Raw genomic sequence first — 57,671 nt, forward strand, 5'->3', positions numbered from 1 at the left:
GAGGCGCGCTTGGCATGCGGGATGACGTCGGCAGACCTGGCCCGGAAAATGGGTGTCGACCGGAGCATTGTCACCAGATTCGAATCGGGCGAAACGAATCCGACAATGGCCACGATCAACCGGTACGCCAAGGCAGTCGGTGTCATGATTCGCTACCAAATCGATCGCGTCGTCGTATCGGAGGATGATCGGCTTGTCGAGGAGTTTGCGGCCAGACTGCACCGAGATACCGGGCCGATTGGATTCGGACCTTCCTCCTTCATGGTGATCAGTGAGCACGTGCTGACATCGATTGCTGATCTCGCGAAAGAGGTTCATGTCGTTGCCGGTATTACCGATATTGCCGATGTCAGAATCCCCATCAAGACATCGCGCCACAGCTGGGAACTGGCTCCTCGATGAAGATCGTTTCAGCGATCCTTACAGGTCAAGCAACAATACCGACAGGTTCAGGCATTGCGAATCTGCTCGATGCTGGCATTAGCTGGATCGAGCGCGCTTCCTACCCTGCCGAACTGGGGCTTAAGCTCATCCTATTTGTGGAGCCAGAGTCCGCCGAGCTTGGACGGCAGGCCACTCTCGACATCGCGGTTCGCGCGTATAACGATGAGACGGACCCCATTCTATCTGTCACTGGTACATTCGATGCCGAGCTGAACCCGACACATGTAGGTGAAGACACATTCGGCGTGTTGATCCCAGTAGGCATCGATCTGGCTTCAGTGCCAATCCCCCAAGAAGGTCGTTACATTGTCGAGCTCGGCTTCGACGGCCAGCCCGAATCAGTTGTGAAATTCCGGGCACGGCTATTCGACACCAGCAATTCAACGACCGCGACAAAAGGTGATTGAAAACGTTTTGCGCTGGCCGCTCCACCGTTCCGCGATCCCAATAGCAGGCATCTAACATGCGAGGCGAATGAAGCCTTAAGTCTTCATCTCGCGGCCCGGACCCTCTCGGGCCGATGACTGAAAGGGCATCGGCTGGGAGCGCCTACCGGTTGGTTTGAACGACAGACACCTCGCACATCAACAACGCAAACATGCGGTGACGTCGAGGGAGTTCCAGCTCTGTGGGGGTGTCCAATCGAAGGTTGCGTCCGAGATGCCAGCACGCTCGGTCCGAATTCGTCAGATGGTTTGACTCGCGAGGCGTCCCGACGGGGCAGACTGCGGAAAAACCGTGAGGGAGGACGACCCATGTGTGGAGGGGCTGACCACGGTCAAGGTGAGTGAATGACCCGCCTTGTTCGTAAGCGCGACGAGCAGGCCGGTGACGGTGCGTACCGGCACATCGTCGGCAGCGGTCACAATCTGCCCCTCGCGCAACCCCGCCCGTGCAGCAGGTCCTCCGGCCGAGACGTCGGCGACCTCGAGGCCCGGCGTGCTCCCCGCCGCTGGCTGGACCTGTATCCCGATAAAGCCTTCGATCGGTGCGGACGGTTGTGCAGCGTGCGGGTCGGCCAACGAACCCAAGGTCACCTCGACGGCGCTGTCCTGGCCGCTTCTGCTGATGCGGAGCGTGACGGAGTCCCCAGGGTGGTGAGATCCGACTCCGTCGAACGCGTAGATGGGTTTGCCGACAGGCACGGCGGCGCCCTTCACCCCGAGAATCAAATCGCCCGGCTGTAGCACGGCGGACGCGGGTGATCCGGGGATCGTGCTCACCACGACTCCACTGCCGGTGGGCCCATCTCCCTCAGAAGGTTGGCCCAGCCACACTCCGAGCCATGGTCGATCATCACTGAGATCGATGATGAGACCCGCGTCGCCTCGTACTCCGATGGTTCGGGTGTACTTCCGCAGCGGACAGCACGCCGGAGCCCAGGGCGGAAAGTAGTCGCTGGTAACGGTGAGTGTCTGGGGACCGGCATCCGCGCCGTCCACCTGCACAGTTGCGTTCATGTCTTGGTTGCTGCGGTAGGCCAGTTGCGCTGCGCCGTCGCTGAGAGAGACGATCCCGGTCAGGGTCAGCGGATGATTCGCGGTGGTGTCGACACCGGTGATCAGCAGGTACGCCGGTTTGTCTTGATCGGCACGAAACCCCTTAACGGTCACCGAAGTCACACGATTGGTTTGAGGAAGCAGCGGCACGGCGTCAAGGGATCCGGCCGCAGTCATCGTGTTCGCAGCATCGAACGTGACGTTCCACCGTTCAGCGATCGCATCGTAGGACAGGATCTGAACGTCCTGCGTCCCACCATCGACGGGCCTGCCGGCATCAAGGCCTGGACCAGCAGAGACGATAATCCGATCAGGTGTGGGGCCACCGCCCAAGTCGAGAGCGCTCGTCGTCACGACCCGGTAGTTCGGGTGGAGGACCGACGAATAGTCCGGCTCGGACGCAGGTGACGACAGCACGGACGGTTGTGCCGTCGTGGCCGAGCCGTCGGACGCCGAGACCGAGCAGGCTGTCATGGACAGCGCGAGGCCCACGATGGTTGCGAGTACCCACAATTTCACCACCGCATCATCCACCGTCGGCCCATGTTCGCGCAGCGCAGGGGGCGGAAACGGCGCTTTGCGTCGTTGCTCACCACATACGCGACGGCGCCGGGCCGCGACGGCGCGCAGGTAGGGGTCGTAGTCGTCGGTGGACGCGAGGTCGGATCGATCCGGCATCCCGCGATGCCGCCGCGGGGGGCCACCCGGGTGATGCGGTCGCGGACCCCACCGACCGGGACGTCGGAGTAGTGCGGGTGTTCCTGCGGAGGCGATGGACCGGCTCGGCGGGGATACCCGCGGTCCAGGGCAGGCGGACCGCGGCGGAACCCGGCCGGAACGTGAGCAGGCACAACCAATCCCCCGGTGTCCTCGAATAGAGGACGTCCGGCCGGGGTCTGTGATGGCGCGACTGCGGTGGTCGGAAGGTCATCTGCTCGGCGCCTCGAAGCCGCGACGATCGTCGAAGGCCGCCCGCTGCCGTACCTGCAACTTTTCCCGGTAGTCGATCACGTCGCCGCTCTTCCGCCGGGTGCAGGTGCCGATCTTGTGTGCTCGAAGCTCGCCGGCCGGATCAGTTTCAACAGCGTCGGGCGGGAGATGTCGGGCATGCCCGCCGGCGGCAGGTGGCTCGTTCTGCCCCGACAAACCGTTGCGGCCACCACCTAATGAAGGCTGTGCCTTCACTCCACTTCGTTGGCGTTCGATCTCGCGCGGGTATGCCTCGCATATGCTCCTGCGGGACAAGGAGGTCGAGCCGCCGGCTTGACTGTCGTGTCGATGGTCACGGGAAAGGGGACAGTGCGATGGTCGTGCACGCGAGAAGTTCGGCGTTGGGGTCGGTGAACCTTGCGGGGTACATCGTTGCGTGGCTCGCGAGCGTGGTGGTCATCGTCGGGAGTGTCGCGCCGTGGTTCACCGCAGCAGCCTTCTTCTCTGTGCCAGGGACGCAGTCTGTCGGGAAGTACACGTTGGCTTTGGGTGGAATCGCTGCTGTGGTGTTGCTGATCAAGGCTGCCACCCCGAGTCGCTGGCCGCTGGTCGCGGCCGCCGTGATTGGCATCGTTTGCCTCCTCACCGCCGTGGTTGCCCTGATCAAAGCATCCAGTCTCATTCCCGCCGAAGATCAACAGAACGGAATTGTCTCGATCGGGTGGGGACTGTGGATGACCCTCGTCGGCACCGTTCTCCTCGTTGTTGGGTGCATCGTCGCCGAGATCGTTGCCTCCGGAGCCATACTCGGAACAGACGTCGAGCCTTCACAGTCCGCGGTCGACGATGTGCCGATCGACTGGACTGATCGCGCGACGACGCCATTCTTTATCGTCGCGATCGCGTTCGGCGGCCTGGTCGCGATCGCCGTGTGGCTCGATCTGCTCTTCGGGGTGACGTTGCTGCCCTGAACTGGGGAATCACATCGAAGACGCTGAGTACGGAGATCTCCTCCGGGAGGCCGTCCTCCTCCTCCCGAATCGACAGCAACCGGACCGAACCTCCAGTCTGCTACCGGGCCTCCTGTCAGCTACCCGGACCGGACTTCCACCGGCACGCGACAACGAACTTACGAACACGACACGATCGACGACCTCGAACTCACAGCCGCTCCTCTCGGGTCCTGCTGGACGCACCCCACCTCGGATACAGCCGGGGACGTTTGCGGGCGATCAACTTCGTCGCTTCGTCCAGCCCAACCCCCGCAGGCCACGCAGCGTCGTTTCCAGGTCCCAGGCAGGCCACCCAGCGGCGAGCAGCTCCGGTTCATCGAACCAGTCCCGATCCGGGCCCACCGCCCTCAGAAGGGCATTCAGCGGTGATCGGGATCAGCCCCGGTACGGGTCGCCTGGTCGCCAGCTCGTTCACGAAGACCGCCCGCTGCAGACAGTGGCGGCAAGGTCACCTACGTGCACCCGGATCTGATCAGATAGCGCGCAGTCCTGAGGGCTGGGATCGCCATTCGTCCCAGTGCAGCTGGACCCAGGCCTTCTGCTTCTTGCTGAGCGTGATCCCCACCATGTTTCCGTGAATATCACCGTACGACGGATACTTCCGGATCTCGTCCGTGATGTCGATGGTGCCGGCACTGTCGATCGCGATGAGACCGTGGTCGAAGAGCCGGTGGAGATCGCGGCGGAGCAGGAGTCCGCCTTCGCTGTCATGGACTCCGACGTCCGCATAGCTGTACAAGTGGCAAGCTTCCAACGTCTCCGCTGGTGATGGTCCGGTGAAGGCACAATTCAATCCGTAACGCCGGATGAGTTCCGCGCGAAAGGCGGGTTGCCCGAGCCGAACTCGGACAGGGCGGGTTGAGTGACCTCCGCCCGAGAGCTGTCTGCTGGTGGCTTCGACGATCGTGAGCGGCTGTCCCGGTGCGGCCGCCTCGACCGCTGCCCGGAAGTCATCCCAGCGGAGTTCGCGGATACTGTTCTGCGAGTAGTTCTTCACGCACAGTGCACGCAGTTGTGGGGCGTCGAGTACGCCGGCGAGGTCGACCCATCCCTGGTCGTGCGTCGTCCGAAATGTCTTGACGTTTGACTCGGTGAATGTCGGCTCGTCGAACTCGGTTCCACAGTCATAGCAGCGGTACCGCGGCTGCAGTCTCTTACGTTCCAGGTAGTTCGTGGTTCCGCACTCTCTGCATCGACCGATTGCCTTGGTCTTCTCACCCTCGGCGATCATTTCGATCACCGAGGCGCCGATGAGGTCGTTCTGGTCCCAGACGACGATGGCGTCTCCGGGCGAGACTTGGCGTGAGTTCGCCACATTGCTGTCCCAGCTGTAGTGGCTGGCGGCGTCGTCGTCGTACTTCTCCCCGCCGCCAAGTCGGCGGTACTCGGTTTTGGTCATCACCAGCCAGGCGCGGCGCTGCGCGGGTGCACCCTGCGGTGCCTTCGTGAGGGTGAATCCAAGGGATTCGAGCGCTCTGACCACTGTGTTCTGTCCGCCGGAGAATTCCGCTGCGGTCAACACGCGGCCGACGGCGTAGGCGTGGGCGACGCCTGCGATCGCTTTCGAGTCGTACTCGCGTCCGTCGTATAGGACCCGGTAGAACCGGGCTGGTGCGAAGCCGTACTTGGCAAGAAACTGGTCCTGCCCGAGTTCATCGCACTCCGTGATGGCGTTGAGCACCGATTCACGGGTGATGTCAGCGAGGGTCACCGCGAAACAATAGCGGGGTGGGACGGCATAGAGGTGGCTCGGCCCCGCGGCACCGGTCAAAACACGCACCGAAGATTCCGGATTGCGTGGGCAATACAGATTCTCATCGCAGCCGTGCGCGCCGTCGGCGGGAAGATCCGGCGCCAATGCTCAATGTGACCGCGGCGAGCACCTCAGGGGGCGGCTGCTGCGACCGCCGCAGAACGAAAATGTGTCGCCCAGGCGCATGGTCGTGAGGTGCCGATCCCGTCCTGCCCCATCCGCGGGAGGTATCTCACCGAGGAAGCCACGCCAGCCGCTACATCCCCGCCGTTGTCGTTCGGTAGGCCTTCGCCGCAGCGATACCATCGTCGTAGTCGCTGACGTACTCACCTGCCGCTCGGTCATACAGAAAGCCGACCGCTGCTGGATCGTGGGCCATGAACACGACGTCGGGCCGTCCGTTGTTGTAGCGGCGGTAGGTGTCGTAGTCCCAGCCGTGGGGCGCGTAGTCGTCGTTCCATGCCAGTCGGGCGACGGGAACGAATCCTGCGTCGGCATAGATGTTCGGCAGAACCGTGTCGAAGCAGTCGAGGCGTCGTCCTCCGAGGACGGTGGCCTGACGCAGCATCGAGGAAGCGGCGTTGGGATGCGCGCCGTCGTTGTGGGAGAACACCGAGACGACTTCATCGTCCTTCAGAGCGACGCCAGCTTTTCCATCCTCGGTGACCAGCATCCGCATTTCGGCGTATTCACTCTCGTCATAGACGTAGACCGAGGATGCGTAGCGGTTGTTGCTCGTCAGTTCCAGCATTTGCGTGCGGTACAGATCCGCATCCGACGACGGCAGCTCGTACAGCGTCGGGCTCGATAGCCCACGCGCGGCGAAGTCGGCTCGCTCGGTGTCGGGCCGGCTGTATGCCGCGAGCGGGTCGACGCGGCGGCCACCAATCAGAAGCCGAGGGTTTCGGCTTCCTCGATCTTCTCGTCCGTCCAGACCTGCTCGATCGCCTTGCGCTGCTCCGGCGGCAGATCGGGCGTCCACCGGTACTTCCGCCAGAACGCCTCCCTGCGCTCCTGCGTCATCAGCTCGTGATTCATTGCTGTCAGCTCCTTCGGTTCGAACATTGTCCCCAGTGTTTCGGGCGCGGCTCAGTGCTTCGATTTGGTTCGCACGCAGTCTGTCACCTGCGGTCAAGCGGCGCTCGAGGTCGCTTCGTGCGGGCCCGGCTTCGCTATCGATCGCCGACCGCAGTTCTTGTTGGCCACCGGGTGTGGCGTCGTAGAGGGCTTGGATTTCGGCGTGGGTGGATTCAGCCTTGGTGAGCCGTTGTTGGAGGTGGACGGCGTGGGGTTGGGCGTCGAGGTCGCGGCGGGCTTCGGTCAGCCGCGCAGCGGCGCGGGTGAGGCGGTTGCGCATGTGCGGGGTGCAGCGTGGTCCGGGCTTGGGTTTACACATCGGCGCCGACCTCGGTTGCGGTGTCGATGAGTGCGGCAAAGTATTCGCCGAGTTGTGCGACCGAGTGGTTTCCAACGGAACCGTTCTCGGGCAGGTAGGTGTCGCGGCGCAGCTCGATCATCACGGCGGATACGCGTTCGTCGTGGCCGTAACGGTCGAGTGGCACGTAACACCCTGTGTAGGGGGTGTTTTCAGCGATCTCTCCGAGGGGCCGGAAGGCCCGGAGGGTTGCGCTCGTCAACCAGTCCGGTGTGTGAAGGGGATCCGTGCCGATGCACAGGGCTGGTCGTGCCGTTGCTGGGTTCTCGAATCCGGAGGGTCGTTTGGGGTAGGAGTGCACATCGATGATCACCGCTCGTCCGCATGCGGCGATGCGATCGGTGACGAGTTCGGCGACAGCGCGGGCGTACGGACGGAAGTACTCGTCGAGGAGTGCCTCGGTGTCGGTGAATGGTTCGCTCCTAAGCCGCCTTCCATCGCATGCGCGGGTGTAGACGGCACCGCGGCCAAAGACTGTGGCCGGTTCGGCTGCGTCGGGGAACCGTTCGGGGTCGACGACCAGTCGGGACAAGGTGTTCTTCACGATCCACGGATGGGTGCGGGCGTGGTCGGCGCCGAGTGTGGCGATCAGGTCGGTGTCGGTATCGGTGGCCTCGCCCAGTTCAGCGTCGAGTGCCGCGTCGTCGATCAGCAGCTGTGCGCGGACTTGCGGGGGAATCGTGCGGGAGGCGTGCGGTACGTGCAGGATCACCGGCGATGACGGGTGACCTCGCAAAATCGAGAAGCTGTCCATGCGTTCCTTTCGTGAGATCGGCTGGCGGCCAACCTTGGCGGCAGTTCTGAGAGTCTCTGGTGGGTTGGCGAACCGTGGCCAGTGATCGAGCGCTCCGCCCGGACTACGTCCCCGTTCGGTCGGGTTCGTTGGCGGCAGCAAGCACTCCCGCCGGACTGGGGACTCAGGTGAAGACATCGACGTACCAGCGCCCGTCGACCTTTTGGGTGGTCACTGTCTGGGTGCCGCGTTTTACCGGCTGGGCGGGCTGCATCACGGACAGATCGACGAGGTAAACCCCGTCGGACAGTGCGACGGCGCGCAGGCAATAGTTGGTGCCGACCGGGACCGCGTCGATGACCTTCTGCAGCTCGGGACCTGGCAGCACCGATGAGCTCGGTGTTGCGAGCGCTCGGGCGGATTCACCGTCGCGCAGGCTGTAGTACGCGTGGTTGAACGCTGCGATCACACCCGCGCCGCTCTTCTGGTCACCACGGTCGGCCCGGCACTCCCCGTCCGACGCGGATGTCTGTTCGACCTGTTCGGGGTCGGGCAGGCCCCGGATGGGCAACCCGTTCTCGTCAGCCGCTGCGGTGGCACTGGTTGTGGCCGCGGTAGACGCGGTTTCACTGTCTCCGCTGCGCAGCTGACTGACGGCTACCCCGCCGGCCACGGCGACGGCGGCCACCGCTGCGACGGCGGCCACCGTCTTCGTTCCCGGCCCGCGGCCGCCGCGTGGGGACGGTAGAGGCGACCGGGGTGGGGGCGGTGGTGCGACCGGGCCGCCGCGCGCCGTGGTGCGGGCGCCCGGCGGGTGGTCGGCGGTGGGTGTGGTGCCGAGAAGGTCGATCACGGCGGGATGCCGCGGCGTCGATCGGCCGAGGGTCGGCTTCTTCATGGTGTGCACCCGCCTTCGTGGTGTCAGTTCGCGGCCGGAATGCCGCCGCCGATGGCGCCCGACAACAGGTTTCCGGCCAGGCCGGGCGTGGCGTCGGTGAAGAACGAGTTCAGGGCGCCATCGACCTGCTCGATGATCTGCTCGCCGCCGGGCTGGGCAGCGACGAAATCGCGGGCCTGCTGGTCGATCGCGGGCGCAGCTTCGACCGTGTCCTGTACGGCGTCGGCGGCCGCCTGCCCCACGGGGCCGGAGTTCTCCCAGTCGGTGAGCACGGTCTCGGTCTGGGCGGTCACAGCTTCGGAGTCGATGTCCGGTACCTCGATCTCGCGCGGTTCACCCTTGTCGCCGGCAGCGATCGGGGTCACCGCCGCGACCGCGACCGCGCCGCCGACGACGCCGCCGAGCGCTGCCGCGGGAAGCCCGAATGCCGCGGCCCCGGCCGCAGCACCGGCGCCGGTCGCGATGGCCCCGACCGGTGCCCAGCCGATGCCGGGGACGAACGCGTTGCCCGCGGTAGCGCCCACGAGTCCTGCGACGGTGCCGACAGCGGCCCCGCCGGCGATGGCGGCAGGAACACCGGCGGCAGCAGCACCGGTGACCACTCCCAGCGCGCCGGCGCCGACCTGTGCGGCGGCGATTCGGTCGGCCCGGTTCGTTTCCACGCCGATCGACCGCCAACCGGTCGAGACCCCGGCCTGGACCACGGACAGGGTGTTGTTGGTGCGGTCCCGGTCACCGTCGCTGATCCAGTTCGGCTGCTTGATGTGTAGCTCACCCAGACGAAGGGTGTCTCGGGGCGCGATGAAAGGTTTCGTCGGCTCCACCGGGGTCGGCAGGTGCAGCTGGTCGAGCTGCACCGGCGCGAGGTTGTAGTTCTCCGGCTCGACATAGGCATTGGTGTTGTAGTCGTAGTTCGGGAGCGGCTGGTACTCGATGTTCTGGTATTCGGCGGGCGGATCGACCCAGTACACCGGTTCCGCCGGGGTCTGCGGCACGAATGCGGTCTCGGGCTCGGGTGCCGGTGTCGGGGCGGTGGTTCCGCTCTGGGTGTCTGCGCCGGTGACACCTTCCTGGGTCTCGCCGCCCGTGACACCGCCCTGGATCGGGTCGGCGAATGCGGACGGGGACAGAGCGATTCCGGAGGCCAGGGCAGCGGTGATCACCGCGAGCGCGGTGGCGGCCTGGGTGGCGCTGCGGCGGCGGTGCCGGGCGCGGCGGGCAGCGCGGTTGCCGGTGTTGATGTCGTTGCTCATCGAGCATCGCCTTTCATCTGGGTTCGCCCCTCGTGGGAGGGGCCGGATCTTCATGGAATGGGAAGGATCGGAGGTAGGACGGTCACGCCCGAGCGGGCTGGCCGGGCCAGCGCATCAGCCCACGGCGCCCGCCATCAGGTCGACAACGGTGGCCGCGAGCACGGTCAACGCGTCCTGCGTCTCCCGCCGCAACTGGCTCAGTGCAATGCGCTCGCCGGAGGCGAACAACGGCTCGAACGGCATCCGGCACACCCTCAGCGCGGGGAGCGCGTTGACAACCTCGATCTCGACCATCGGAACGTCCCCGGGGCCGGCGGTGATGACAACGACGGTGCGGGCGAGAACGTCGGGCCGGACTGCTGCGATCGTGGCGAGGGTGCGCTGGGCGGCCGCGGCGGCGTCGCGGCGCAGCGGAACCGGGAGTATCACCGCGTGCGCGGCCGTGATCGCCCAGCGCCAACTCCCGGCATGGCTGGAATTTCCGGTGTCAGCGACCAGGACGTCGCGGTGCCGGCCGAGGATCGCCCCGAGCGCTGCGGCGTCGTCGTAGCTCAGGGGCGAGTCGGCCCCGTCCCGCTCGGCGATGATGTCGGAGCCGGACGGCTGACGCGTCAGGTAGCGGGCAAGCGTGGACGGCCGGACGTCGGTGGCCGCCGGGTCGATGCCGGCCAGCAGGCCGACCATGTCCTTGCCCGCGGCTGGAGGAACGGCCACGCGATCAGCGAAGCTGCCGCCGATTTCGCCGAGGTCCATGCACGTGACGGTGGCGGGGCCTCGGTGCTCGGCCATTGTCTCGGCCAGGCTGATCGACATCGGGGTCTTGCCGACGCCGCCCTTGAGGTTGGCGAAGGTGATCACTGCGTCCTCGGGGAGCGGGCGGGTGATCGTTGTCTGCGAATCGCGCAGTCGCCTCTCGAGGGAGTCCGGTTTCGGTGCGAGCTCGAGTCCGAGCATGGCGTTGAGTCGGCCCCGCACCCCGAGCCGAGCAGGGTCGCTCGCCGCGGGGTTCGCGCGCGGCGCAGACAGCTGCGGCAATTCGTCCAGCAGGCCCTCGATCGGGCCTGTGCCCGGCTCGGCCGACCGCTGCCCCACCGGGGAAGGTGTAGTGGCAGCGGCGGGTTGCGGGCCCACCCCGTAGGCGATCTGTTCGGTCGCCACGACCACCGGCCCGCCCGGCAATGCGGTGGCCTCCGCCACCACCGGTTCGGGTGCGGCCTCGGTGACGGTTGGCAGGGGCATGCTCGGGGCGCGTTCCTCGGTGTTCCCGTCCGGGCCGACGGTCAGGAACCGAGTGTCCTTTGCCGTCCGGTAGACGACCTCGACGTCAGCGCCGTGGGTCTGCGCCATGTTGTGTAGGAACTCGTGCACAACAGTGGAGAGGGTTTTGCTCTCGTTCGCCTCCAGATTCATCGGAGGCACGTCGGCGTCCGCCAGGGTGGCGCGGGCGGTGGTTGTGGAGGTGATCTCGACATCAACGGTCGGCGGCGTCATCGTCAGCTGCCCCCGAAGGCACTGGCGCCGGACAGTGCCGTGTCCATGTCGTCGACGACGGCCTCGGCCGTTTCCAGCTCGGCGAGGGCCTTGTCGCGGGCGCTTCCCTCGGGCAGCGGTTCGATGACGACGCGGCGCTTGGCCGAGGCGTCCCGGATCTCTGCGAGCCGGTCGCGGGTCAGCTCCTGCTCCTCGCTGAGCTTGGCCAGCCATGCGGGGACCGAGTTCTTGAAGTAGTCCCGCAGCGATTTGATGACGGGGTCGTTCGCGCCCTTGGCGACGAACGGTCCGCGCAGCGCGGCCACGTCCTCGGTAGTGGGGGTGATCGACTGGGAGATACGGCGGCTCATGGGTGTTCCCTTCGGTGGTGGTGTTGGTGGAGCTGAGGTCAGTCGCCCCGGGAGGCGTTGTCGAGGAAATTCGGGAGTTCTCGCGAGTACCAGGTCATCGGCGTAAAGGTTGTTTCTGCCGGGGCTTGCTCAGGGGTTCGGATCTGCATGGCGGTGGGCCGACCGTCGTCGCCGAGCGCGATGCCGCGTCCCTTGACTGAGGTGTCGACCTCACGGCCGACGGTCGAGTCGCCCCACATCAGTACCGAAGTTGTCGCGCGCGTTACCCGACGCACCACCGAACAGGCTGGCGTCGGGGCGCTGCACACCGAGAAGCAGCCGGATACCGGCTGAACGGGCGAGAACGGCGAGGTCGGCCCACGCACCGAGCGGGTCGAGTTCTTTGAGCTGCGCCCGGGTCTCGTCGTCACCGGTCTTGGCCAGGCGCTGCCACTTACCGGAAAGGATGAAGAACTCGTCGACCGCGACCATGAGCGGCTGAAGGTCTGTCGGTTGTGCCCGGTTCTCCTGAACCCATGCCAGCCGCGCGTGCATCTCGCGGTGCAGTGCTCGGATCAGCTCGGCGGCGCGCAGTGCATCGCCGATGATCGTGACGCAGTTCGGTTCGGTTTCGAGGCCGTCGAATTCGATCGCCTTCGGGTCGATGCCGACGAAGGGAATGCCGCGGCGGGCGGCCTCGGTCAGCAGGACACGGATCACCGACGTCTTGCCGCCCCCGGTCGGGCCGACGATCAGGCAGTGCGGCCAGGCTGCGTGGGAGGAGATATTCCAGGACAAGGTTTCGCCGTTGGCGGCCGTCGCGTATGGCAGATGCATGTCGGTCCTCTCGGGCGGGTACGCGGCGGTCATGCAGGCGCTCCTACGAGGTCGGGTTCGGGGAGGACGACGACGCCGGTGGCGTCGAAGGTGATGCGGGTCTTCACACGTCCGGTACCGACGGTCAGGACGGTCTCGACGACATCGCCCTTGACGCCGCGGCGGACGTCGACCGAGTCGACCGTGACGGGGACGAGTTCGCCGTTGTCGTCGTCGACGAGGACGGTCTGGCCGGCCTCGACCGCGGAGGCCGGAATGACGTCCGAGAAGTCGTCGTCGCCGGTGGGCGCGGCGTCCACAGTCGGCAACGAGACGGACGGGCCGTCGTCGGTGGCGGCGGTCGCGCCGATGACGATCGGCTCGGGAGCACGGCCGTGCCTGCGTGCCCGCTTGGCCAGGGCGCGCTCGGATTCGATGAACGAGGCCAGCTCCTGCGAGTAGCAGGTGAACTGCGGGGCCTCGGCGGGCATGAGGCCGTCGATGATCGCCTTCTCACTCTCGGCGAGCTGGCTCCACTTGTTGCGGTGGCGGTCGACGTTGGGGGTCCACCACATCTGCGCGTCGACGGGGTTGCCGTCGTCGCCGAGGGCGATGCCGCGTCCCTTGACTGAGGTGTCGACCTCGCGGCCCACGGTCGAGTCGCCCCACATCATCAGCGCGCCGTCCTGCGACAGGTTGCCGAGGCTGATGCGGGTACCGAAGTTGTCGCGCGCGTTGCCGGAGGCGCCACCGAACAGACTGGCGTCGGGGCGCTGCACCCCGAGCAGCAGCCGGATACCGGCCGAACGGGCAAGGACGGCGAGGTCGGCCCACGCCCCGAGCGGGTCGAGTTCTTTGAGCTGTTCGCGGGTCTCGTCGTCGCCGGTCTTGGCCAGGCGCTGCCACTTGCCGGAGAGGATGAAGAACTCGTCGAGGACCGCGATCATCAGCGGCAGCTGCGAGCCCTCGATCTTCATCTGGTGGATGTAGGCGTTGCGGGCCATCATCTCGGTGTGCAGTGCGCGCACGAACATCGCTGCGCGCAGTGCGTCGTAGATGATCGCGCCGCAGCCCGGGTATCCCTCCAGGCCGTCGAGTTCGATCATCTTCGGATCGACGCCGACGAACGGAACTCCGCGGCGGGCGGCCTCGGTCAGCAGGGTACGGATCACCGACGTCTTGCCGCCCCCGGTCGGGCCCACGATCAGGCAATGCGGCTTGTTCGAGCTCGTTGAGACGTCCCAGTACATGATTCGGTCCGCGGCACCGGTCGCATACGGCAGGTGCCGCAGGTTCTCGTCGACCAATTCGAGCGGGTGGTCGACACGCGAGGGCATCGCGGTGACCAGACGCATCACCAGGTAGCCCTTGTCGGGGTACCAGTCGGTGGTCCAGTTGCGGCCGGACTCGTGCTGCCCCGCCAGGGAGGCGAGGGCTTCTTCGACCTTGAGCTGGAAGCCTTTGGCGCCTGCGTTCATCGACTTCTCGAACGCGATCCGGTAGCCGGTCTCGACGCCGGCCTCGTCGACAGTCTCTACAGTGACCTTCGGGTCCTTGAAGATCGAGGCGTCGTCGAGCGCGCCCTGGAGGACCTTCTGGCGGTCGGAGCGGGTGTCCGGGGTGATGGTCTTACGGGCGATGATGATGCGGTCGTGGTGGGCCTCGTGGCGGACCTTGACCTCCCACTTGTCACTGCCGGGGAACGCGGCCGCGATCGCGCGGGAGACCTCCTCGAACTGCTTGGGCCGAATGACGGTGCCGCGGCGCAATGTGATCGTCGCGCGTCGGATCACACGCCACCCGGGCGGGAACGAGACGACGATCTTCTTCGGCAGGTGGCCGGTGCCCTGCCGGACCACCGATTCGAGCATCTGCGACCACTTGTGCGTGCGGTGGCGCAGGACGTCGACGATGACGAGCAGGACAGCGGCGGCGACGAGCAGCACCCGGTAGCCGTGCAGCTTCGTCAGTACCTCGACGACCGTCTCGTTGCCGGCGGCCGCCGACATCAGGCGCGGGGAGTACACAGCAACACCCGCGGCGGCGACGGCGATCGGCGAGAGCGGGGAAAAACGGCGGATGCGGGTCGGCTGGCCGTCCTCCCTGACCTGGTTGCCGCGACCGCCGCCGGAATCGCCGAAGAGGTCGCGCCACGCCGCGACCAACCAGTCCTTGAGTGGGTCGTGATTTCCGCTCACCGCCTGCGCCTTTCGATCGTTTCGATCCTGAACGCCGTCCGGGGAGGCGTCTTTGAGCACAGTGACAGAAACCCGCAATTTTCCTCAACGGGGTGTCCCCCTCAAGCGGCGCACCCCGGCGGTGCGGCGAACACCGCTCTCGCGCACGATCTCCAGGCCGGATTGCCGAACCCTCAACATGTTCGACTCGCGCCCTTGACGGGTGCTCCGATCACTGCTGCGTGAGCGGTGGTTGCATCGGTGTGTCGACCGCTGCGCCGGGGGCACTCTGTCGACCACTGTTCGGCACGCTCGTTCGAGCGCTTCACCGAGTGCTCCACGGGGCAGTGTGAGGCGCGGGATTCAGCGCTCGTGCGAGTGCTCTTTCCAGTGCTTTTTCGAGTGCTTCGCCACGCGCCTCTGCGAGCGGGTGTGCCCGATCGACCGAGTGGTGTTGTGAGCGCCGCGGAAGGCGTGGACATGCATGGCGGTGAGTGCTCGCCGCGGCACTGGTTCGAGCACTGCGCATAGCGTTCCACATGGGCGTTCCGAATAACGTTGGCGCTGAGCGCAATTCTGGATTACACTCCCCCCCAAGGAACGCCGGGGGGGAGTGGCCCCCGGAGGGGGTGGGCCTGGGAGGCACTTTTTTCGAGCGCTCGAATCCACCGCCGAAATCCGGCGCCGTTTTCATCGCGTATCTGAGCGCTGTCTCCACGCACCGGCGCACTGGGTGCTCGAGCCGCTCGCTGCGGACCTGCCGCGACAGCCCGTCTCGGGCGAGGCCTCCGACGCCGTCTGCACCACGTACACGCACCGCCCGACCTCGCGCTTGTCGAGCCCGTGTGTGTACCCATAGCCTCGACGCTCCATCGCACGCCTATACGCGAGCCTCCAACCCCTGCGCCCCGTAGGATCCTGATCACCGCGGGCGACACACGCCGCCCCCATCGTTCGAATCACCGCGGGGAATCCCCTCACGCGCAGCCGGATTGCCGGCTGCCCATCGAGGTCGCGCGGGCCGCCGCGCCGCCGCTGCGCGCCCATCGCTGGAAACGACATTCCCGATGCCGCACCGCCCCCGTTCACCTGCACCAATGACCCGATCCCGGCGCGGACACCCCGTTGAGATGAAAAGCGAAATCGACTTACGGTCGTGCGCATCCACATTCAGATGCACCTACCGAACTCAGCGATGGAGAGTGCTCGTGCTCATGTCCCTCACGTCCGCAGTCATCGAACTGGCGACCACCCCACCCGGAAGCGTCGACGTACTCGCCCAGAACACCGAAGTCACCACTGACAGCCTGCGCGCGTGGATCGGCGACAACATCATCTTCACGATCCTCGCCCTGATCGCGTGCGTCGTCCTCCTCGGCGGCCTGCGCGGCAACCTGTCGAAGGTCTTCACCGTCGGCGGTCTGTCGCTCGTCGGTATCGCGTTCTTTTCCCTCGCGAGCAGTGAGAGCGCCGCGACCGGAATCGGCAACTGGATTCTCGGCCTGTTCGGCATCCGAGTGGTCTGACCTGCCCTGCCCGATCACCAATCGACGATCGAAGGGAGCCGACTGTGATCGACAACGACGACCTGCTGCACCGAGTGGATCAGCACTACCTCGGCCCGACCGGGTTCACCCTGCCGGTCCGGATTCGGTACGCGGCGCTCGGACTCGGGGCCGCATTCATGGTCACCGTCTTCGTCCTCGCCCGCGCCGTCGTGCACGTGCCGCTGGGGTTCAAGTCCCTCGTCGTGATGGTGGTCATCACCGTCGTACTCACCGCGCGGGTGACGAAGTTCGTCAACGCCGACCGCCCGGTCCGGTCGGTGATCCGGGCCGCCTGGAACGACCTGAACGCACCGCGCCCACCGAAGGCCGGCCAGACCGTCGTGCTCCGCATTCCCGCCATTTCCCGCGCCGCCGGCAGCGCGCATGCCATCACGCCGATCGAAGGTGAGTACTCCCGATGACTTTGCAGCCCGACAACGAGATCGCCGCACTGTTCGATCCGAACTTCGACGAGCCCGAGCCGGCCATCGTTCCGCCCGGCGCGTTGCCACCGTCGTGGGCGGCGGCGATGGCGGCGAACCGAGCGGCCGCCACACCGGCCCCGGCCCAGGAATTGGCTTGGTCACAGGCTCCGAACAGCAACATCGCAGCCCCCACACCGGCCGTGGCCTCCTCCCCCGCACCTGACGCGGAGCCAGAACCCACCGCGAAAGGCACGCGGCGCGGAAAGAAGCGCCGCAGCCGCGCCGACCCGGAGGCGGAGTTCACCAGGCAGGCCGCGGCGGCGAAAAAGCGCGCCGACCGCGAACGCAAGGCGGTGCGGCTCGCGCTGGTCGGGGTGGAGGGCAACGTCACCCGCACGCGCCGGCAGTCGACGGCGTGGTTCGTGCAGCCGCCCCGGCCGTGGAACATGCGTCCGGTCGGCAAGCAGCGCCGCTACATCCAGAACGAGGGGTTGGTCGTGGCGAACCTCGCCGAGGCCGGTGTGACGGGGCTGCACCGGCGGCTGGTGCGCACACCGTGGCCGGTGCGGCAGTGGGCGCAGGCGCATGACGGGTGGGCCGATCCGATCCCAGACGTGCCGGGTGCGTTGTCGTGGGCGGATTACTTACGCGGGCAACAGCACGCGATGCTGTGGGGCAACCCGACCCAGAAGGGCCGCTACTGGGGCGTGGAGCTGCCGCCGCGCTCGGTGCTCGCAAAGGGGCTCGACACGGTCGGGCAGTGGCTGGTTCCTGTCGTCGACTGGCCACTGCTGGGCAAGTTCGCTCAGCTGTGCCGCAAGTGGGCGCGCGATGCGTTCCTCGGCGAGCAGAAGGCGATCGCCGACCATCTCGCCACGATCGAGCGGCACCTGTCCGGGCAGGGCGTGAACGCCACACCCGCGACCGCAGCGCAGATGGACTACCTGATGCTGCGCTCGGCGGCACTCGGGCTGCCGCTCGATGCGGACGGTGTGATCTCCGGCGGCGGCGACTGGGAAGAATCCGACGTCGCCGCGCTCGAAGACCTCACCACCCTCGAGCTGACCCCCGGCGACGGCTACACCACGGTGCGCGGGCAGGTCGGCGGCCGGGACTACACCGGCTACGCGATCGTCCTGACGGTCGGGCGCATGGCGCCGCTGCCGATCCCCGAGAAGATGCTGCCGTGGCAGGTGATCGGCGATCCGTCAGGCGAACCCCTCGAATGGTCCGAGCGGATCTCGCTCAAGACCAAGGGGCAGACGCTGCGCAGCCTGCGCCGGTTGACGTCGAAGATCGAGGCCCAGTTCGACCATTACACCGTCGAACACGACCAGGTCCCGCCGCAGGAACTGGCCGAACAGCACGCACTAGCCCAACGGGTGATCTCCGACATCGAGGAGGACCACTCGGGCCTGTCGGTACGCACCGAGGGCTGGTACCGCGTCCTCGTCGTCGGTTCGTCGCCGGAGGAGGCCAAGGAGAAGGTCGCGCTGCTGCAGGAGATGTACGCGCCGCGGATTCGCCTGGAACAGGAGCACGGCCAGTACCAGTTGCTGCGCGAGTTCATCCCGGGTGAGCCGCTGGCGAACATCGCGCACTGCCGGCGGATGAACGTCGAGGCGCTGTCGGCTGGCATGGCCGCGGTCGGTGACCGGATCGGTGACCGCACCGGCGTCGTGGTCGGGCAGACCGCATCGATCGCTCCGCGGCCCGCGGTATGGGATCTGTTCGCCGCGCACGAGAAGAAGCACAAGTCCGGTCTGACGCCGATCGTCGCGGTGCCCGGCTCGGGTAAGACATTCCTCGCGGGTTTGCTTGTCTACCAGGCGGTGCGTGCGGGTGCCTATGGTGTGGTGCTCGACCCGTCGGGGCCGCTGAAGAAGCTTGCGCAGCTGCCCGAGTTCCGGGGTATCGCCGAAGTGCAGGCGCTGACCGGTCGCACCTCTCGTCCGGGTTCACTCAACCCCTACCGTGTGATCGTCGACCCCCGCCGCGACGACCCGGAGTACGACCCGTCCAATCCCGACTACGCCGACGACGCCGATCCGGTCGCCGCGGCGCAGTCGCAGTACGAGGCGGATCTGCGAGCCGCGGAGGCGGAGCGGATCTCGGTGGCGGTGTCGGTGCTGAAGATGATGCTCACGCCGTCGCGTCTCGAACATCAATGGACCGAGACGGTTCTACAGACCGCGGCGAACATGGTCGGCGGCGACCGCCGCCACAACCTGAGCGAAGTCCTCTCCGCCATCGCCACGATCGGCGAAGGCAGGGACGAGACCAACGTCGACCTGATTTCCTGCGCACGGTCCATCCACCAGGACCTGGCGATGATGTCCCAGCTCTCCGAGGCTCGCGTGCTCTTCCCGGAGGAGGGAACCATCGGCGACGGCGAGGACGTCGACCGCAACGTGCGCCTGACGGTCCTGACGATGCCGGGCCTGCAACTGCCCCCGGAGGGCACCGACCCGGCGCAGTGGACCCCGCAGCAGCGGATGGCCGGCCCGCTGATGCATATGGCGGCGTGGATGGCGAACCGGCTCGTCTACGAGCTGCCGCGTTACGAACGCAAGGTGCTCTTTCTCGACGAGAACAGGTACCTCGAGCAGACCGGCGCTGGACGCACCCTGAACCTGCGGATCGCCCGCGACAGCCGCAAGTACAAGGTTCGCGCGCTGGTGTGCTCGCAGCTGCCCGACGACTACCTCGGCGTCGACGGCACCGACGACAAGTCCGCGCTGACGTACGAGGTGATTATCGGTGACCTCGGCGGCAACGCCCACGCGATCGAGGGCGCGCTCAAGCTGCTGAACCTTCCGCTCGGCGAGGGCTACGAGTCACTACTGGCCGGCCTCGGCGGCGGCGGGGAGGACACCCTCGACGAGGACACCGACACCGAGCACCTGGACCAGGCCCGCCGGTTCATCGTGAAGATGGCCGACGACATCGAGCTGATCCGTTCGGACTGGACGCACTACGTGCACCTGGCGCACGTGTTCGACGCCCTGGACTCGCGAGCAACCCGCGCGGCGATCGGGGGTGCGACATGAGCCCGCTGCGGCCCAGAGCCGCACGGATCGGCCATTCCCCTTCCCCGCGCCGTTTCGGGTGGCGTACGGGGCTCGTAGGGCGTGTTCTGGTGGTGCTGATGCTGGCCGCGGTGTCGCTGATCGGACTCGGTGGCGCTGTCGCGGCGGCCGGCGGGTTCGACTGCCAGGACGTCCCGCCGCCGGAGTTCCCGAACGAAGTTATCGAGACCACCTTCGACTCGACCAGCGCCGACCGGCCGACCACCGGCGGCACCGGCTATCAGACCTACGGGTGGGCCGGGCTCAAGTGGCACACCTATGACCTCGGCTGCGGCGCGGACCTGGTCAAGGCACCGGGTGCGGTCGGCGACACTACCCTCGGCAACACGTTCTTGACCATCGGCAAATCGATGGCGGCCGCCGCGTTCTGGCTCGACGACCAGACCAAGACCGGCCAGGACGCCACGGAGGCCGGGGTGACTCCCGCGCTGGAGCGGTTCGACCAGATCGTCTTCTCGATCACCGAGGGCATGCGGGGCCTCTACGGGCAGTGGGTCGGCATCGGCCTGGTCGTCGTGGCCTCGATGATCCTGTGGAAAGCCCTGAAAGCCGACACAGCCGGAGTCACGAAGACCTCGGCGATCGCCGCCGCTGGGCTCGCGCTCGGGGCGTTGATGGTCGGGGCCCCGCAGAAGGCGCTCCAGGTGGCCGACGAGACGTTCGGGGCGCTGATCACCGAGACGCAGGACCAGATTTTCGCGGTGCAGTTCGGCGACGACGGAGGCACGCTCGCCGGCGGCAGCACCGACCCTCGAAACGTGCTGATCGACAAGGTCTTCCTCGACGACTGGCGCAAGGGCTGGTTCGGCCAAAACTACGACCCAGAGGACAAGGACCAACTCGGTCCGAAGCTGCGGGATGCGCTGGCGTTCAGCTATGACCAGCAGAACACGGTGAAGGACGATCCGAAGGCACAGGCGCAGCTCGCCGAGGAGAAGGCCGACCAGTTCCGCGACATCGTCTCCAAGCTGGAGACCGACTACCAGCTCTCCTACTACCAGTTCCAGGGCAAGGACTCCGGCCGCACCTCCACCGGCTTCATGGGCATGACCAAGCTGGCCATGCCATCGCTGCTGTGGATCGGCGCATCCCTGCTGAAGCTGACCGCACTGCTGGCGATCCGGTTCGCGATCCTGTTCGCCCCGATCTGGATTCCGGTCGCGATCGCCTACGGCGGGTGGCTGGCCCGGGTGATGCGTATGCTCGCCTCGGCCTACATGTGGGGCGTCGCCGGCTCGGTAATCGTCGCGCTCTACCTGATGGCGCTGGTCCAGCTCTACGTCAACTCGAACGGGGCCGTCGACGGTTCCTGGCGACTGTGGTTCATGGTGCTGCTGACCGTCGTGTGCTGGGCGATCATGCGGCCGTTCAAACGGATGAGCCAGACCTTCACACAGAACAGCGCGAGCATGGTCAACCGCAAGGCCCGAAGCGCCAAGAAGTCCATCAAACGCAAGGCATTCGACGCTGCGAGCTTCGCGGTCGGCGGGCCCGCGCAGGCGATCACGGAAAAGGCCGCCGAGCGCTTCGCCCGCCGTGGACGCGACGGACAGGAGGACGACGGGGCGACCACGGTCACTCGGCCCGAGGGTCGCGCGCTGGGCAATCGCCGCCAGCAGGCGCTCACGCAGTCACGGGCAGATGCCCGGAAAGCGCAGGGGCTCGGCCGGTCCGCACGCCTGGGCCAGGCGTCCGACGCCGCGATCGAGCGCGATGCACGTATCGCCGGGATCGCTGCCGTGGCCAGCCGCGACATCGGCCGCGGCAAGGGCGGGGTCGACGGCAAGGACGCCGATCGCGCGGTCAGGTCCGGTGCCGCGGCGTGGAAAAGGTTCGACCAGGACGAGGCCGACAACCTCGTCCAGGAACGCCGGGCCCGCAAGGAACTGCTGACCGCCAGCGTCGGGCAGCGGTGGGACGGCGGTGACCGCTCGGCCATCGCGCCGATGAAGGTCTACACCCCCACCAGCGGCCAGCGAGCGGCACATCACGCCACCGCGTCCACGCCGCACCGATCACCGGCGAAGGCGCCGCCGAACGCGAAGGTGTGGAACGCCGCCGCCCCGGCCCGCACGACACCTGAGGACCGGTACATCTGATGTCGTCATCCGGACCTCACCCTGTCCTCGCACCGATTCGCCGATGGGTGCTCTACTCCCGCACCCACCTGGCGATCACGGTGGCCGGCACAGTGGCGTTGCTGTTCGCCGCCGGCGCGGCCTTCGGAGAGAACCCTCCGCCGCGGGCAGTCACCCACCAGGCCGAAACCACCATCGAATCAGTCACGCCCGCGGAGACGATCAGCTACGACCTCGACGAAGTGAGCGAGTCCCTGGTCGCCGCCAAGACCGCAACCTGGGCCGCATCCAGCGCGCCTGCCACCGCAATGGCCTACGCGCATGCCTTCGTCGACACTACGCCGTCGGATGCGATGTGGGCCAGCACCATCGGCCGCCACACCGCCGACAAGCCGGGAGAGCACGTCGTAGCGGCCCGGCCGCGGACCCCGGTGGTCATCACCGGCCCCACGGTCAGCACGCTCACCGACGGGCCCGACGGCGAGCGGACCGCGCGGGTGACCGTTCCGACGCAGGCCGGGGACCTGCGGATCACGCTCACCGTCGACGAGGTCAACGGTGGGAAGCGGTGGGTGGTAGGCACTCCCCTACCGACCCTCGACCTCTCCGAGGTCGAGACGAGGGCCCGGGCGACCACCACTGCGACACCACTCACATCGACGACACCGACCACCACCGCGGCCGAAACGACACCGCCGCAGCCGACATCGACGTCGAGCCTGTCAACGACGCCGCAGCCGATGTTCGATCTCGACGAACCGGCAACCGCCCCGAGCCAAGGCAACGACCCGACACCGATTCCCGGTCCGATCCCGATCCCGGAACTCGACACCCCAATCCCCGGAGGAAGGTGAACATCGGCGGCGCCCAGCGGGCGCTGCTGCTCACCGGTGCCATCGGCATCATCATCGGGACATCGGCGTGTTCACTGGGCGCACCAGTCATCCCGAGAGATCCGTGCCGGACCGTCACCTCCGACAGCGCCAACAGCGCGGGGTCGATCGCCGAGGATCTGACGCTGACCGTGTCCGGACCAATTCGCCTGCCGGTCGAACCTGGGACCACCACGTTCACCTCCGGATTCGGTGAGCGCTGGGGAGCCCAGCACCAAGGAGTGGACCTTGCCGGGCCGGTCGGCACGAAGATCCTCGCCGCGCTCGACGGCAACGTCGTCAAAGCCGGGGACTCCGGCGAAGGGCCCGGGGTCGGGTTCGAGAACTGGGTGGTCATCGACTCGAACGTCGACGGCAAGCCCGTGAGCACGGTCTACGGCCACATGTTCGCCGATGGAATTCACATCAAACCAGGCCAGCAGGTCAAGGCCGGCGACCACATCGCCGACATCGGCAACGCCGGCGGATCGACGGGCCCGCACCTGCACTTCGAGTACTGGCAGGGCGGCCGGCTGCAGGGCGGAACGGCCCTCGACCCCCTCACCGTCCTACCCGACATCGCCGAACAGAACGGCACCAGTGGAGGCGACCCCGACACCGCCAGCAACAGTCCCATCCAACTCGTGGCCGCATCCCGGTCGACGGCTGACTGCTCTGGCTTCGGCATGGCCGGCGGCGGCGAGCTGGCATTCGGGATCGTGCCGGCCGAGTTCGAGCCGTGGCTACGCCGCGCCGGCAGTGTCTGCCCGGAGATCGACCCTCCGTTGCTCGCCGCACAGCTCCAGCAGGAGAACGGATTCCGGCACGGCCCCCATGCCCCGGTATCGGACACCGGAGCGCTGGGACCGGCACAGTTCATGCCCGGCACCTGGGCAACTTGGGGTAAGGACTACGACGGCGACGGGAAGGCCGACCCGAACTCCATCGGTGACGCGGTGATGTCGCAGGCGCATTTCATGTGCGCCCTGTACCAGGACGTTTCCGGCTACATCGCCAGCGGCCAGGCCAAGGGCGACCCCATCGAGCTGACGCTTGCGGCCTACAACGCCGGTGCCGGCGCCGTGCAGAAGTTCGGCGGTATCCCGCCCTTCGCCCAGACCGAGAATTACGTGCCCAAGATCCTGCAGGCCCGTGCAGGGTTCACCAATCCCAATGCCCGCGGCCGATTCATCCCCAACGCATCCGGTGACAGCAGCCAAGTAGTCACGGCCGCTCGCGAATACCTTGGTACCCGGTATGTGTGGGGTGGCGGCGGAACCGGCGGACCCTCCGGCGGTGGGTTCGACTGCTCAGGTCTGACCTCGTACGCGGTGCACGCGGCCAGCGCAGGCAAGGTCTCCCTCCCGCGCACCTCGGAGCAGCAGTGGGGTGTCGGCATCGAGATCCCGATCGACCAGGCGAGGCCCGGCGACCTCGTCTTCGGCAGCTGGGGGCCGAACGGGCCTGGACACGTGGGTGTCTATTCCGGCAACGGCCAGATGGTCCACGCCCCCACGCCGGGCGATGTCGTCAAGGAAGCTCCACTCCAGCCAGGGCTTAAGGCCCGCCGCGTGATGTAGGGGGCGTGCCATCTCCGCAGGTGTGGGTTCTCACACTACTTTTCGCCCTTCTCACGATCTTGTCGCCAATTCGTCGACGGCGAACCGGATTGCCAACGAACCTCCAGGTCAGCGACTCATGCGGATGGGGCGGGAGGTGCCGCCGAGTGCTGGAAGCTGGCCGCCAGCCGAGGAAAGCGACATTTCGATGAGAAGAGCCACCGACAGAGCGGTGAGAAAGCTACGCGAAACTGCAGGTTACGAGACAACTCGGCGAAAAATACGACGAAGACCTCCAGCTTGCGTGGTCGATGTCGTATCACCGCCCCGCGCCGGACCACCCATTCGGAGCACGGGGGACGTGTCATTTATCGTGGTAAATGGCCAAATTGTGCCACGGGGAGGAGGGTGACGTGAGGCCACGGAAGCTCGTCATTGCGGTGTTGGTGGTCGCTGTCGTCGGATTCCTGGCCTACTCGTACCTCTCCCGAACCAACGACGGCGAGGACTCGGCGAGCGTGGCAGCGTCGATGACCACCAGCGCGCCCACGGCCACTGCGGCCGCGGCGTCGCCAGTCGACGTCGAGACCGCCGAGCTGCCGACTTCCTCCCGCGACGCTGAAAAGGCCGCGCGACAGGGGCTGACCGTGGTGTTCACCTGGTACCCGGCTACCGACACCAACCAGAACGACGCATATGGGCGGGACCGAAACTGGCTGACCGGCAAACTCGCTGACCGCATGCTCGTCGACGCCCGCACCGAGCGCGGGCCTGGCATGCAGTGGGACGAGTGGGCGCAGGAGCAGGCCAAGGTCATCGCCGATGTCAGCGTCGAATGCTCCGGCTGCCCCGAGGACACCGACACCGTCGTCTCGCGGGTGGCCACCATCAAGCAGACCACGATCGCCGGCAGCAGCACCGATACGGTCGAACCTGACACCACGGTGTGGGTCTCCGTCGTCCGCGAGGGCGACCGCTGGCTCATCGACGACATACGCTACTGATCCGGAGGGCCCGTGAACCGCAAGGACGTTGCCGCAGTACTGATCCCCACTGTTCTCGCCGTCGGCCTGACCGCATGCAGCAGCGATGAGTCGACCACCCCCACCAGCGCACCGATAGCGACCACGACGACGTCTGCGTTCGGCACCGATGAGTTCATCGCCAACCGGCTGCGCAGCTCATCTACAACAATCGTCGAGACAGTGGAGGAACGCGGCGGCACGCCAGAACAGGCGATCGCTGCTCTCGTGTCCAGTGAAGCCGAGACGGGCTGGCAATCCGGACTTCGGATGGCCCCGCCGGCAACGGACATCCGGGACATCTTCGGCTGGCGGCTCGCATACAACCTTCCGGCCGACTCCGCTGAGGTAGTCGTTGCCGCCACCAACACATTCATGGACAACGCCGCCACCGTCACCGTCAGCGCCGACGACCCGGCTGCCTACGCCCTGGCCGCCCAGTACGCAGACCCCCGCGGCTACAACGAGAAGGAACACTTCTACAGGAAGGGCGAGACCGCAGCCACCGAGTACGCCGTCGCCCTTCCCAAGGCCCAGGCCGCGTACGCCGAGCTGCGCGGTTCGCAGTAATGAGAGCTTGGGCGTCGTTGGTGATGCCGGTATTCGCACGACTTCTTTGACGGGTCTGTCTTCGGTCTCGATGCCGTGTACACCTTCAGGGACGGCGAAGCCACGGTGCGCTGTGCGTTCCCCACCGTTGTACCGTGCAGCTCCTGGCCCATATGGTGTGACACGGTGTACCACCAAATGATCGGACTTGCGTGTCCAAGACTGACGACAAGGCGGTCCAGGCTGGAGCTGCGCCGTATACCGCTCCCTTCCTGCACATTTACGACCTATGGGTGGTTCATCTCTCCAACGATCTGGCCTGGCGCTGCAGCCGAGAGCGATTCGTGGAGAGGTATGCCCGGCACGTCGGACGCGGTCATCTCGAGGTAGGTCCGGGGAGCGGCTGGTACATGGCCAGCGAGGACCGAGCTCCCGTCTGGACTTGAACGCCAACAGCCTCAAGCACTCCTACCGTCGGTTGTCCCGCGCTATGACGTGCGGACAGTGGAAGCCAACGTCTTGGATCCCATGCCTTCGAATCTGGATCATTCGACTCCGTCGGTGTCAACTACGTCGTGCACTGTTTACCGGGTGGCTGGCGTGAGAAGGGTGCGGTCTTTCAGAACCTGGCCGGTGTGCTTGCAGCGGATGGCGTCCTCTCGGTTCCACAGTTCTCGGGCCGGGGGTGAAGCGGAACATCCTTTGGCGCTCAGTGAGGCGTACAACCGTCTCGGGGCTTTCCATAACCGCGACGACGATTACGACGGTCTCGTCGAAGCCCTGCGGGTCTCGTTCGGTCGCGTCGAGGTCTCTCAGGTCGGCATTGTGGCGGTGTTCGTCGCCAGTAAGCCCAAGCGCTAGTTTTGGCGACGGGGGCGAAGCCTCAATCCTTCTGGTTTGAGGGTGATCTGCTCCTGGACCTGGAGTTGGTATGCGGGGTCTGCCTCGAAGTCGAAGCGGTGCAGAAGGAACGCCAGCGCGAGGATCGTCTCATGATAGGCGAACTGGCGGCCAATGCACGCACGGAGACCGGTCCCGAATGGCTTGTAGACCACTGAGCTCTGTATTGGTCGCAGGTTCTCAGGCAAGAACCGATCCGGTTGACGTCCTCTCGGTTGTGACCGACCGAGATTCCTCTCGGGACTCGCGTTCCCGAGGTTCCTGTTTCACCTATTCTCGGAATCCGGTGATTGTCGTTTCACCTGCTAGACCGGGTGTCGCGAAGACCCTGGCCGTCGAGAAAACTTTTGGGATTCATTCGTGACCAGCGGCGCGCGAGGATGATCGCGGTCCCCACCAGCACGATGCCGGCCAGAGCACTGAGGGCGGGCCCATAGCGGGTTCCCCACAGGATCGCGGTACGGGCGTCCTTCGCTTGTTGGGCAAGGCCGTTGATCGTTTCGTCGTCGAAGTGGGTGTGCGCTTCCAGCGTGGTCACCGCATTCGGGTCGTCAACGAACCGCGCCAGCCATCGCCTCGGCTGCTCCTCCACGGCAACGATCGCACCAGAGGCAGGCTCGACCCACACATCGCGCGTGGTGGAGTAGTGCAGATCCATCGTGGTCGGCTCCGTGCCTGGTAGCCCCCACTTTTCCGCGGGCAAGGTCGTCGTCGCGACACTGCCGATCGATTTCCCAAGGTTCACAGGGCCGATCGTCTGCTGAAAGTGATACAGCCGCATGCCGTCGACCACGCGATCGTCGTCTACGTACTCGATCGGATGCGTCTCACGTGCCGTTCCGTCGTAGTACGGGTAGCTGACTTTCTCGACGTCGAACGGAAACTTGTACTGAATGCCCTCGCGAGGCGTCTCCGTCGGGGGCTTGCCCAGTTCGGCTTGGGTCGTCGGGACGGGCACGGCGAGCGGCATGCCTGATCGTCGGTCGATCGTGACGCGATCGACCATTGCCGAGACCAGGCCCAACCCGTCGCCCCAATCGGTCCGGACCGTCTTCTGTGCCGCTTGCAGAGTTGTGGAATCGGCTGAAACTGGATTCTCTGTCGTCACGTACACCTGAATCCGCAGCGGGACACCCCGGTCGGTCTTCAGCGGACCCTTCATAGCCACCGAGGTGGCCTTGAGCACCGCCGCGTCTTCCGCAACCGACACTGTCGCCGATTGCACGTCGAGCGGGATGACCTTCAACCTGGCGGCACCGTAGGTGGGGACCAAGACAGCGACGGCGAGCAGGCACGAGCCGAGCGCGACGAGAGTGCAGACCACTGCGGAGCTCCTCCACCCCCGACGGTCGGCGGCATCCGCCTTGTGCACGTTTTCATCCAGTACGGTGTCGACCTGAGCACTCACGTAGCGCACCCTAGCCGCCGCAGCATGCAGAATCCCGGTCAGCCGGTATCTTCGTCCTGAGGTATTTGCCACATCACAGAAGGGAACCTGGTGCTCGATCCGTTTGCGCCCGGCCTGAGTGTCGCGGAGGCCGATCGCTTGCATGAGCACCTTCGCGCCGCCGGCCCAGTTGTCGAGGCCACCGACGCCGACGGACTGCGCGTCTGGATCATCACCCGGTACGACGACGTCGCTCGACTGCTCGCTGACCCCGGAATCGTCAATGTCCGTCCCGGCGGCCCATCAGGCAGCCCGGGCCTTCCCCTACCACCGGCACTGGCCCGCAACCTGCTCAATATGGTCCCCGACGATCACCGCCGCGTCCGCGCTCTGGCAGCGCCCGCGTTCTCACGGCGACGAGTCGGAGCGGTGAGGCAGATGGTGACCGCCCGTGTCGACGGACTCCTGGACGACCTCGCCCCGAACGAAACCGGTGTTGTCGACCTCTTTCCCGCCTACGCCTCTCCCCTGCCTGCTGACATCATCGCCGAGATCCTCGGCGTGACCGATACGGACGCCGACGAGTTCCGTACCGCCGCGGCGACCGTGATGGCAATGAATCCTGGCGAACCCACCGCGGACGACCCTCGCATCCCGGCCATGACCACGATCGTTCTCGTACTCATGCGTGTGATCGCGGCCAAACGGAAATCGCCCGGTGATGACGTCATCACCGATTGGATCACCGCCCGCGACGCCGAAGACCGCCTGACCGAAGAGGAACTCATCTCCCTCGCGTTCCTGACGTTTCTCGCCGGATTCGAGAACTCCGTCTACCAGATCGCCAATGCCATCGGCATTCTCGCCGGACTCGATCGAGACCAACTACTTGTCGAAATCGCCGACGACCAGCTCTGGCGCGCCCGGGTGACGCAGCTTGTCCTCGACGCCGCGCCCGGGTCCTATGCGATACGGCGATTCCCGATTGAGAACATCACCGTCGGCGGCACCCGCATCCCCGCCGGCAGTCCTCTGTATCTCTCCCTGCGCGCGGCGACCAACGACCCCGCCCGCGGCGAGCGCCCGGACCTGGCCTTCGGCCGCGGACCTCATTACTGTCTCGGCGCCGATCTCGCCGTGATGCAGCTCGACATCGCTACTCGCCGCCTGTTCCAACGCCACCCGGGCCTGTCCCTGGTGAAGCCATGGGAAACACTCGACCGGCGACATACCTGGCGCACTCACGGCCCCACTGAGATGCCTGTCCACCTGACCTGACCCGCAAGCCAGTACGGGAGAAACGGATAAACCGATGACAGCTGATGCCCTCGAGCTCACACACGCCGAACCCACCCACCCGATCCGCGAATGGACGACCGTCTTCGTCGGCACCGGCGACGACCACCATGTCGTCGCCGAAGGCGCCAAGATCCGCGAATGGCGCAATATCAACAACGTCGTTCGCGGACCTGCCCGCACGGCTGTCCTGGGGTTGATCCGTCAGTGCATCGCCGATCGTGACCTCAGGATCGAGCCGTTCGATGGCAAGGTCGCCGACGCCCTGGGACCGGTCGGGGCAGCCCACCCCATCTTGACTCCCGACAAGAGCGTGGTCGTAGCAGTTCAGGTCTGGACCGGTGACCCGAAGAAGAACCCGCCGGATCGCCCCAATGTCGGGGCCTGGGAGTGGGTTCTGAGCTCGGAGGACAACCCGCCCCCGCCGCAACTGCAGTTGGACCCCGGAGCTATCGAGCTCATCGGGATGTCCGCCCGGCATCAGGATCGATCGGTTTTCGGTCCTGCGGATCTCTACACCCGTTCGGCCCGCTTGTCCGACACGTTGCGGCATGTGCGCCAAATCCGAGACTGCCAGGTAAAGGACAGGTTCGACGGCACGTTCACCATCCGGGCTGAGACCGACGTCACCCGGGAGCTGCGCTACGCCGAGCGGTGTGTGGAGGGCCCGGCGGGTAGACGTGTGCGCGGGATCTGCTGGGACGCGGGCACCGACGAAGCCCGTGTCCACGAAGCGATGCTCGACGCGTGGTTGTCGACGATGTTGGCATCGACCTCGGGGATGTACATCGCGGTTGGGGATCTGTCGTACCAGTACCCGTACTGGCTGAAGTGGGTGACCGAGCACGTTCCCGGCCTCGGACACGGCGTGAGCACCGGACAGACCTTCGCGCTCCATGAGGAAGACTGGCCGAAGATCATCGAGTGGGTTCAGCAGGTGCGTAAGGGGCCGGTCTCCGGCACGGTGCGGGCACGACGGGGCGGTGGCGGCTGGCTGAAGGCCGAATTCCGGGGCTTCCTTCTCGATCCCCTCGTCAGCGACTCGATCGGTGTCGCGGTGATCTCCCCCGAGATCGAAACCATCCCTGACGAAACCTCCTGACGGAGAACATCTTTCGGAGGACAAAGCTCGTGTGGAGAGTGTTCTACAACGCCGCGCTGGTTGTTGCGTTCATGGCAACCTACAAGACCGCCGGAATCTTCGCGGCGACGGTCGTGGTCATGGCCGGCGTCGCCGGCGAAATCATCGTGACGCTGGCCCGACGCCAACGGGTCGACAAACTGCAGTGGATCGGCCTATGCCTTGTGCTCGTCCTCGGCGGATCGACGCTGTTGTTCCACAACGAGACCTTCATAAAGTGGCGTCCCACAGGGGTGTACTGGCTAATTGCCGGCGCTTTCCTGACGTCGCTGATGGTCGCGAAGCGTGACCCGGTACGTCTCATCATCGGACGATGGGTGAGCGCACCGGACGCTGTCTGGCGCTTCCTGAGCTGGAGTTGGTTCGTGGCACTGGTCGCGGTCGGCGCCGTCAATATCGTCGTCGCCTACACAATGTCCACGGACACCTGGGTCAACTGGCGTGTCTTCGTCGCACCCGGAAGTCTCTTGGCTCTCGCTGTCGCCCAAGCCACCTGGCATCGCAACTACATCCTCACGGCATGGCGCGACCACCAATCCGAGGAAGCTATGTAATATCTCCTCCGACGTTGGTTCGACATAGAGTTCGCCAAGCGGACTGACTGCGCGATGCCCCCTCCGGCACGTGCCCGGTCGGCCGACGTCAGCGCACCTCACCCGAGGTTGCGGCGCGACCTTTTCGCGTTGCCCGCGCAGCACGCAGAAAGCCCCTCCTCGAAGGGGCTTTTCGTCATGCTCGCGAGAAGGTCGAATGAACACTCACTTTGCTTACTGCACCACCACGGTCGCCAACACCCACGTCCAGTACTACTGGAACCGTTCTCTTCGCATCCGCGACGCCCGAGGGCTACGCGGGAGTACCGGCGGGGCGGGTTCGTACCCGCTCGTAGCTCGCCCGCAGTTCGCTTTCAGGGATTTGAAGCGCTGCAGACAGCTTCCTTGCCACGTTGTCAGACAGCGAAATCTCGCCTCGTTCGACACTTCCAACGATTTGGGTGGTGACGCCGGCAGCGGCGCCAAGCTGTGGCTGGGTAAGCCCTCGGAGAATCCGCCAATCGCCAGGGTAGCGGTCACCCTCCGGAACCTTGACGAGGTCGGAAATGGACACCCCAATCGCGGCGGTGACACGGGCAAGCAAATCAACCTGCGGCGACGAGTCGCCAAGTTCCCATCGCCGAATCGTGTCGGCATTGAGTCGCGCCAGGCGCGCGAGTTCGCGCTGCGATACACCAGCAGATCGGCGGGCTTTCTCCAGTTGATCAGGCTGGAATCCACGCATAACTCGACGGCTCACAGACTGAGCCCTACCAGAAAAGTCGTCATCACTAGACACTGTGCAATCCCCTCGTTACGATGCGCACATAACGGTACCTATGAATCAGTAGGTATAGATTCGGAGCGAAGGGAGTTCTCACCAAACGTGAACGGTCCCCCGGCTGTTAGCGCAGCAAGGGGACCGTCAGAACAGCAAGTCGACTGTTAGCGCAGTCGGACAAGCCATGAGACCAGCGGGTTAGCGGCCCGCGGCCTCGAATGCAGATCGGAGCCTGCAAATGAACACGTTAGATGGCGCTGGTGCTCTACGCCTAGCGACTGCAAGTTCACATGCTGGTCGAGAGAAGGTCGACGGGCACGATCGCGTGACCAACGGCCCTCTCCGCGAGATCCTGGCCAAGCACCGTCCGAACCATGACCACACGTCGTGCACGGCCTGCCGGTTCGTCTACACCCCCGATCTCCCGTTGTGCCCGCCCGTCGCTGGCGCTCTGCGCGAACTGTCCACGGGCGCCCTCCGGCCCCAGGACCTGTCTCTAGGCCACTACACGACCGGTCGACTCCGCGCGATGGCGCGCGAGCACACCGGCGAGGGCCGGTGCCGGCGGTGCGGGTTCGTTTACTCCGGTCAGGTGCGTCTATGCCCGACGTCGCGGCGGATCGCCGCCGAACTCGAGACCCGCGGCAAGGCGCCCGCGACCCAGCCCCACACAGGTCAGGGGCTGTGCGCAGGTAAGGGCTCCGGTTGGACCGTTACCAGCACAAAGGCCGCGGCGTGGAAGCGTGCGATGGCGGCCTGCTCGGTGTGCCCGCTGCTCGCGCAGTGCGAGACGCAACTGGAGGACAGGCTCGCTACCGGTGTGAAGGTCCGCGAGCAGATCATTGCCGGAAGGCTGTTCACCGTCACCGGCCGCGAGGTCGAAGCCGCTGGGGTCGATGCGTTCGCAGTTGCCCGGGGGCGGACGAAGAAGAAGCAGCAGCAGAAGCCCCGGGCCTCAATCGCGGCCCCTGCTGCTACTCCGGCTCCGGCGCGGCAGCTCGCGCTCTTCGAGAACGGGGTGGCATGACGGTCCGCTCGGGTTTCGGCCTGAGTCGCAGCATGACCACTGTCAGCGCTGTCGACTTCCACGGGCGCCAGTGGGACCTCGTCCCGATACAGGATGTCATCTGCGCCATGATCGTTGCGGACAGCGTGGCGATACCTACCGTGCTTTCCGAACAACTTCTCGCCGAATGTCCTCTGGTGATCTCGGCTCAGGCGCCGACCCTGAGTGTGGGCGCCCGAGAGAAGCTCACCGATGTCATCGACTTGGTCGTGGCGAACCCTGAGACGGCTTCCGTTGAACAGATCCGTGAGGTCGCTTCGCTCGCCCGTCTACTTCTCCGCCGACATCCCGCGTAGCAGTACAGATTCAGCGCGCTTCAGAAGAGGGCATCGGTCCCGATCACCCATCTTGTCGCGCCCTCACTGGAAGCGGGGTCGCTGAAACCCGCGGCTAAGTCCGTTCAGTCCTGATACGCCGAATCGACGAAAGGCAGTCACCTTCGATGACCACTTCAGTCACATGCGACACACCGAAGAGCGCCGGTTACCCGTATCGGTTACAGGTTCGATCTAGGGTTTCCTCATGGCACAGCACAACAAGGGGCCCCGCGGTCAGATCGCTACTCGCGCACCCCTCAGACACCACAAGGTTTACGAGAGTCGGGCAGCCGAACTCGGCATCCCTGCTGGCGACTACTCCGTGCTTATCCTCGCCATCACGCACGGACTGGACATCCCGGATTACATCAGCGAGAAACTTCGACCGGAACAGCTCCGGCTACTCGAAGTCGAGGCTTCAGGGTCGTTGCACCAGATCGAGCAGTTGGCGATGGGCGCATGAACGACACCTAAACACGAAACAACCCCCAGGGCTTGGCGGCATCGGGGGTTGTCCGTTTATGAAATTTCGGGACCTTGCCAGCTCCCTGACCACCACTACCTCGAAAGGAAGAGGCGGTGCTTTCTCAATGATAACGCACGTCCGCAAGTCTGCTTTGTCTGCGAACTTCTATTCGGTCACGTGTCTGTCTCAGCAAGACCACACACTGACTGCTGCACTCCCGCACAATCGAGACCCTTTCGACGGCGCTACCTCTGTGTTGCCTTACCAGGGCGCCCATTACGCGACGGAATCTGCGGGTTCTGATCTGCGACTTCCGGTGCTGCTTGGGAGCGCACCGACCCTTCCAACTGAGGAAGGCGGTGGTCCTGGCGAATAGCGGATCGGAACTTCCTCGATAGCTAATTCAAGAGCGGCGGTACAAGCCAAAGGGACCCCCGGCGGGGGTGGGTTTATCCAATGAATCCCGATGGGAGGACTGGCAGGTCCTCCCCGTCTAGGGCGATCGTCTGGCAGGACGGTCATTCCCTGAGGTTAGTAGAAGAAGTTAGCAGCCTCTTCAACTCGGTACTGCATTCCCCGAAGGGACTACCTGTGCTAGGTACGTCTGAGGATAAACCATGCCTTGACGCCTTTTCCACGGTTCAACACTCCGATCTCGGCGTGTCGTGGGATAAATCACACAACTCGCCGATTTCCCAAACCACGCAACCGGACACGCATCCACTTCAGACCCCGTGGATTGACGAGCTGCGACGACTCAACACGGAGACCGATCAGCGCGGAAAATCCTGGACGCTGCCCGTCAAGCCCGGCCAAGAAGCAAGCATCCCGATCTGGACAAGCCGCGACGAATGGACGCGACAGGTCCGGTACGCAATCACCAAGACCGCCGGCGGCCGCGCCGCAGCCGCCCGACACAGGATCGGCGTCGAAAGTATGGTCGCCGTCGCTGCCGCGCACGCGTCGTCAGCCGACTCGAAAACTGGGCGCCGCGTTACTGCCACAGTCCAGAACCTCGCCGCCCGAGCAGGTGTGTCCGAGGCGGTGGTCAAACGAGGTCGCCGCGTGCTGAAAGCACTACACCTGGGCTTCGAGCTGGTACGGGGCCGCACCCTGACTACGCGGGAATTCCAAGCCGCAGAAGTCCACCATGGTGGGCGTCAGCACCGCGCTGCCAGCGTATGGGCTCTGTCCTCCCCACCTGACCTCGTCGCAGCCACCCCCGCTCCCCCACAACCAAAGAAGCGCGGCCGCTCCCACGGCAGGACATACCGCCCGGCGGAGCACGCTCGCCACACCGCCACAAGGGGTTCGAATCCCAATCCCCAAGCCCGCGACCGTGACCCCCTATCTTTGAGTGGTTTTTCCCCGAAGGGGATCTCTTGTAGAGAAGTAATCACCAAACGCGCGTGCGCGCGCGCGAACCAAACCTCATCCTCGAATCAGACAGACCCGCGCCCGATGAATCTCCAACGAGCCGCCTCCGCGCTGGTCGCTGCAGCTCCAGTCATCGCCCCCAGCGGCCACATCGGAGCCGTGTGCGACGTCATCGAGCGTTCAGGAATCGACACCACCCGCTGGACAGGACGGGATATCGCCCAAGCTTTGACCGCTGACACAGTGTCGCGAGGTGAGCTCTGGCCAAACGCGGTGCGCTCGCCAATCGGATATCTGACCTGGCGTTTGTCCAGAATCGACTGGTCGGGCCTCTCCCCCAGTGAGCAACGCGCCACAGAGGCCGCGCGCAGCGCACAGCTGCGGGCTGCGCGTGACGCCGAACGCGAACGAGCTCGTCGCGCAACGGCCTCGCCTGAGCGCCAAAAGGCATTTATGGAACAGATCCGCGCCACCCTGGCGCCCAAAAGCGGGCAGCCTAACGATGCTCATCGAACCTCGGCGCACCATCCACACGGGAACGCTGGTCGGACCGGCCGCGGACAATGACACCGCGCCGAGCGACATCCCACTCGCTACCGTGTATGGGCCATATCCTGCGAGAATCACCGTGCCCGACTTGCACAGAACGGAGTGCGCTCGTGGGTAAGAACACCGTGTCCCGATCGACCCGACGCCACCCGCGGGTCGATGTCAGTCGAGTCCAGGCGCCTCCCCGCATCAGCCGCAACGCAGACTCGATCCGCGAGCGTCTCCGCAACGGCGCCCGCACAGTCGTGGTTGACACTGCAGGTCAGCTAATCGAACTCGACAACCACACCTTCGCGACGGCAGGCGACGAATGGACCTTGCGTTTTACCGCTGGATCACAAGCACGGATTCATCTCGACTCACCACTACCTGCGACCGCGCACATCGTCGCCACTGACGCAGCGACCGTGGAAGTCACAGGGCACGTTCATCTTTGGGCCTATACCCACGCAACGGTTACGGCCTTCGATCAGTGCCGGGTCGTAGCGCACAATCACGCATTCATCAGAGCATGCGACCGCTCCTCTGTGTGGGCCGACGACAATGTCGTTGTCCACGCCTACGACGAGGCCACGGTCCAGGCTAGAGATCACGCGATTCTCGCCCTTTCCGATGAGGCACGCGCAGTCGTGGAAACCGCAGTCGTGGTTCGCGGTCCAGCTCGCAAGAACGTCACCATGAGGGACACCTGATGCCTGATCGTGGGCAGACGCAGCTCTAACACCGCACCACCTGCCCACCAGCAGTTCCGAGATGGCCTCGTATGCCTGGCCATCGAGGTCGACCCCTCTCGCACGGCAGGCGGTTCACCCCGTCTTCCTTGGTGAAGACTTTTCAACGGCGCACAACCCCAGCGTTCGCCCTCACCGGGCACAGCGTCCTTCCAAGCTGTTCGGCAGCCAAGCAACCTGACCTGGCTCTGCTAGCAATGCGAGCTAGCAGCGCTAGGTAACTCTAGCTATTGCGAATAGTTAGGCGAGCATTGATGTCCCGGCTATCTACAGTTTCTGTCACGTGACGGCAGATACGGACGTCGCCGGAATCTCGCCGGACGGCGCGTCGTGATGGCGCCTTGGTCGGTGTCTGTGGTGGACTGCGAATATGCCCAAGAGCCGAGGCCGCCGCAAGGGCGGCAAAAGCCGACCCGTTCGCCGTGCTCCCCGGCAACTCCACCCCGCCGATCTTCTGCTGCGCGACGCCCGGCAACTCCTCGAAATCGACGATGTGCTCACCGCTGAGACCTGGGCCAGCGGCTGGCTCGGCGAGGCGTGGTCGACGGCGGCAGTGACAGAACGCGAGCCCGAGCATCAACTGTGTATGCAGGTCACCGGAAGAGCATGCACCACACCGTCTCCGCACTCACTGGCCGCGATCGACGCGCTCGCGCGGGTCGCACCTGCGGCCGACCTTTCCATGCTGACCGACACCCTCCACATCTTGGCCGAAACCCAACCATTGCCGGCCTGGCACACCGTCGAGCCGTGGACTCCGACCGTGGCGTGGCGCGCGGTCGACGTGTACGACAGCGAACGGGTCCTGTTCATCGAATACGACGGACCCCGCCCACACACATTGATGGCACATATCTACCACGTTGGCGGGCTGATGATTGACAAGCTCGCTGTCCTGAATCCCGGCGCAGCCACCACGTGGGACCAGCTGCGCGAGCCCGACGAGGCACCGATGCCGCTCCAGTCGGCCCTGGTCGCCGAGGTACTCGCTGATCTCGCGCACGCGTTGCGCACCACCGACATGACCTGGCCCCGCACCGACGACGAGGACGTTTTCGATCACCGGGCGCTGGCATGGTCCCGCTGCCGGGACTACCTGCCAGAATGGCCCGAACACGCCGGACTACCCGAGCAAGGGCGCCGCCAACTGGTCGAGGACTTCCTCACCGATATCGGAAGCGACGACGACGTGAGCCGGTCGCTGGCCGAGCTGTTCCTGGACTACGGCGACGGCTACATCGGCGCCGGACCGCTGTGCTGGAGCCCGGGCGAGGTGATGTTGCTGCTTACAGATTGGCTTCCCCGCAAAGCAGTCCTCGACGCCGACCAACGCAACGCACTGCCCTTCGTGTTTCGCCGATGGCTGACCTTCGCGTTGACCCAACAGGGGATCGACCGCCAGTGGATCAGCGTCGTCGTTGATGCTGTCGACACCTTCCTACCTGAGTTCCATGACGCGTTTGACGATGAAACTGCCTGGGGCCCCGCCAAACAGGTGGCCGCGGCGCTTGCCGAGCGAGGCGTCGACCTCACCGACCGCCACGCCGTCGACGACGCCATTAGGCAACTCAACGCCGAACAACTCGCCCACCGATTAATGCCCTGAACCGTCGGCTCTGTGCACACCCGATTCACACGTCCTGCCGATTCCCTGCGACGCGCTGTCCAGCGAATGTGCGCTCGTTGGGAAGCGACGTAACCGCACTGTGCGATGCTAGTAAGGCTACCTAGCGTTGCTGGAGATACTAAATAGCGTAGTAACGCTATTCCGGCTATCTTGACTAGCTATGCGAGCGTTGATTGCGCGCCCGCCTACTGCTGCTAGGAGTGAAGTACTAGCTAGCGGTGAAGTGACCGTTGCACTAAGGCCGCTGGCGGAAATAGCACTTCTCGCGCACCGAGATAAGGACGCTAGCCTAGCTAGCGGAGCGCGGCTAGCCCGAAAATCGTGCTCGGTTGATCCGGGGCGAGATCTGCTCGGGCAGCATGTCGAGCTGTGAAGACTCGAAGCCGGCTTGCTCTGTTTCGCCGGGTTCCGCAGTGCCTAGGCGGATGCGATCTGGTGGAGGGATGCGTTTCGCGTGACGGTGCCTCGTGCATAGTTGTGGCGGCGACCCCCCGACCTGCTGAAATATCAACGCTAGCTCCTATAGCATTGACGGGATCTACTTTGGTAGCAGGAGGGGAAGCGCACCTATCCGAGCTATCTGGGCTATCGTCTCTAGTCTTCATATCGCGGACAGTTCTGCTATGAAGACGATCACAGCTACTCGTTGTAGCGCAGCAATTCTCGCAATCGTCTCTATCAGAGATATGCCACCAACGATATCTACGTGAGCTAGACGCCGTATGAGCGCTACAGTAGCGCCGTTGTCTATGGACGCTCGTATGTCTAGGCTGACTCGCCTTTCTAGTCTTACTAGGCTGGCTACGCAGTCTAGGGGTCGTAAGGTTGCTTGCAGAGCTATGAGTGCGAACAAAACTACGAGCGCGATGCTTGCTAGAGAAGTTTAATTATCGATCGTTGCTGTCATCGCTATAGGCTCGGTCGTATCTAACTTCGCTATGAGAACTAGTGCAGTAAGTGTTGCGAGCAAAGCGATTACAGACACCGTAGATAGGGTCGCAATTGTAGAGGTCATAGCTATGTCTGCGTCCGTAGCGACGATCGCTACGAAAGCCAAACTAGAGACGCTAGTTACGCTATGCACGCTATCTCACCTAGCAAAGAACGCTAGCGTTGCTCGGCGTGTCGAGCTAGCTCAGCAGCCAAGCCTGGCTATGCTCCCTACGCGAGCGTGCGGAGTTGCACTAACGCTCATCGCGCGCATCTGGAAGTCTCCTGGCCTCGACGGAACGGAAACCAAGTCATGACACGCAAATGCGCGATCTGCAATCAGAAAGGGGGAGTGGGCAAGACCGCCACGACCCTCGGTCTCGCGAGCGCAATAAGCAACGCCGGCGGACACGTCCTCATTGTCGACGTCGACCCCCAGGGCAACGCCACCAACGGTGTAGGCGTCACCATCACCGACGAGATGCTGACAACCTACGACCTGATGAGCCGAACCGAGTCGGGCACGGCGATCGACGCCGTCATTGCCACCCCATGGGACGGCGTCGATCTGATACCGGCCGACCAGACGCTCGCGAACATCGAATCGGATGGGGCCAACGACCTCATCTTCCGCCTCGACATCGCCTTCGAGGGCCTCGACCTCTCCGCCTACGACGCAGTCCTCTTCGACTGCCCACCGTCGCTCGGCAAACTCCTCTTCGCCGTTTTCTGTGCAGTGGACGGGGTCATTGCAGTGACAGAGCCCACCATCGACAGCGTTCAAGGCGTCACCAAGCTCTTCGAAACCGTCGAGAACGTCCAGCGACGCCCCAACCCGAACCTGGCTATCGACAAGATCGTCCTCAGCCGACAGCGGGGGACAGGCGAACACCGATTCCGGGAGAGCGAACTGCGCGAGGTCTACGGCGACCTCGTCGCGCGCACCACCATCCCGGAATACGCCACGCGGCAGGACGCACACAGCGCGCGCACCCCGATCCACAAATTCACAGGCGGAAAATCGCTGTCATTGCAGCTCGCCTACACCGACCTTCTCAACGAACTACCCATCAAGACCGCAGGAGCGACCGTATGAGCGTCCAACGTGAACCCGCTATCCGCCGGCCGGCGCACCCTGCCGCAGATCTTCCTGAGCGCCCCCGGGTCGTCAAAGACCCCACCCCGGCCGCCGTCGACGAGCAGCCGACGCAACTTCCGACCGAATCGACCATCAGACCTGTCGCCGACGTGCCCGTCACGCCGGTCTTGTCTCCTGCACCTGAGGCGGCATCGCATGTCGAGAAGCTCAGCGAACAACACAACGTACGGTTGCGGCCCTCGACCAAGGCGCGCCTGACGCGCGGTGTGGACAAGTTGCGCTACGAGACCGGGGATCGGAGCATCACCATTTCGTCGGTCACTGACGCCGCGCTCATCGAGTATCTCACCAAGAATGGCTGCTAGCGCCAATAGTGGCACTAGCTAGCAATGCTAGGTGGGCGCTCGTGGTTCGAGGTACGCCCACCGAAACACACTGGCCGCACCAACATAAGGAGGCCCCCGCCGATTGCGCCGGCGGGGGCCTCGTGGACCGGGACCCCCGTGGAAGGACACCCCGATCATGAACGACCTTAGTATCCGAGCAGCACGAATCCAGCTCCGCGCCCTCATTGCGGCCCTAATCGTTGCGATCGCCATTGCGGTCGGTATCACCACCGGAGCGTTCGTGCTGTCGTTCGCTGTGCAACGCGACCTCGCATTGCAGGCCGGAATCCCGCACTACCTCACCTGGATCTTCCCCGCCATTGTCGACGGCGCAATCCTCGGCGCTACGATCGCCATCGTTGCGCTAAGCAAAATCAACGGCAGCGCAACGGGGAAGCGTTTCTTCCTCTGGCTCGCAGTGGTCGTCGTCTTCATCAGCGTCTTCGGCAACGCCTACCACGCCTACCGCGCCGGGGAAGCCGCCGCACGGAGTGCTGCGGCTGGCATCGACCTGGGATACACCCCACTGACTCCAACCGGCGCATCGCTCATTGCAGTCATCCCGCCACTTTTGGTCTTGGCTTTCACCCACGGTGTCGGAATCCTCATCAAGGCCATCGGCACCGCCCACACCGAGTACACGACGGTCGTCCGAGACACCCGCGACCGCGAACAGCGGGACGGCGAGGACAACACGACCGATTATCAAACGGTGGCGGCTGAGTCGATGCCGGCATCCGAACGGAACGATGGCCATATTGCGGACATCGTTACTCCGAGCATTGCTCAGGGCCCCGACGTTGCGCAGGACCTCGACGTTGCGCCGCGCATTGCTCAGGACCCCGACGTTGCGCCGCGCATTGCTCAAACCGTTGCGCAGTTCGCCGACGTTGCAACGGCAGACGACTCCTCGGCACTCGACGACAGCCGTGAGGCCGCCGTGACCAGACCTGAGAGTTCCACTGGCGTTGCGGATGCCGCGCAACCAACCGAAACGAACCCAGATGACCGCACCGATGTTGCGACCCTCACCGAGGAGCACGTTGCGCGCAGTGCACTGGACGGACGCAATGCCGATGCAGTGAAGGTCGGCAATGCGCTCGAGGACTCGCAGGAGCCATTCGTGTTGCCGGACGAGGCCCAGACCATCGAGAACCTCCTCGACTTCATCGAAACGTGCGCCGACTTCGAGCCTGTAGTGAAGGAGACGGCCCGACTGCGGATCATCGAACAGCACAGCTACGCGGAGATCGCCACCCTCACGCGGGCCAAGGCCGCAAGCACCGCAATGCGCCGGTTCGACAAGGTTGCGCAACGCGCGGTCGACGCCGGGTTCCGGACGCCCCCGTTGCCGGAGCTCGAGGAGATTGCGGACGGACGCAATGCGGCAACGCTCGATCCGCAGTACACATTGGTCGGAACACTCTGAACACCCGCCCACAGCAGGGCGGCGACGGCCGGTCCGCACTCTCCGCGGCTCGACTGGGGAGAGTACGGACTAACGGAACGAAGCACACCCCACACCCAGGGACTCCCGAACCGCCGCAACACCCAGCGCCTCTGACCGCAACACGGCCCGACGTTGCAGACCAACCAGACGGAGTTGCAACGCAACGCCGACAGTGCGAGATTGGCAACGCAACGTCCGATTCGGATGCAACGGACAACCGGACGTGTGGGCCGCTAAGCGGACGCAACAACGTCGGCGATCATTTGCGCATTGCAGGTAGGCGGGCGGCCGCGTTGCAAGTTGGACGCTGGTGATTTACACAGTTCACCTGAGCTTGATCTTTAACCTGGGCAGGCGGCCCCGACGGGTTTTCTAGCTTTGGTTTCGGCGCGTTTGCCCACGTGGTGATGCGGTGCGCGGTGGGTGTTTTTCGATCCGGGTGGGCGTCCGGGTCCGGGTCGACTGGGTTTCGGTGCACTGGCCGGAACAGGCATCGTCGCGCGGGTGCGCGAAAACCCTCGACGAACCTGTGCCGGCGTCAATCGTGTTGGTGGGACGGGTCGTTCCCACGGGCGGCGTAGGTCCTCGGCCAGAGGACGGGCGAGCCGGAGTTGGGCGTAGGCCACCAGCACGATCCAGGTCCAGCGGTCGGCCGCCTCGGGACTGCGGAGCTTCGGGGCGGTCCACCCCAACGTCTGCTTGAAGAAACGGAAGGTGTGTTCGAGGTCGAAGCGCCGCAGAAACATCTGCCACAATCGGTCGATATCGGCGGTTCCCGCACCAGGATGTGAGTACCAGAGCCACACCGGTTTGGGATGCCGGTCCCCGGGCAGGTGATCGACCGTCAGCCGGATCACCGTGCCTTCGACGATCGGTGGCGGTCCCGGGTGGTCCGCCCACGAGCCACGATGGACGAGCCTCGGGTGCAACCGATTCCACGCCGCAGCGGTGGCTGTTCCGTAGCGATCGGTGTCGGTGCTGGTGGTGGTCTCGGGTTCGGGCCAGGTCTGGGGGTCGGCGAATTTGAAGTCGGAACCGTGCCGGGGTGGGCGCCCGGTACGGCCCGGTGGCGGCGCCGGGAAGCACAGCACCCGGTCCGAACGCATCCGACCCAGCACCTGCACCGGGAGATCGGCGAGCACGAACGCCAGCCGGGCCAGCTCGTACCCGGCGTCGAACACCAGCAGAATGTCCGGGTCGCCGTCGCGGTGGTGCCCGGCGTCGCGCAACCGCGTGATCACTTCACGCACCTGGGTGGCCGTCACAGCGGTTTCGTCGTCGTCGGGGCGTAGGCGGACCGCGTCGAGCACCGTCGTCCACGAGGTACGGCCGGTCTCGAGGGCGGCGACGAACGAGTACGGCCACCCCGGGATCAGCTGTGCCTGATTCTTCCCGCGGCCGTAGACGTGGCAGAACCCCCGCTGCGGACTCGTCGGTGCATCCGGGCGCAACCAGGCACTGATGTCGACGGCCAACACGATCCGGCCGCCGCGATCACGCGGGATTGTCAGCCCGCCGAGGGCGCGGCGCAGCCGAGTGTAATCTATTCGGCCGCAGTTGATTGCGTCGTACAAGGCGCCGTGACCGCGCCGATGCTCGGCGGCCAGTGACAACTCGACCAGGGTGCGAACCGCGGTGCCGGAACACAGCAGCGCATCGGTCAACTCGAACAAAGCATCACCTCGGGCCGGCAGGGACCGGTAGAACTCTTCGCGGAACGACACCAGGTCGACACGCGGATCGGGGACCGATTCTTCCCCGACCGCCCGCCGATCGGGCACACTGATACTCACGGCCACCGCCTGTCTTCGTCTCGAAAGTTCTCTGGAAGGAACTTCAAGATGATCAGGCGGTGGTCGCCTCATGCCGCTGCGACACGCCGAACAACACCAGCACCAACTGCCCCACGCCACGGCAGAGGTTAAACGACAAGCTAAGACGTGCTCGACGTCGTCGGAGAGTTGGGTCAGATCCACGTTCTCAGTGGATCAAGTGTTCGAGTTCGCGTCGAGAGTTCCGCTTGCCGTGATCGATACCGTCGCTCGGACTGCTCGGTCCAGCGCGCGTCAGTGGTGGCCGTTCCGGCCGAGGGTCTCGACGGGGGTCGCGCCGGGGCGGGTCCACTGCGGTACGGGACGGCTGGTCGGGCCCCAGGTGGCGTTCCCGTCCGCGTCCGAACGCCAGGACCAGCACGCGTTCCTGCCCTCGGGCCAGCCCTCGGGGTTGTCTTCCCACGCCTCGCCGCGGCCGTAGGGCGTCATGTCGAGCAGGCCGAGGGAGCTGTTGATCCGCTCGTTGCCGCGGCCCGTCGTGGAGTAGGTGAGGAACACGCGGTCGCCGTCCCGCAGGTAGGACGTGAGGGAACCCATGCTGTCGCCGACCGGCGCGTCCAGGTCGCGCACCGAATACCACGGTTCGGTGTAGCCCATGAACTCGACGTAGGGGGCCACCTCGTCCCACCGGCCCGTGGTCAGGACGGCGTACGAGACGCCGCGGGCGTTGAGGTACGCGGCGTCCTTCACGTGCCACGCCGTGGTGGTGCAGCCTTCGCACTGCCCCTGGTGGGGCGCGCCGTCGTGCCACATGTGCTTGTAGACGACGAGTTCGTCGCGGCCCTGGAACAGGTCCAGGAACGGTACCGGGCCGCCCGGTCCGACGACCTCGACGGTCCCGTCGAACTCCACCATCGGCAGCCGGCGCCGGGCCGCGGCGAGGGCGTCGCCCTCACGGGTGTAGGCCTTCTCGCGGACCATGAGTTCGTCGCGGGCGGCCTGCCAGGTGGCTCGGTCGACGACGGGCGGACGTCCGGGCAGCGCGGCGGTCGGGTCGTTCGGCGTGGTCGTCATGGTGTCCTCCGTGGTGTCTCGTGCCGGGCAGAGTCGTGCGGCGTCCCAAGCCGGTCACGAGTACGGACTCGCGATCCGGCCGAAACTCATCGCGACGCTGACGAACATCGTCAAATGTACTGACGGTCCACCTGATTCGACTTCCGAACGCGAGTATGCGCGTCTCGAATATTCGGGCGGGCCTTGCCCGCGTCGAATCGACGGGGGTTTACTGCGCAAAGGGGTTTGACGGTCCGAATCGGACGAGGGGAGGAATGAGTGCAACTCTCTTCCACTTTCAATGTATAGCGCACCCCGGGGCTTGCGGCAAGGCCCGGGTGGTGTCGCAGAATTACCGGCCTGACCCGGAACCTGCCGAAATGGGAGTCGTGAGTGCGCGCCGAAAATCTGAATCCACAACACCCACGACAGATCGGAGTTGTTGACGTGAGACCCCTTACTGCCGGCGCTTTCGACCTTCCCGACCACCTCGCGCCCAAGGCCGACCCGGCGCTGATCGCCGGCGACGAGCGGCACTTCGCGGCGATCGAGGAGAGCCTCGAGCAGTCCATCGCCGATCTGTCCCGCCGTATCGATTCCGAGCGCAAGGCGCCCCGACGCCTCGGTCAGGAGGCGATGGAGCGGGACATGATGGTTCACGACCTGAGCGCTCAGCTGCGCGCCCTGCGCCGATTCGGCCTGGACCTGTGCCTCGGGCACATCGTCGGTGCCGACGACTCCGAGCCCGTGTACATCGGACGCCTCGGCCTCATGGACAGCGCGGGCAATCAGCTGCTGGTCGACTGGCGGTCCCCCGCGGCCGAGCCGTTTTTCGGCGCGACCCACGCCAACCCGATGGGCCTGGCCAGCCGACGCAGATACCGCTGGACCCGCGGCCGGATCAGCGACTACTGGGACGAGGTCTTCACTCCGGACGGGTTCGACGGGAACGCCGCGCTCGACGACCAGTCCGCGTTCATCGCCAGCCTGGGCAGCAACCGGTCGGCCCGGATGCGTGACGTGCTGGGCACTATCGCGGCCGATCAGGACGCGATCATCCGCGCGGGATCCGGCGGCGCCCTCGTCGTCGACGGCGGTCCGGGTACGGGCAAGACCGTCGTTGCGCTGCACCGCGCCGCGTACCTGCTGTACTCCGATCCCCGGCTCCGTCACGGCGTGCTGTTCGTCGGCCCGCACGAGCCCTACCTGGCGTATGTCGCCGACGTGCTGCCCAGTCTCGGAGAGGAGGGCGTGCAGCTCTGCACGCTGCGGGACCTCGTCACCGAGGGTGCCACCGCCCGGGTCGAGCAGGATCCGGAGGTGGCGCGGCTGAAGTCGTCGGCAGATCTGGTGAAGGCGATCGACGCGGCCGTGAAGTTCTACGAGGAGCCGCCTGCCAAGGGCATGACGGTCGCGACCGACTGGTCCGACATCTGGCTGAGCGCCGAAGACTGGGCCGAGGCGTTCGAAGCGCCGGAGCCCGGTACCCCGCACAACGAAGCGCGCGAACAGATCTGGGAGCTGCTGCTCACGATCCTGGTGGACAAGTACGACGGCGACGCTCCCGCGGCCCAGATTCGGAAGTCGTTGCTGCAGAACGACGAACTGCGCGCAACCCTCGACAACGCGTGGACGATGATCGAGGCCGCCGATCTCGTCGGCGACCTGTGGTCGGTGCCCGCTTACCTGCGCAAGTGTGCGCCCTGGCTCAGCCCCGGCGAGGTTCGGGCACTGCAGCGCGCGGACGCCCAGAATTGGACGGTGTCCGATCTGCCGGTCCTCGACGCGGCACGGCAGCGGCTCGGGGACCCGGAGGCGTCGCTCCGGCAGCGCCGGTACAACGCCACCGTCGCCGCCGAACGCGCCCGGATGAGCACCGTCGTCGACGATCTGATCGCGGCCGATGACTCCGAGTTGCTCGTGATGTCGATGCTGCGCGGCCAGGACCTGCAGCAGTCCCTGGTCGACGAGACCGCTCTGCCGAGTGCCGACCCCGATCTGCTGGCGGGACCGTTCGCGCACGTCGTGGTGGACGAGGCCCAGGAACTCACGGACGCGGAGTGGCAGATGTTGCTGCTGCGCTGCCCGTCCCGCAGCTTCACCATCGTCGGCGACCGGGCCCAGGCCCGGCACGGGTTCACCGAGTCGTGGCGGGAACGTCTCGAACGGATCGGGGTGGACCGGATCGACCTGGCCGCGCTGAGCATCAACTACCGGACACCGGAAGAGGTCATGGCGGAAGCCGAACCGGTGATCCGGGCCGCGCTCCCGGACGCCAACGTGCCGACCTCCATCCGCAGCAGCGGCATTCCCGTCGTCCGCGGCCCGGTTTCGGATCTGCGCTCGATCCTGGACACCTGGCTCGCATCGAACTCCGACGGGATCGCCTGCGTCATAGGCGATCCGACGTTCCAGGCAACCTCGCGCATCCGGTCGCTGTCGCCGCAGCTGTCGAAGGGGCTCGAGTTCGACCTCGTCGTGCTCGTCGACCCGGAGTCGTTCGGCGAGGGCATCGAGGGTGCCGTCGACCGCTACGTCGCCATGACCCGGGCCACCCAGCGACTCGTCATCCTCACGAGCTCCTGGCGTCGCCGCGGTGGTTTCGTTTAGAGAAGCGAACCACCAGTGACAATCCCGAGGCCGCCGACAAGGATGAGAACCAACCGGTCGTGTTCGAAGGCGGGCAATTCTGGGAAGTGGGAGTGGAGAAATGGCTGACTACAACAGCGTTGTTTCGTTGTCCCGTGAGGAATTCGAGCAGTCGGGGCCGAGCCAGGCGGAACTCGACGACGAAACCAAGTCGACGAAATCCGATGCAGTCGACATAGCGAAGATGGAGCGGCTCCTGGACTTGCGGCCGGGCATGCTCGCCGGTGACGAGTACTACCTCGAAAGACTGTCCTGTCAAAGTTGCGGACGGCTGCTGACCATGTACGACTTCGTCTTCACCGGCCTGGTGGACGCGAGCCACTCGAAGTCGCTCATCGTGCATACGTTCGTCGGAAACAAATTGGTGGTGAACGAGCCGCGGCGCATCAGGTGTTCGGCGTGTGGTGAAATCGCTCGGCACAGTCCTTGGTACCGGATGCCACAAAGTTACGGGTGTAGACCGGCCCATTTCGAATAGGACCCGCGCGAGTTCGCGTCGACGCGAATTATTCGTGAGGCGAGGTAGCGCGCGCGGTCGGGGAGCCATCGCAGAGAGTCTCCTGCGAGGATTACAGGTGCCCTTCGAGAGGAGACGAACGATGACAGCGTCCGATCCACAGGTCACCACCCGCGAGCAATGGCTCGTCGCGCGGCGCGAGTTACTTGCACAGGAGAAGGAGCTGACCCGCCACCGCGACCGGGTCAACGCCGCCAGGCGTGCGCTACCGATGGTCGAGATCACCGAGAACTACGAGTTCGACGGTCCCGGGGGCAGGGCCCGGCTCGTCGACCTGTTCGACGGCCGCGGCCAACTCCTGATCTACCACTTCATGTTCGAACCCGACGCCGACGAGGGATGCCCGTCCTGCACGTTCACGATGGACAACGTCGGCGACCTCCGCCACCTCTACGCCCGGGACACCTCGTTCGCGGCCGTGTCCCGCGCACCCCTGCACAAGCTCGAGCAGTACCGGCAGCGCATGGGCTGGACCATCCCCTGGTACTCCTCGCTCGGGAGCAACTTCAACTACGACTTCCATGTGACTATCGACGCGTCGGTCGCGCCGGTCGAATACAACTACAAGGACGAGGCGGAACTCGAGCGCATGGACCCGGCGTGGAAGGGCTGGTCGGGCGAGGAGCACGGCGTCAGTGCCTTCCTCCGCCAGGGTGAGCGCGTCTTCCACACCTACTCCGGCTACGCGCGCTCCACCGACATGCTCGTCGGCACCTATCACTGGCTCGACCTCACCGCGCGCGGTCGTCAGGAGGACTGGGAACCGGAACCGCGCCGCGGCGACGACCCGTTCATGAGCTGGCTGCGCCGCCACGACGAATACGAACCGGACGCGATTTCAGGAGAGAAGACCCCCGACTGACCGCGCGATCTACATCAGTTCGTAGCCCGTCGCCTGCAGCTCCAGATAGTCGCGCACCAGCAGGTGAGAACCGGGCGTGGACACTGCCGTCCACGGAATGTGCTTGGGCAGTTGCAGTGCCAGCGATTCGGGTACCGCTTCGCGGCACCTGATGCCCGCCCGGGTTCGCGGCGTCAGCGAGTTCCACCACGAGTCGAGGACGCACCGGCATTGGGCGAGGTACTCCGAGAGCGGCCCCTGGAGCATCGCCATCTGCGGAACCGGATCGGGTCCACCGGCGATGCCCACGACGCACGCGTGCCCGCACACGGCCATCACCTGCCCGATGAACTGCGGCGGCATGATGCCTTCGGGGTCTCGCAGCAGGGCGAGGCGCGCGCCGGCGGAGAGCGCTTCATACGCCGTCACGGGGTCGATGGCCTCGTCACCCATGCCACGAAGGTACCCGGCTGGGGCCGTCTCCTATCGGGAACAGTGATTTGTTCACCTCGCGGCGTAGTCACGCCAGGCGCGTTCCCATTGCCGGGTCAGGGCCGGGTAGACGAGGAGATGCCGGAACGGTGCGATGGCGGCCATGTAGAGCCGCCCGAACCGGCCGTTGGGTTTGACGAGGACGGTCATCTGGAGCCCGTAGTCGCCGTCCGCTGCTTGCACCCAGCCGAGATGCATCACGGTGTGCACGGTGGTGTTCGCCAGTTCGCGGGCGGCCTCCGTGTCGAGTTCGTACACCGCTGTGAGCGGCATGCCTGCGTCGTCGGGGCCGCGGGGAGCGTCGCGGAGGTCGTCGGGCAGGCGGTCGCGGAGCGAGGCGACCCGTTCGCCGACGCCCGCCGACGGATCGTCCCAGCCGAACAGTTCGCCGAGCTTCCACCGGACGGCGAACAGGAATCTCACGACCCGGGGCTGTTTCCCGAGTCCGCCCTGAGCCCGCATCGCGGCGAGCATTGTGGGGAAGTCGTCCGGACCGGCTCCCGGAGTGCGATACGACCACACGTCCTCGACGTCGAAGTCGCTCGTGAATTCGTGGATGCGCCAGGGCTGCTCGGTGTAGGTGGCCTCTGCTATTCGTGGCACTGTCGTCCCCGATCTATACGGTACCGTATATTTCATCTATACGGTACCGTACAAATTGACCGCGATCAATGGAGGTGGACCGATTCCCGCCGTCGCCCGCACCACACGAGCCCGCTGGATAGAGGCCGGGCTCGACGCCCTCGCGCGAGGAGGACCGGACGCCGTCCGCGTCGAGGCACTCGCCGCCGAACTCGGCGTCACGAAGGGCGGGTTCTACGGCTACTTCGACGGCAGGCCCGCGTTGCTCACGGAGATGCTCGACGAGTGGGAACGCCGCTGCACCAAGGCCGTCATCGCCCAGGCCGACGCCGAAGGCGGCGACGCGGCCGAGCGGATCCGGCGCGTGGGTCAACTCACCTACTCGGAGGACCTGCACAGGATCGACCTCGCGATCCGGGCCTGGGCGCACCACGACCGGTCCGTCGCGGCACGCCTGCAGCGCATCGACAACGAGCGGATGCAGTTCCTGCGCACGATGTTCGGCACCTTCGTCACCGACCCCGACGAGATCGAGGCGCGCAGCACCCTGATGTTCGGGCTCGCCATCGGCCGCCACTTCATCGTCGCCGACCACCCCGGGTACACCAAACGCGAAGCCATCCGGCTCGCCGGAGAATTCCTCCTGCGCCCGTAGCCGGGAACACGCGGCTCGATCACCGTCATCGCGCATTCCTTCTCGACGTTCCGTATCGGTGGTTCCGGAGTGCGTCGAAGGTGTTGTGATGGCGCCGTTTCAGCGCGTCGACGCCGGCCGGTGTGCGGCATACTGGGACTCCAGACCAAGGAAGCTCCTATCGAGAAGGTTTCTGCCGATGTCCGAAGGGCCGACTCTGCGTCAGCTGCGGTACTTCCTGCGCTCGGTGGAGGCCGGATCCTTCTCGGCCGCAGCCGCGGCCGAGCACGTGGCCCAGCCGAGCCTGTCCGAGCAGATCCGACGGCTCGAGCGCAACATCGGCGCGCAATTGTTCACGAGGACGAACCGGACGCTACAGCTGACCGACGTCGGCCGAATGATCATTCCGCTGGCCCGGCAGACCGTGCGCAGTGCCGACGACCTCGCGGCCACCGCCCGCGAGGCCCGCACGCTGACTGGCGGCGAGGTCTCGTTCGGCACGTTCAGTAGCGCGCACCGTTACCTCCTCACACCGCTGATCACGGAGTTCCGGTCGCTGCACCCCCAGGTCAAGGTCAAGATCGTCGGGTTGAACTCGTCCGAGGTGGCGAACGCGGTCCGCAACGGCGATCTCGAGGCGGGACTCGTCCAGCTGCCGATCGACGAGACCCGCCTCGCCGTGAGCGACCCCGTTCTGGTGGACGAGGTGGTGTACGTGAGCGCCGACGCGAATCGAACGGGGCAGCCGATCTCCATCGAGGATCTGTCCCGGGCGACGCTCATCCTGTCGGAGGCCCGGTGGCAGGCCGACGACCCGCTTCGCCGCAGTATCGCGGCACGCGCCGAGGCGGCGTCGGTGGACGTGGCGCCGACCATCGAGGTCGAGTTCCAGTCGGCGGCCATGGAGCTTGCCGCCGACGGAATCGGTGACACCCTCGTCTCCTATCTCGTCGCCCGGTCGCACGAGAGCGCGAACAAGGTGACGTGGGTTGCGCTCGACCCGCCCTACGAGGAGCGTTTCGCGTTCGTCACCCACGCGAGCGGGAGCCTGTCCCCGGCGACCCGGCAGTTCATGTCCCTGGCCCACCGTCACATCTCCGCTCTGCAGAGTGTGGCCTCGGGGTGGAGCGGCCGACGGCCCACCCGGACGGCGGCGAACGAGAACGGGCGCTGAGACCGCCGCCCCTCCGCCCGTCGTGGCATCGCTGTGACACATCCCGCTCCCCGCGAAATACGGCAGTAACCTCGCCGATTCCAACGCTCAACATTCGCCGGTATCTATAGGTAAAACCTAGAACTGGCGCTGTGACTATGCCGTTTACGAGCCCCCAGGCGTCGCACAGACTGGGGAAACAGCAAGTCTAGTGTGGGCTGGAACACACCGGCGAAAGTCGATCGAAGGAGTTCACGATGGCAGGCCTGGGCGAAGTGAAGACAGCGGTCGTCACCGGTGCGGCGAGCGGGATGGGACAGAGCACGGCGGCCGCTCTGGTGAAGGAGGGGTGGGACGTCCTCGCCCTCGACCGCGTCGCGACGGAGTTCGAGGCGCCCGGTGCGACGGTGCGGACCGTCGAGGTCGACGTGACGTCGCGGGAGGCCGTCGGCCGCGCGATCGCCGATCACCTCGCGGACGGATCGAGGTCCCTGGAGCTGGTAGCCAACATTGCCGGCATCTACCCGCCCAGCACCCTCGAAAACTTCACCGAGGACCTGTACCGCACGGTGTTCGACGTCAACGTCCTCGGCGTGCTCAACGTCGCGGCCGAGGCGGTGACGCACATGCAGCGCGGCGCGATCGTCAACTTCGCGTCCGTCGACGCCTTCACGGTCTCGCCGGGACAGATGCTCTACGGCGCATCGAAGGCAGCGGTGGTGATGATTACCAAGGAACTCGCACTGGAGCTGGCGCCGAGGGGAATTCGCGTCAACGCCATCGCGCCCGGCTGGGTCAACACACCCGGCAACGCGGCAACCGGCCGGATGGCCGCCGCGGCCGCAGGCATTCCGCTGGGCCGGGTGGCCGAACCCGAGGAAATCGCCCGCTGGGTGTCCATCCTCGCCGGCCCCGACGCCGCGTTCATGACCGGCGAAACCATCGTCCTCTCCGGCGGCGATGTCATCCGCTGACGTCCGATCCCTCTTCGAAAGGAACACCATGACTTCCTACTGTGTCATCGGCGCCGGCGCGGCCGGACTCTCGGCCCTGAACGTGCTGACCGAGCGTGGCTACCAGGTCGACTGTTACGAGAAGAGTGATCGCGTCGGCGGCCACTGGAACACCGACTACGACGCCCTGCACCTGATCACCTCCCGCGACATGACCCACTTCGAGGGCTTTCCGATGCCCGCGGAGTACCCGCACTTCCCGCGGCGCGACCAGATCCGCGACTACATCGCCTCCTACGCCCGTGCCCGGGGGCACGACAAGCGGATCTCGTTCGACACCGAGGTCCTGTCGGTCACTCCCGTGGACACCGACGGCCCCACCGGATCGGCAGGGTGGAACGTCACGACCACCAGCGGCGCCGGCACCTACGACGGCGTGCTGATCGCCAACGGACACCTGTGGGACCCCAAGGTGCCCCACGTTCCGGGCACATTCGCGGGCAAGCAGATTCATTCCGGCAGCTACCGGAACGTCGGGGACATCGAAGGCAACCGTGTGCTCGTCGTGGGGGCCGGCAACTCCGGCTGCGACCTCGCCGTCGACGTCGCCCAGCACCGTCTCGAAGCCGACATCGTGGTGCGGCACGGTTCGTACTTCCAGCCGAAGATGTACTTCGGCCGCCCGCGCCAGGAACTGCCGTTCATGGCCGAGTTCTCACCCTCCGAACAGGACCTGATCGCCAGGTTGCTCGCCCGGGTGTCGATCGGCGAGAACGCCGACTACCCCGGGCTGCCGGTTCCGAAGCACCGCACGCTCGCGGACGGTCCCACCGTCGTCAACGACCTTCTGCTGTACTGGATCCACCACGGCCGGGTCGGCGTCGTCGGCCACGACATCTCCCGATTCGACGGCAACACCGTCCACTTCGCGGACGGATCGGCGAGGGAGTACGACACCATCCTGTGGGCCACCGGGTTCCACCCGAGCGTGCCGTTCGTCGACGACGCCCTCATCGCGCGCCGCAACCAGCGACCGCTGCGCCACGCCGGCGGCATCATCCCGCAGGGCCTCGAAAAGCTTTACTACATCGGAATGGCAGCGCCGCGCGGCCCGCAGATCCCCGTCTACGGCCGGCAGGCCGAGATCGCCGAACGCATGATCACCCTGCACGAGCAGGCCGGGCCGGGTGGCGCCGACGTCGCCGCCTACGTCGCGCGACTGCAGGAGGCCGAAGACCGCATCGATATCCCCCGCGACATCTGGAACGACCAGATCGCCGACACCGAACGGCTTCTCGACGCCTACGCCGCGACAGTCGGCGACGCCGCCCGCATCGTCAAGTGACCGTCGCGACCGCGCATCCCGACGCTGTGCCAACCCCCTGACCTCCCCTCCCCGAGGACACACCATGACCACTCATCTCATCGACGACAGTCCGCTGACGCGATACCACAAGAAGCTGATCGTCGCCTGTTCCGGTGGCCCGTTCCTGGACGGCTACCTACTCAGTATCGTCGGCGTCGCCCTCGCGGGTGCGAGCGCCGACCTCGACCTGGACGCGAGCACGCTCGGATTCGCCGGCGCGGTCTCGCTTGTCGGATTGTTCTTCGGAAGCTTGATCTTCGGCCCCGTCACCGACCGGATCGGCCGACGGGTGATGTACACCGCCGACCTGCTGGTGATGATCCTCGCCTCCGTGGCCTGCCTGTGGATCGAAACCGGGTGGCAGCTCATCGCCCTGCGGTTCGTCATCGGCGCAGCGGTGGGTGCCGACTATCCGATCGCGACATCTCTTCTGACCGAGTGGATTCCGAAGAAGTCCCGCGGCGCGATCATCGGCCTGCTGTCGGTGGTCTGGTTGGTCGGTGCGGTGGTCGCCTACCTCGTCGGCTTCGCGCTGACGAGCGTGTACGGACCGGAGTCGTGGCGGTGGATGCTGGCGAGCGGCGCGGTGTTCGGCGTCATCGTCCTGCTCCTGCGCATGGGTGCCCACGAGTCGCCCCGTTGGCTGGTCGCGAAGGGCCGACTCGAGGAGGCGCGCGAACACGTGTCGGACGTGCTCGGCCGCAATGTCACCCTCGAGGAGATCGCGACCCTGGCCGCCGACGAAGATTCCCCCGGCCCGGGCCGGTTCACCGAACTGCTGCGCGGCGACTACCTGCGACGCGTCGTATTCTGCGGACTGTTCTGGATGTGCTTCGCGATCCCGCAGTTCGCGCTGTTCACCTACGGGCCGATCATTCTCTCGCACATGGGTTTCAGTGGAAACGGTGCCTCGGAAACTCTCGGTCAGATCATCCTGAATCTGGGCTTCGTTCTCGGTGCACTTCCCGGGATGCGATGGGTCGAGACGCGGGGACGGCGGCCCCTGATCCTCGGTAGCTTCTTCTTCGGCGCCCTCGCGCTCGTGCCGTTGGGCGTGTGGCCCGGTGCCCCCTCCTGGTTCGTCATGGTGTTCTTCTTCCTGTTCACCCTGATCAACAGCGCCGGAAACATCCTGGTGTTCATCTACCCGAACGAGTTGTTCCCCACCCAGATCCGTGCCAGCGCGGTCGGGCTGGCGACCGCGATCAGTCGCGTCGGTGCAGCGGCCGGGACCTTCCTGGTGCCGGTGTCGCTGGACACGCTGGGCACCGGCACCACCATGCTCATCGGAGCCGCAATCACCCTCCTCGGCTTCGTCATCAGCTTCTTCTGGGCCGAGGAGACCCGCAACCAGTCGCTGGCCTCGGCGGCGCAGACCACCGCGACCCCTGCGGACCTCCCCACCGGCACCACCCTCACCGGCCCGAACGGCGCCTCGTAGAACCCGACCCCCTATCGACACTTCGTTGCGGAGGAAGCAATGACACTCCTGGACACCGACACTCTCCCTTCCACCGATCACGTTTCAGTGGTTCTCCGTAGCGTTCGTCATCGCAGCCCCGGGGAATCGGTCTTCCATCAGGCGGTGGAGGAAGTCCTCGCCGCCCTCGGACCGGTCCTGGACCGGCATCCCGAGTACGTCGAGGCGCGGATCCTCGAACGGCTCTGCGAACCCGAACGCCAGGTGATGTTCCGCGTTCCGTGGGTCGACGACACCGGACAGGTACAGGTCAACCGCGGATACCGGGTCGAATTCAACAGCGCCCTCGGGCCGTTCAAGGGTGGACTCCGCTTCCACCCGACCGTCGACCTCGGAGTCATCCGGTTCCTCGGCTTCGAGCAGATCTTCAAGAACGCCTTGACCGGGCAGGGCATCGGCGCCGGTAAGGGTGGCAGCGACTTCGACCCGGCCGGGCGCAGCGACGCCGAGATCATGCGGTTCTGCCAGTCGTTCGTCACCGAGCTCTACCGCCACCTGGGCGAGCACACCGACGTGCCGGCCGGCGACATCGGCGTCGGTGTCCGGGAACTCGGCTACATGTTCGGACAGTACAAGCGCATCGTGAACCGTTTCGAAGCCGGCGTGCTCACCGGGAAGGGCGTCGGGTGGGCTGGATCCCACGCGCGGACCGAAGCCACCGGATACGGGGCCGTGTACTTCCTGCGCGAGATGCTGGCCACCCGCGGCGGGACGCTCGAAGGCCGCCGCGCGGTGGTCTCGGGTTCGGGCAACGTGGCGATCTACGCGATCGAGAAGGCCCATGCACTCGGGGCCACCGTGATCGCCTGCTCCGATTCGGGCGGCTTCCTCGTCGACGACGCCGGCATCGATGTGGACCTGCTCAAGGACGTCAAGGAAGTCCGGCGGGCCCGGCTGTCCGCGTATGCCGCCGAACGCCGGTCCGCCACCTACGTCACGACCGGTTCCGTCTTCGACCTGCCCTGCGACGTCGCCCTTCCGTGCGCCACCCAGAACGAACTCGGCGAACAGCACGCAACCGCCTTGATCCGCAACGGAGTTCAGGCCGTCTCCGAGGGTGCGAACATGCCGTGCACCCCGGGGGCGGTCGCACTGTTCCGCGACGCCGGCGTCCTCTTCGGTCCCGGCAAGGCGGCGAACGCCGGGGGTGTGGCCACCTCCGCCCTGGAGATGCAGCAGAACGCCGCCCGGACGTCGTGGACGTGGGCGGAAACCGAGAGCCGCCTCGAAAACATCATGCGGGACATCCACGATCACACCCGGGCCACCGCAGCCACCTACACCGACGACGCAGACAATTACGTCGCCGGCGCCGCCATCGGCGGATTCATCCGTGTCGCCGACGCCATGCTCGCGCAAGGAGTCGTGTGATCCGTCCCCGACCCCACCACCGAAAGGACTTTTCGTGCCTACCTCCGGCAATGGAATTTCCCACCGCCTCACGAACCGCGTCGCACTCGTCACCGGCGCTGCTTCCCGTCCGGTCGCGCTAACCCCAGGTGAGTGGCAAAGCGTGCCCGGGCACACTTTGCCACTCACCTGGGGGTGAGGTGCGGATCCTTCGCCTTGCGGCCCACGGCCACGGACGCCAGCATCAGCAGCGCCGCCCCCGCGAAACATGCGGCGTAGCCGACGTGCGGGGCGAGGAGTGAGATGACGAACGGGACGGCGAAGCCGACGTAGATCAGGCAGTAGAACACCGCCACGGTCTGCGCGAGTTCGTCTTCCGGCGACAGCTTCTCGACGGATGCGAGACCGGACCCGAGCAGGATCCCGTAGCAGGATCCGAGAAGGAAGGCCGCGACGACGATCGCGACCACCGGCAGCGCACCGTGCGTATACGCGACGACGGTCGCGGCCCCGAAGCCCAGCACCCCGAGCACGATGCCGACCCGGATCCCGGTGGCGTCGTCCTGCTGCGACCACCGTTTGGCCCACGGCTGGATCACCGCCCCGGTGATCAGGGTCAGTGCCGCGACGAGACCGGTGAATGCCACCGAGGTGGAGCGCAGCGACTCGGACACGAGCGGCGGAAGCGTCGCGAACGACACGGTCGCCACCCCGAACACCCACGGCGCCCAGGGCGCGATGCCCCACCGGAACTGGGAGGTCGCGAGCGCCGACAGAGGCTTGGCGACGAGGTCCGTCGCGCGGACCCGCGCATCGGGCACCGACCACACCAGTGCCAGGGCGCCGACCATCAACACGATGTGCACCAGATACGGGAGCAG

50 protein-coding genes and 2 pseudogenes (1 of these 52 running past the window's edge) are annotated in these 57,671 nt (G+C 65.7%); 33 read left to right on the forward strand and 19 right to left on the reverse strand.

From position 1 onward, the window contains the following. Together CJ179_RS10560 and CJ179_RS50545 are read left to right on the forward strand one after the other, a co-directional pair. The coding region (locus CJ179_RS10560; protein WP_143548885.1) for a helix-turn-helix transcriptional regulator at positions 1-402 on the forward strand (402 nt) is incomplete at its 5' end. Then, a complete protein-coding gene (locus CJ179_RS50545) occupies positions 399-851 on the forward strand; it encodes a hypothetical protein (protein WP_143548886.1) in 453 nt (150 codons plus the stop codon). The genes CJ179_RS10560 and CJ179_RS50545, both read left to right, overlap by 4 nt. Positions 852-1,130: 279 nt before the next feature. Here CJ179_RS50545 and CJ179_RS10565 read toward each other — a convergent pair whose 3' ends face one another. Beyond that, entirely contained in the window at positions 1,131-2,477 is a 1,347-nt protein-coding gene (locus CJ179_RS10565; RefSeq protein WP_179377559.1) for a PDZ domain-containing protein, read from the reverse strand. 9 nt (positions 2,478-2,486) lie between these two features. On the opposite strand from CJ179_RS10565, the gene CJ179_RS52145 reads away from it, so the two are divergent. After that, positions 2,487-2,693 carry a hypothetical protein gene (locus tag CJ179_RS52145; protein WP_218834805.1) on the forward strand — a complete coding sequence of 69 codons (207 nt, stop codon included), beginning with the start codon at positions 2,487-2,489 and terminating at the stop codon, positions 2,691-2,693. 177 nt (positions 2,694-2,870) lie between these two features. Here CJ179_RS52145 and CJ179_RS50550 read toward each other — a convergent pair whose 3' ends face one another. Next, on the reverse strand, positions 2,871-3,128 hold the full coding sequence (locus CJ179_RS50550) for a hypothetical protein (RefSeq protein WP_143548887.1): 258 nt from the start codon (positions 3,126-3,128) through the stop codon (positions 2,871-2,873). Between the two features lie 194 nt (positions 3,129-3,322). Between CJ179_RS50550 and CJ179_RS10575 the strand changes: the two genes are divergently transcribed. Next, on the forward strand, positions 3,323-3,844 hold the full coding sequence (locus tag CJ179_RS10575; protein ID WP_143548888.1) for a hypothetical protein: 522 nt from the start codon (positions 3,323-3,325) through the stop codon (positions 3,842-3,844). 514 nt (positions 3,845-4,358) lie between these two features. Here the strand turns inward: CJ179_RS10575 and CJ179_RS10585 are convergent. The 9 genes and pseudogenes from CJ179_RS10585 to CJ179_RS10625 all read right to left on the reverse strand — a co-directional run bounded on the left by CJ179_RS10585 (position 4,359) and on the right by CJ179_RS10625 (position 14,792). After that, positions 4,359-5,597: an HNH endonuclease gene (locus CJ179_RS10585; protein WP_095861454.1), complete on the reverse strand. Its 1,239-nt coding sequence runs from the start codon at positions 5,595-5,597 to the stop codon at positions 4,359-4,361. Positions 5,598-5,895: 298 nt separating this feature from the next. Continuing rightward, positions 5,896-6,996 (reverse strand): hypothetical protein, encoded by a 1,101-nt coding sequence (locus CJ179_RS52660; RefSeq protein WP_257015410.1) that lies wholly within the window; start codon positions 6,994-6,996, stop codon positions 5,896-5,898. 31 nt (positions 6,997-7,027) lie between these two features. Beyond that, positions 7,028-7,828 carry an N-formylglutamate amidohydrolase gene (locus tag CJ179_RS10595; protein ID WP_095861456.1) on the reverse strand — a complete coding sequence of 267 codons (801 nt, stop codon included), beginning with the start codon at positions 7,826-7,828 and terminating at the stop codon, positions 7,028-7,030. 163 nt (positions 7,829-7,991) lie between these two features. After that, positions 7,992-8,705 carry a hypothetical protein gene (locus CJ179_RS10600; protein WP_257015412.1) on the reverse strand — a complete coding sequence of 238 codons (714 nt, stop codon included), beginning with the start codon at positions 8,703-8,705 and terminating at the stop codon, positions 7,992-7,994. A 23-nt stretch (positions 8,706-8,728) separates the two neighbouring features. Beyond that, complete coding sequence (locus CJ179_RS10605) at positions 8,729-9,958, reverse strand: insoluble domain protein (protein ID WP_095861458.1); 1,230 nt, start codon at positions 9,956-9,958, stop codon at positions 8,729-8,731. A gap of 114 nt (positions 9,959-10,072) precedes the next feature. Then, positions 10,073-11,449, reverse strand: a complete 1,377-nt coding sequence (locus CJ179_RS10610) for a ParA family protein (RefSeq protein ID WP_095861459.1) — start codon at positions 11,447-11,449, stop codon at positions 10,073-10,075. Between the two features lie 2 nt (positions 11,450-11,451). Further along, the gene (locus CJ179_RS10615) at positions 11,452-11,799 is read right to left on the reverse strand and encodes a hypothetical protein (RefSeq protein ID WP_095861460.1); all 348 of its coding nucleotides are present in this window, start codon (positions 11,797-11,799) and stop codon (positions 11,452-11,454) included. Positions 11,800-11,855: 56 nt separating this feature from the next. After that, positions 11,856-12,612, reverse strand: a pseudogene (locus tag CJ179_RS10620) (type IV secretory system conjugative DNA transfer family protein); the annotation flags it as partial. A gap of 32 nt (positions 12,613-12,644) precedes the next feature. After that, the gene (locus CJ179_RS10625) at positions 12,645-14,792 is read right to left on the reverse strand and encodes a type IV secretory system conjugative DNA transfer family protein (protein ID WP_095861685.1); all 2,148 of its coding nucleotides are present in this window, start codon (positions 14,790-14,792) and stop codon (positions 12,645-12,647) included. A gap of 1,193 nt (positions 14,793-15,985) precedes the next feature. Here CJ179_RS10625 and CJ179_RS10630 point away from each other — a divergent pair. The 9 genes from CJ179_RS10630 (at position 15,986) to CJ179_RS51335 (ending at position 26,773) form a co-directional block, all read left to right on the forward strand. Further along, complete coding sequence (locus tag CJ179_RS10630) at positions 15,986-16,297, forward strand: hypothetical protein (RefSeq protein WP_095861686.1); 312 nt, start codon at positions 15,986-15,988, stop codon at positions 16,295-16,297. Between the two features lie 44 nt (positions 16,298-16,341). Continuing rightward, positions 16,342-16,740 (forward strand): hypothetical protein, encoded by a 399-nt coding sequence (locus CJ179_RS10635; RefSeq protein ID WP_095861461.1) that lies wholly within the window; start codon positions 16,342-16,344, stop codon positions 16,738-16,740. Next, positions 16,737-19,793, forward strand: coding sequence for an ATP-binding protein (locus CJ179_RS10640; RefSeq protein WP_095861462.1), 3,057 nt, complete (start codon positions 16,737-16,739; stop codon positions 19,791-19,793). The genes CJ179_RS10635 and CJ179_RS10640 overlap by 4 nt, the downstream gene beginning before the upstream one ends. Further along, a complete protein-coding gene (locus CJ179_RS10645; RefSeq protein ID WP_095861463.1) occupies positions 19,790-21,931 on the forward strand; it encodes a hypothetical protein in 2,142 nt (713 codons plus the stop codon). Before CJ179_RS10640 ends, CJ179_RS10645 begins: the two co-directional genes overlap by 4 nt. Beyond that, positions 21,931-22,764 (forward strand): hypothetical protein, encoded by an 834-nt coding sequence (locus CJ179_RS10650; protein WP_095861464.1) that lies wholly within the window; start codon positions 21,931-21,933, stop codon positions 22,762-22,764. The genes CJ179_RS10645 and CJ179_RS10650 overlap by 1 nt, the downstream gene beginning before the upstream one ends. Further along, positions 22,761-24,362: a peptidoglycan DD-metalloendopeptidase family protein gene (locus tag CJ179_RS10655; protein ID WP_095861465.1), complete on the forward strand. Its 1,602-nt coding sequence runs from the start codon at positions 22,761-22,763 to the stop codon at positions 24,360-24,362. The genes CJ179_RS10650 and CJ179_RS10655 overlap by 4 nt, the downstream gene beginning before the upstream one ends. Positions 24,363-24,754: 392 nt before the next feature. Further along, on the forward strand, positions 24,755-25,345 hold the full coding sequence (locus tag CJ179_RS10660) for a hypothetical protein (RefSeq protein WP_095861466.1): 591 nt from the start codon (positions 24,755-24,757) through the stop codon (positions 25,343-25,345). A gap of 12 nt (positions 25,346-25,357) precedes the next feature. Continuing rightward, positions 25,358-25,933: a hypothetical protein gene (locus CJ179_RS10665; protein ID WP_095861467.1), complete on the forward strand. Its 576-nt coding sequence runs from the start codon at positions 25,358-25,360 to the stop codon at positions 25,931-25,933. A gap of 681 nt (positions 25,934-26,614) precedes the next feature. Next, on the forward strand, positions 26,615-26,773 hold the full coding sequence (locus tag CJ179_RS51335) for a hypothetical protein (protein ID WP_179377561.1): 159 nt from the start codon (positions 26,615-26,617) through the stop codon (positions 26,771-26,773). Here the strand turns inward: CJ179_RS51335 and CJ179_RS10670 are convergent. Both CJ179_RS10670 and CJ179_RS10675 read right to left on the reverse strand, forming a co-directional pair. Continuing rightward, a pseudogene (locus tag CJ179_RS10670) lies at positions 26,770-27,003 on the reverse strand (cytochrome P450); the annotation flags it as partial. The gene CJ179_RS51335 and the pseudogene CJ179_RS10670 overlap by 4 nt on opposite strands. A gap of 107 nt (positions 27,004-27,110) precedes the next feature. After that, on the reverse strand, positions 27,111-28,364 hold the full coding sequence (locus CJ179_RS10675; RefSeq protein ID WP_257015414.1) for a DUF3068 domain-containing protein: 1,254 nt from the start codon (positions 28,362-28,364) through the stop codon (positions 27,111-27,113). Between CJ179_RS10675 and CJ179_RS10680 the strand changes: the two genes are divergently transcribed. From CJ179_RS10680 to CJ179_RS10690, 3 genes are read left to right on the forward strand one after another with little or no spacing between them, the layout of a single operon-like run. Beyond that, positions 28,359-29,477, forward strand: coding sequence for a cytochrome P450 (locus CJ179_RS10680; RefSeq protein ID WP_257015415.1), 1,119 nt, complete (start codon positions 28,359-28,361; stop codon positions 29,475-29,477). The two genes, CJ179_RS10675 and CJ179_RS10680, sit on opposite strands and share 6 nt — an antisense overlap. 34 nt (positions 29,478-29,511) lie before the next feature. After that, the gene (locus CJ179_RS10685; protein ID WP_095861471.1) at positions 29,512-30,597 is read left to right on the forward strand and encodes a GAF domain-containing protein; all 1,086 of its coding nucleotides are present in this window, start codon (positions 29,512-29,514) and stop codon (positions 30,595-30,597) included. Between the two features lie 38 nt (positions 30,598-30,635). Continuing rightward, positions 30,636-31,190 (forward strand): inner membrane-spanning protein YciB, encoded by a 555-nt coding sequence (locus CJ179_RS10690; RefSeq protein ID WP_257015416.1) that lies wholly within the window; start codon positions 30,636-30,638, stop codon positions 31,188-31,190. A 292-nt stretch (positions 31,191-31,482) separates the two neighbouring features. On the opposite strand, the gene CJ179_RS10695 is transcribed toward CJ179_RS10690, so the two are convergent. Beyond that, positions 31,483-31,914: a helix-turn-helix transcriptional regulator gene (locus CJ179_RS10695; RefSeq protein ID WP_095861473.1), complete on the reverse strand. Its 432-nt coding sequence runs from the start codon at positions 31,912-31,914 to the stop codon at positions 31,483-31,485. Between the two features lie 361 nt (positions 31,915-32,275). On the opposite strand from CJ179_RS10695, the gene CJ179_RS10700 reads away from it, so the two are divergent. From CJ179_RS10700 to CJ179_RS10740, 8 genes are all read left to right on the forward strand, one after another. Then, positions 32,276-32,977, forward strand: a complete 702-nt coding sequence (locus CJ179_RS10700) for a hypothetical protein (protein ID WP_257015417.1) — start codon at positions 32,276-32,278, stop codon at positions 32,975-32,977. Positions 32,978-33,009: 32 nt separating this feature from the next. Further along, positions 33,010-33,312: a hypothetical protein gene (locus CJ179_RS10705; protein ID WP_095861688.1), complete on the forward strand. Its 303-nt coding sequence runs from the start codon at positions 33,010-33,012 to the stop codon at positions 33,310-33,312. A gap of 226 nt (positions 33,313-33,538) precedes the next feature. Further along, positions 33,539-33,796, forward strand: a complete 258-nt coding sequence (locus CJ179_RS10710) for a hypothetical protein (protein WP_043827435.1) — start codon at positions 33,539-33,541, stop codon at positions 33,794-33,796. A 2,039-nt stretch (positions 33,797-35,835) separates the two neighbouring features. Next, on the forward strand, positions 35,836-36,417 hold the full coding sequence (locus CJ179_RS10720; protein ID WP_257015422.1) for a hypothetical protein: 582 nt from the start codon (positions 35,836-35,838) through the stop codon (positions 36,415-36,417). Between the two features lie 409 nt (positions 36,418-36,826). Next, positions 36,827-38,062, forward strand: coding sequence for a hypothetical protein (locus CJ179_RS10725; RefSeq protein ID WP_095861476.1), 1,236 nt, complete (start codon positions 36,827-36,829; stop codon positions 38,060-38,062). 1,264 nt (positions 38,063-39,326) lie between these two features. Further along, a complete protein-coding gene (locus CJ179_RS10730; protein WP_011600537.1) occupies positions 39,327-40,109 on the forward strand; it encodes a ParA family protein in 783 nt (260 codons plus the stop codon). Continuing rightward, the gene (locus CJ179_RS10735; protein ID WP_095861477.1) at positions 40,106-40,477 is read left to right on the forward strand and encodes a hypothetical protein; all 372 of its coding nucleotides are present in this window, start codon (positions 40,106-40,108) and stop codon (positions 40,475-40,477) included. Before CJ179_RS10730 ends, CJ179_RS10735 begins: the two co-directional genes overlap by 4 nt. 157 nt (positions 40,478-40,634) lie before the next feature. Beyond that, a complete protein-coding gene (locus CJ179_RS10740) occupies positions 40,635-41,927 on the forward strand; it encodes a DUF2637 domain-containing protein (protein ID WP_095861478.1) in 1,293 nt (430 codons plus the stop codon). A 362-nt stretch (positions 41,928-42,289) separates the two neighbouring features. Here the strand turns inward: CJ179_RS10740 and CJ179_RS10745 are convergent, their stop codons facing one another. Both CJ179_RS10745 and CJ179_RS10750 read right to left on the reverse strand, forming a co-directional pair. Further along, on the reverse strand, positions 42,290-43,741 hold the full coding sequence (locus CJ179_RS10745) for an NF041680 family putative transposase (RefSeq protein ID WP_257015423.1): 1,452 nt from the start codon (positions 43,739-43,741) through the stop codon (positions 42,290-42,292). A 273-nt stretch (positions 43,742-44,014) separates the two neighbouring features. Then, positions 44,015-44,794 (reverse strand): DUF899 family protein, encoded by a 780-nt coding sequence (locus CJ179_RS10750; RefSeq protein WP_072945055.1) that lies wholly within the window; start codon positions 44,792-44,794, stop codon positions 44,015-44,017. Positions 44,795-45,220: 426 nt separating this feature from the next. Between CJ179_RS10750 and helR the strand changes: the two genes are divergently transcribed. The 3 genes from helR to CJ179_RS10765 all read left to right on the forward strand — a co-directional run bounded on the left by helR (position 45,221) and on the right by CJ179_RS10765 (position 48,801). Next, complete coding sequence (gene helR, locus CJ179_RS10755; RefSeq protein WP_095861480.1) at positions 45,221-47,383, forward strand: RNA polymerase recycling motor ATPase HelR; 2,163 nt, start codon at positions 45,221-45,223, stop codon at positions 47,381-47,383. A gap of 100 nt (positions 47,384-47,483) precedes the next feature. Next, positions 47,484-47,900: a hypothetical protein gene (locus tag CJ179_RS10760; RefSeq protein WP_072945059.1), complete on the forward strand. Its 417-nt coding sequence runs from the start codon at positions 47,484-47,486 to the stop codon at positions 47,898-47,900. A gap of 121 nt (positions 47,901-48,021) precedes the next feature. After that, positions 48,022-48,801 carry a DUF899 domain-containing protein gene (locus CJ179_RS10765; protein ID WP_095861481.1) on the forward strand — a complete coding sequence of 260 codons (780 nt, stop codon included), beginning with the start codon at positions 48,022-48,024 and terminating at the stop codon, positions 48,799-48,801. 9 nt (positions 48,802-48,810) lie between these two features. On the opposite strand, the gene CJ179_RS10770 is transcribed toward CJ179_RS10765, so the two are convergent. Then, complete coding sequence (locus CJ179_RS10770) at positions 48,811-49,233, reverse strand: hypothetical protein (protein WP_095861482.1); 423 nt, start codon at positions 49,231-49,233, stop codon at positions 48,811-48,813. A gap of 51 nt (positions 49,234-49,284) precedes the next feature. Continuing rightward, the gene (locus CJ179_RS10775) at positions 49,285-49,875 is read right to left on the reverse strand and encodes a DUF2867 domain-containing protein (RefSeq protein WP_095861483.1); all 591 of its coding nucleotides are present in this window, start codon (positions 49,873-49,875) and stop codon (positions 49,285-49,287) included. On the opposite strand from CJ179_RS10775, the gene CJ179_RS10780 reads away from it, so the two are divergent. From CJ179_RS10780 to gdhA, 6 genes are all read left to right on the forward strand, one after another. Beyond that, a complete protein-coding gene (locus tag CJ179_RS10780) occupies positions 49,853-50,509 on the forward strand; it encodes a TetR/AcrR family transcriptional regulator (RefSeq protein ID WP_095861484.1) in 657 nt (218 codons plus the stop codon). The genes CJ179_RS10775 and CJ179_RS10780 overlap by 23 nt on opposite strands. A 178-nt stretch (positions 50,510-50,687) precedes the next feature. After that, the gene (locus CJ179_RS10785) at positions 50,688-51,662 is read left to right on the forward strand and encodes a LysR family transcriptional regulator (protein WP_072945066.1); all 975 of its coding nucleotides are present in this window, start codon (positions 50,688-50,690) and stop codon (positions 51,660-51,662) included. 236 nt (positions 51,663-51,898) lie between these two features. Next, complete coding sequence (locus CJ179_RS10790; protein ID WP_095861485.1) at positions 51,899-52,615, forward strand: SDR family NAD(P)-dependent oxidoreductase; 717 nt, start codon at positions 51,899-51,901, stop codon at positions 52,613-52,615. A 28-nt stretch (positions 52,616-52,643) separates the two neighbouring features. After that, positions 52,644-53,939: an NAD(P)/FAD-dependent oxidoreductase gene (locus CJ179_RS10795; protein ID WP_095861486.1), complete on the forward strand. Its 1,296-nt coding sequence runs from the start codon at positions 52,644-52,646 to the stop codon at positions 53,937-53,939. Between the two features lie 64 nt (positions 53,940-54,003). Then, a complete protein-coding gene (locus tag CJ179_RS10800) occupies positions 54,004-55,401 on the forward strand; it encodes an MFS transporter (RefSeq protein WP_072945071.1) in 1,398 nt (465 codons plus the stop codon). A 39-nt stretch (positions 55,402-55,440) separates the two neighbouring features. Further along, positions 55,441-56,811: an NADP-specific glutamate dehydrogenase gene (gene gdhA / locus CJ179_RS10805; RefSeq protein WP_095861487.1), complete on the forward strand. Its 1,371-nt coding sequence runs from the start codon at positions 55,441-55,443 to the stop codon at positions 56,809-56,811. 164 nt (positions 56,812-56,975) lie between these two features. Here gdhA and CJ179_RS10810 read toward each other — a convergent pair whose 3' ends face one another. Continuing rightward, a protein-coding gene (locus CJ179_RS10810) for an MFS transporter (RefSeq protein WP_095861488.1) crosses the window boundary here: on the reverse strand, positions 56,976-57,671 show its 3' portion. Its footprint extends 477 nt past the window's final position; 696 of the gene's 1,173 nt are visible here — the last part of the coding sequence; its start codon lies off the right edge, out of view — the gene reads right to left on this strand; its stop codon occupies positions 56,976-56,978.

Origin of the sequence: Rhodococcus sp. ACS1 (assembly GCF_002300155.1) — a bacterium.
Classification (GTDB): domain Bacteria; phylum Actinomycetota; class Actinomycetes; order Mycobacteriales; family Mycobacteriaceae; genus Rhodococcus_F; species Rhodococcus_F koreensis.

Bases quoted from the DNA above. Each gene is read 5' to 3' on its own strand.
- CJ179_RS50545 (WP_143548886.1), top strand. From the start codon at position 399: ATGAAGATCGTTTCAGCGATCCTTACAGGTCAAGCAACAATACCGACA.
- CJ179_RS52145 (WP_218834805.1), top strand. From the start codon at position 2,487: ATGTTCGCGCAGCGCAGGGGGCGGAAACGGCGCTTTGCGTCGTTGCTC.
- CJ179_RS52660 (WP_257015410.1), bottom strand. From the start codon at position 6,996: ATGCGCAACCGCCTCACCCGCGCCGCTGCGCGGCTGACCGAAGCCCGC.
- CJ179_RS10595 (WP_095861456.1), bottom strand. From the start codon at position 7,828: ATGGACAGCTTCTCGATTTTGCGAGGTCACCCGTCATCGCCGGTGATC.
- CJ179_RS10600 (WP_257015412.1), bottom strand. From the start codon at position 8,705: ATGAAGAAGCCGACCCTCGGCCGATCGACGCCGCGGCATCCCGCCGTG.
- CJ179_RS10605 (WP_095861458.1), bottom strand. From the start codon at position 9,958: ATGAGCAACGACATCAACACCGGCAACCGCGCTGCCCGCCGCGCCCGG.
- CJ179_RS10610 (WP_095861459.1), bottom strand. From the start codon at position 11,449: ATGACGCCGCCGACCGTTGATGTCGAGATCACCTCCACAACCACCGCC.
- CJ179_RS10615 (WP_095861460.1), bottom strand. From the start codon at position 11,799: ATGAGCCGCCGTATCTCCCAGTCGATCACCCCCACTACCGAGGACGTG.
- CJ179_RS10630 (WP_095861686.1), top strand. From the start codon at position 15,986: ATGTCCCTCACGTCCGCAGTCATCGAACTGGCGACCACCCCACCCGGA.
- CJ179_RS10640 (WP_095861462.1), top strand. From the start codon at position 16,737: ATGACTTTGCAGCCCGACAACGAGATCGCCGCACTGTTCGATCCGAAC.
- CJ179_RS10645 (WP_095861463.1), top strand. From the start codon at position 19,790: ATGAGCCCGCTGCGGCCCAGAGCCGCACGGATCGGCCATTCCCCTTCC.
- CJ179_RS10650 (WP_095861464.1), top strand. From the start codon at position 21,931: ATGTCGTCATCCGGACCTCACCCTGTCCTCGCACCGATTCGCCGATGG.
- CJ179_RS10675 (WP_257015414.1), bottom strand. From the start codon at position 28,364: ATGCAAGCGATCGGCCTCCGCGACACTCAGGCCGGGCGCAAACGGATC.
- CJ179_RS10685 (WP_095861471.1), top strand. From the start codon at position 29,512: ATGACAGCTGATGCCCTCGAGCTCACACACGCCGAACCCACCCACCCG.
- CJ179_RS10695 (WP_095861473.1), bottom strand. From the start codon at position 31,914: ATGCGTGGATTCCAGCCTGATCAACTGGAGAAAGCCCGCCGATCTGCT.
- CJ179_RS10705 (WP_095861688.1), top strand. From the start codon at position 33,010: ATGACCACTGTCAGCGCTGTCGACTTCCACGGGCGCCAGTGGGACCTC.
- CJ179_RS10710 (WP_043827435.1), top strand. From the start codon at position 33,539: ATGGCACAGCACAACAAGGGGCCCCGCGGTCAGATCGCTACTCGCGCA.
- CJ179_RS10725 (WP_095861476.1), top strand. From the start codon at position 36,827: ATGCCCAAGAGCCGAGGCCGCCGCAAGGGCGGCAAAAGCCGACCCGTT.
- CJ179_RS10730 (WP_011600537.1), top strand. From the start codon at position 39,327: ATGACACGCAAATGCGCGATCTGCAATCAGAAAGGGGGAGTGGGCAAG.
- CJ179_RS10735 (WP_095861477.1), top strand. From the start codon at position 40,106: ATGAGCGTCCAACGTGAACCCGCTATCCGCCGGCCGGCGCACCCTGCC.
- CJ179_RS10740 (WP_095861478.1), top strand. From the start codon at position 40,635: ATGAACGACCTTAGTATCCGAGCAGCACGAATCCAGCTCCGCGCCCTC.
- CJ179_RS10750 (WP_072945055.1), bottom strand. From the start codon at position 44,794: ATGACGACCACGCCGAACGACCCGACCGCCGCGCTGCCCGGACGTCCG.
- CJ179_RS10760 (WP_072945059.1), top strand. From the start codon at position 47,484: ATGGCTGACTACAACAGCGTTGTTTCGTTGTCCCGTGAGGAATTCGAG.
- CJ179_RS10765 (WP_095861481.1), top strand. From the start codon at position 48,022: ATGACAGCGTCCGATCCACAGGTCACCACCCGCGAGCAATGGCTCGTC.
- CJ179_RS10770 (WP_095861482.1), bottom strand. From the start codon at position 49,233: ATGGGTGACGAGGCCATCGACCCCGTGACGGCGTATGAAGCGCTCTCC.
- CJ179_RS10785 (WP_072945066.1), top strand. From the start codon at position 50,688: ATGTCCGAAGGGCCGACTCTGCGTCAGCTGCGGTACTTCCTGCGCTCG.
- CJ179_RS10790 (WP_095861485.1), top strand. From the start codon at position 51,899: ATGGCAGGCCTGGGCGAAGTGAAGACAGCGGTCGTCACCGGTGCGGCG.
- CJ179_RS10795 (WP_095861486.1), top strand. From the start codon at position 52,644: ATGACTTCCTACTGTGTCATCGGCGCCGGCGCGGCCGGACTCTCGGCC.
- CJ179_RS10800 (WP_072945071.1), top strand. From the start codon at position 54,004: ATGACCACTCATCTCATCGACGACAGTCCGCTGACGCGATACCACAAG.
- gdhA (WP_095861487.1), top strand. From the start codon at position 55,441: ATGACACTCCTGGACACCGACACTCTCCCTTCCACCGATCACGTTTCA.